General features: G+C 39.9%; 67 protein-coding genes and 1 pseudogene (2 of these 68 only partly in view). 17 read left to right on the forward strand and 51 right to left on the reverse strand.

Going from position 1 to position 57,167, the window contains the following annotated elements:
• Positions 1-233: the 5' end (the start) of a tetratricopeptide repeat protein gene (locus NSU11_RS11950; RefSeq protein WP_024427938.1), read on the reverse strand. Its footprint begins 889 nt before the window's first position; the window shows 233 of its 1,122 coding nt (coding positions 1-233); the start codon lies at positions 231-233; its stop codon lies off the left edge, out of view.
• A gap of 218 nt (positions 234-451) precedes the next feature.
• Here NSU11_RS11950 and sigK point away from each other — a divergent pair, with 218 nt between their 5' ends.
• Both sigK and NSU11_RS11960 read left to right on the forward strand, forming a co-directional pair.
• Positions 452-1,180, forward strand: coding sequence for an RNA polymerase sporulation sigma factor SigK (gene sigK, locus NSU11_RS11955; protein ID WP_034738387.1), 729 nt, complete (start codon positions 452-454; stop codon positions 1,178-1,180).
• Between the two features lie 134 nt (positions 1,181-1,314).
• The gene (locus tag NSU11_RS11960) at positions 1,315-2,016 is read left to right on the forward strand and encodes a FadR/GntR family transcriptional regulator (RefSeq protein WP_024423055.1); all 702 of its coding nucleotides are present in this window, start codon (positions 1,315-1,317) and stop codon (positions 2,014-2,016) included.
• Between the two features lie 100 nt (positions 2,017-2,116).
• Here NSU11_RS11960 and NSU11_RS11965 read toward each other — a convergent pair whose 3' ends face one another.
• The 12 genes from NSU11_RS11965 to NSU11_RS12020 form a co-directional block, all read right to left on the reverse strand.
• The gene (locus NSU11_RS11965; protein WP_117590472.1) at positions 2,117-2,257 is read right to left on the reverse strand and encodes a GapA-binding peptide SR1P; all 141 of its coding nucleotides are present in this window, start codon (positions 2,255-2,257) and stop codon (positions 2,117-2,119) included.
• 38 nt (positions 2,258-2,295) lie between these two features.
• Entirely contained in the window at positions 2,296-3,663 is a 1,368-nt protein-coding gene (locus tag NSU11_RS11970) for an MFS transporter (protein ID WP_025092867.1), read from the reverse strand.
• 126 nt (positions 3,664-3,789) lie between these two features.
• Positions 3,790-4,548, reverse strand: a complete 759-nt coding sequence (locus tag NSU11_RS11975; protein ID WP_044332162.1) for a 3-oxoacyl-ACP reductase family protein — start codon at positions 4,546-4,548, stop codon at positions 3,790-3,792.
• Between the two features lie 9 nt (positions 4,549-4,557).
• A complete protein-coding gene (locus tag NSU11_RS11980; RefSeq protein ID WP_133744221.1) occupies positions 4,558-5,523 on the reverse strand; it encodes a transketolase C-terminal domain-containing protein in 966 nt (321 codons plus the stop codon).
• A complete protein-coding gene (locus NSU11_RS11985; protein WP_025092864.1) occupies positions 5,520-6,356 on the reverse strand; it encodes a transketolase in 837 nt (278 codons plus the stop codon). The genes NSU11_RS11980 and NSU11_RS11985 overlap by 4 nt, the downstream gene beginning before the upstream one ends.
• A 216-nt stretch (positions 6,357-6,572) precedes the next feature.
• Positions 6,573-6,866 carry a DUF3986 family protein gene (locus tag NSU11_RS11990; RefSeq protein WP_025092863.1) on the reverse strand — a complete coding sequence of 98 codons (294 nt, stop codon included), beginning with the start codon at positions 6,864-6,866 and terminating at the stop codon, positions 6,573-6,575.
• 29 nt (positions 6,867-6,895) lie between these two features.
• Complete coding sequence (locus tag NSU11_RS11995; RefSeq protein WP_341082274.1) at positions 6,896-7,297, reverse strand: hypothetical protein; 402 nt, start codon at positions 7,295-7,297, stop codon at positions 6,896-6,898.
• 35 nt (positions 7,298-7,332) lie between these two features.
• Positions 7,333-7,656, reverse strand: a complete 324-nt coding sequence (locus tag NSU11_RS12000; protein ID WP_341082275.1) for an NUDIX hydrolase — start codon at positions 7,654-7,656, stop codon at positions 7,333-7,335.
• A gap of 340 nt (positions 7,657-7,996) precedes the next feature.
• Positions 7,997-8,182, reverse strand: a complete 186-nt coding sequence (locus NSU11_RS12005) for a hypothetical protein (RefSeq protein ID WP_198456870.1) — start codon at positions 8,180-8,182, stop codon at positions 7,997-7,999.
• A gap of 107 nt (positions 8,183-8,289) precedes the next feature.
• Entirely contained in the window at positions 8,290-9,693 is a 1,404-nt protein-coding gene (locus tag NSU11_RS12010; protein ID WP_341082276.1) for a polysaccharide deacetylase family protein, read from the reverse strand.
• A 159-nt stretch (positions 9,694-9,852) separates the two neighbouring features.
• The gene (locus tag NSU11_RS12015) at positions 9,853-10,407 is read right to left on the reverse strand and encodes a delta-aminolevulinic acid dehydratase (RefSeq protein WP_342493591.1); all 555 of its coding nucleotides are present in this window, start codon (positions 10,405-10,407) and stop codon (positions 9,853-9,855) included.
• A complete protein-coding gene (locus NSU11_RS12020) occupies positions 10,361-10,915 on the reverse strand; it encodes a GNAT family N-acetyltransferase (protein ID WP_342493907.1) in 555 nt (184 codons plus the stop codon). The genes NSU11_RS12015 and NSU11_RS12020 overlap by 47 nt, the downstream gene beginning before the upstream one ends.
• Positions 10,916-11,251: 336 nt before the next feature.
• On the opposite strand from NSU11_RS12020, the gene NSU11_RS12025 reads away from it, so the two are divergent.
• From NSU11_RS12025 to NSU11_RS12045, 5 genes are all read left to right on the forward strand, one after another.
• Positions 11,252-11,578: an uberolysin/carnocyclin family circular bacteriocin gene (locus NSU11_RS12025; RefSeq protein ID WP_024423066.1), complete on the forward strand. Its 327-nt coding sequence runs from the start codon at positions 11,252-11,254 to the stop codon at positions 11,576-11,578.
• Positions 11,579-12,511: 933 nt separating this feature from the next.
• The gene (locus tag NSU11_RS12030; RefSeq protein WP_249365980.1) at positions 12,512-13,417 is read left to right on the forward strand and encodes a hypothetical protein; all 906 of its coding nucleotides are present in this window, start codon (positions 12,512-12,514) and stop codon (positions 13,415-13,417) included.
• Positions 13,380-13,919 carry a stage II sporulation protein M gene (locus NSU11_RS12035; RefSeq protein ID WP_249365979.1) on the forward strand — a complete coding sequence of 180 codons (540 nt, stop codon included), beginning with the start codon at positions 13,380-13,382 and terminating at the stop codon, positions 13,917-13,919. Before NSU11_RS12030 ends, NSU11_RS12035 begins: the two co-directional genes overlap by 38 nt.
• Before the next feature lie 21 nt (positions 13,920-13,940).
• Positions 13,941-14,486 (forward strand): hypothetical protein, encoded by a 546-nt coding sequence (locus NSU11_RS12040; RefSeq protein ID WP_044332175.1) that lies wholly within the window; start codon positions 13,941-13,943, stop codon positions 14,484-14,486.
• Positions 14,479-15,147, forward strand: a complete 669-nt coding sequence (locus NSU11_RS12045) for an ABC transporter ATP-binding protein (RefSeq protein ID WP_024427923.1) — start codon at positions 14,479-14,481, stop codon at positions 15,145-15,147. Before NSU11_RS12040 ends, NSU11_RS12045 begins: the two co-directional genes overlap by 8 nt.
• 38 nt (positions 15,148-15,185) lie before the next feature.
• Here NSU11_RS12045 and NSU11_RS12050 read toward each other — a convergent pair whose 3' ends face one another.
• Positions 15,186-15,479 carry a CotD family spore coat protein gene (locus tag NSU11_RS12050; RefSeq protein WP_341082278.1) on the reverse strand — a complete coding sequence of 98 codons (294 nt, stop codon included), beginning with the start codon at positions 15,477-15,479 and terminating at the stop codon, positions 15,186-15,188.
• 250 nt (positions 15,480-15,729) lie between these two features.
• On the opposite strand from NSU11_RS12050, the gene NSU11_RS12055 reads away from it, so the two are divergent.
• Positions 15,730-15,942: a hypothetical protein gene (locus tag NSU11_RS12055; RefSeq protein WP_024427922.1), complete on the forward strand. Its 213-nt coding sequence runs from the start codon at positions 15,730-15,732 to the stop codon at positions 15,940-15,942.
• Positions 15,943-15,981: 39 nt separating this feature from the next.
• Here the strand turns inward: NSU11_RS12055 and NSU11_RS12060 are convergent, their stop codons facing one another.
• The 4 genes from NSU11_RS12060 to NSU11_RS12075 form a co-directional block, all read right to left on the reverse strand.
• Positions 15,982-17,322, reverse strand: a complete 1,341-nt coding sequence (locus tag NSU11_RS12060) for a sugar porter family MFS transporter (protein ID WP_047201943.1) — start codon at positions 17,320-17,322, stop codon at positions 15,982-15,984.
• An 81-nt stretch (positions 17,323-17,403) separates the two neighbouring features.
• Positions 17,404-18,825, reverse strand: coding sequence for an L-arabinose isomerase (gene araA, locus NSU11_RS12065; protein WP_342493592.1), 1,422 nt, complete (start codon positions 18,823-18,825; stop codon positions 17,404-17,406).
• Positions 18,826-18,842: 17 nt separating this feature from the next.
• On the reverse strand, positions 18,843-19,547 hold the full coding sequence (locus NSU11_RS12070; protein ID WP_025092857.1) for an L-ribulose-5-phosphate 4-epimerase: 705 nt from the start codon (positions 19,545-19,547) through the stop codon (positions 18,843-18,845).
• Positions 19,541-21,166: an FGGY-family carbohydrate kinase gene (locus tag NSU11_RS12075; RefSeq protein WP_342493593.1), complete on the reverse strand. Its 1,626-nt coding sequence runs from the start codon at positions 21,164-21,166 to the stop codon at positions 19,541-19,543. The genes NSU11_RS12070 and NSU11_RS12075 overlap by 7 nt, the downstream gene beginning before the upstream one ends.
• Before the next feature lie 273 nt (positions 21,167-21,439).
• Here NSU11_RS12075 and NSU11_RS12080 point away from each other — a divergent pair, with 273 nt between their 5' ends.
• Positions 21,440-22,528, forward strand: coding sequence for a GntR family transcriptional regulator (locus tag NSU11_RS12080; protein WP_133744228.1), 1,089 nt, complete (start codon positions 21,440-21,442; stop codon positions 22,526-22,528).
• Between the two features lie 146 nt (positions 22,529-22,674).
• On the opposite strand, the gene NSU11_RS12085 is transcribed toward NSU11_RS12080, so the two are convergent.
• The 9 genes from NSU11_RS12085 to NSU11_RS12125 all read right to left on the reverse strand — a co-directional run bounded on the left by NSU11_RS12085 (position 22,675) and on the right by NSU11_RS12125 (position 28,713).
• Entirely contained in the window at positions 22,675-23,400 is a 726-nt protein-coding gene (locus NSU11_RS12085; RefSeq protein ID WP_133744229.1) for a DsbA family oxidoreductase, read from the reverse strand.
• Between the two features lie 137 nt (positions 23,401-23,537).
• On the reverse strand, positions 23,538-24,095 hold the full coding sequence (gene hxlB, locus NSU11_RS12090) for a 6-phospho-3-hexuloisomerase (RefSeq protein WP_234107243.1): 558 nt from the start codon (positions 24,093-24,095) through the stop codon (positions 23,538-23,540).
• Complete coding sequence (hxlA, locus tag NSU11_RS12095; RefSeq protein ID WP_234107244.1) at positions 24,092-24,724, reverse strand: 3-hexulose-6-phosphate synthase; 633 nt, start codon at positions 24,722-24,724, stop codon at positions 24,092-24,094. Before hxlA ends, hxlB begins: the two co-directional genes overlap by 4 nt.
• Positions 24,725-24,966: 242 nt before the next feature.
• Positions 24,967-25,323, reverse strand: a complete 357-nt coding sequence (locus NSU11_RS12100; RefSeq protein ID WP_029708013.1) for a winged helix-turn-helix transcriptional regulator — start codon at positions 25,321-25,323, stop codon at positions 24,967-24,969.
• Between the two features lie 72 nt (positions 25,324-25,395).
• The gene (locus NSU11_RS12105) at positions 25,396-26,265 is read right to left on the reverse strand and encodes an alpha/beta hydrolase (RefSeq protein ID WP_197172654.1); all 870 of its coding nucleotides are present in this window, start codon (positions 26,263-26,265) and stop codon (positions 25,396-25,398) included.
• A 247-nt stretch (positions 26,266-26,512) separates the two neighbouring features.
• Positions 26,513-26,860 carry a YxiJ family protein gene (locus NSU11_RS12110; protein ID WP_149126454.1) on the reverse strand — a complete coding sequence of 116 codons (348 nt, stop codon included), beginning with the start codon at positions 26,858-26,860 and terminating at the stop codon, positions 26,513-26,515.
• Positions 26,861-27,391: 531 nt separating this feature from the next.
• A complete protein-coding gene (locus NSU11_RS12115; protein ID WP_232624188.1) occupies positions 27,392-27,754 on the reverse strand; it encodes a hypothetical protein in 363 nt (120 codons plus the stop codon).
• Between the two features lie 46 nt (positions 27,755-27,800).
• Positions 27,801-28,046 carry a hypothetical protein gene (locus tag NSU11_RS12120; protein ID WP_232624187.1) on the reverse strand — a complete coding sequence of 82 codons (246 nt, stop codon included), beginning with the start codon at positions 28,044-28,046 and terminating at the stop codon, positions 27,801-27,803.
• Positions 28,047-28,110: 64 nt separating this feature from the next.
• Entirely contained in the window at positions 28,111-28,713 is a 603-nt protein-coding gene (locus tag NSU11_RS12125) for a TetR/AcrR family transcriptional regulator (RefSeq protein ID WP_149126453.1), read from the reverse strand.
• A gap of 129 nt (positions 28,714-28,842) precedes the next feature.
• On the opposite strand from NSU11_RS12125, the gene cyoE reads away from it, so the two are divergent.
• Positions 28,843-29,748 (forward strand): heme o synthase, encoded by a 906-nt coding sequence (gene cyoE / locus NSU11_RS12130; RefSeq protein WP_149126452.1) that lies wholly within the window; start codon positions 28,843-28,845, stop codon positions 29,746-29,748.
• Positions 29,749-29,803: 55 nt separating this feature from the next.
• Here cyoE and blaBPU read toward each other — a convergent pair whose 3' ends face one another.
• The gene (blaBPU, locus tag NSU11_RS12135) at positions 29,804-30,592 is read right to left on the reverse strand and encodes a BPU family class D beta-lactamase (protein ID WP_263905431.1); all 789 of its coding nucleotides are present in this window, start codon (positions 30,590-30,592) and stop codon (positions 29,804-29,806) included.
• Between the two features lie 125 nt (positions 30,593-30,717).
• Positions 30,718-31,881 carry an acyl-CoA dehydrogenase family protein gene (locus tag NSU11_RS12140; protein WP_171464533.1) on the reverse strand — a complete coding sequence of 388 codons (1,164 nt, stop codon included), beginning with the start codon at positions 31,879-31,881 and terminating at the stop codon, positions 30,718-30,720.
• Between the two features lie 144 nt (positions 31,882-32,025).
• Here NSU11_RS12140 and NSU11_RS12145 point away from each other — a divergent pair, with 144 nt between their 5' ends.
• The 4 genes from NSU11_RS12145 to NSU11_RS12160 are packed head-to-tail and all read left to right on the forward strand — an operon-like array spanning position 32,026 to position 35,068.
• A complete protein-coding gene (locus NSU11_RS12145; RefSeq protein ID WP_171464534.1) occupies positions 32,026-32,790 on the forward strand; it encodes an amino acid ABC transporter ATP-binding protein in 765 nt (254 codons plus the stop codon).
• The gene (locus NSU11_RS12150; protein WP_171464535.1) at positions 32,787-33,647 is read left to right on the forward strand and encodes an amino acid ABC transporter substrate-binding protein; all 861 of its coding nucleotides are present in this window, start codon (positions 32,787-32,789) and stop codon (positions 33,645-33,647) included. Before NSU11_RS12145 ends, NSU11_RS12150 begins: the two co-directional genes overlap by 4 nt.
• The gene (locus NSU11_RS12155; protein ID WP_342493594.1) at positions 33,644-34,342 is read left to right on the forward strand and encodes an amino acid ABC transporter permease; all 699 of its coding nucleotides are present in this window, start codon (positions 33,644-33,646) and stop codon (positions 34,340-34,342) included. Before NSU11_RS12150 ends, NSU11_RS12155 begins: the two co-directional genes overlap by 4 nt.
• 12 nt (positions 34,343-34,354) lie before the next feature.
• On the forward strand, positions 34,355-35,068 hold the full coding sequence (locus NSU11_RS12160) for an amino acid ABC transporter permease (RefSeq protein WP_212051587.1): 714 nt from the start codon (positions 34,355-34,357) through the stop codon (positions 35,066-35,068).
• Positions 35,069-35,103: 35 nt separating this feature from the next.
• On the opposite strand, the gene NSU11_RS12165 is transcribed toward NSU11_RS12160, so the two are convergent.
• The 10 genes from NSU11_RS12165 to NSU11_RS12210 all read right to left on the reverse strand — a co-directional run bounded on the left by NSU11_RS12165 (position 35,104) and on the right by NSU11_RS12210 (position 46,320).
• Positions 35,104-35,934 carry a manganese catalase family protein gene (locus NSU11_RS12165; protein WP_342493595.1) on the reverse strand — a complete coding sequence of 277 codons (831 nt, stop codon included), beginning with the start codon at positions 35,932-35,934 and terminating at the stop codon, positions 35,104-35,106.
• A gap of 125 nt (positions 35,935-36,059) precedes the next feature.
• Entirely contained in the window at positions 36,060-37,100 is a 1,041-nt protein-coding gene (locus NSU11_RS12170) for a 2,3-butanediol dehydrogenase (RefSeq protein WP_025092841.1), read from the reverse strand.
• 70 nt (positions 37,101-37,170) lie between these two features.
• Positions 37,171-38,391 (reverse strand): MFS transporter, encoded by a 1,221-nt coding sequence (locus NSU11_RS12175; protein WP_306654227.1) that lies wholly within the window; start codon positions 38,389-38,391, stop codon positions 37,171-37,173.
• Between the two features lie 372 nt (positions 38,392-38,763).
• Complete coding sequence (locus NSU11_RS12180; protein WP_208946648.1) at positions 38,764-39,513, reverse strand: SDR family oxidoreductase; 750 nt, start codon at positions 39,511-39,513, stop codon at positions 38,764-38,766.
• 141 nt (positions 39,514-39,654) lie between these two features.
• Complete coding sequence (locus NSU11_RS12185; protein WP_034622662.1) at positions 39,655-40,776, reverse strand: ABC transporter permease; 1,122 nt, start codon at positions 40,774-40,776, stop codon at positions 39,655-39,657.
• Complete coding sequence (locus NSU11_RS12190) at positions 40,769-41,935, reverse strand: ABC transporter permease (RefSeq protein ID WP_341319767.1); 1,167 nt, start codon at positions 41,933-41,935, stop codon at positions 40,769-40,771. The genes NSU11_RS12185 and NSU11_RS12190 overlap by 8 nt, the downstream gene beginning before the upstream one ends.
• Positions 41,936-41,954: 19 nt before the next feature.
• Positions 41,955-42,899, reverse strand: coding sequence for an ABC transporter ATP-binding protein (locus NSU11_RS12195; RefSeq protein ID WP_056767933.1), 945 nt, complete (start codon positions 42,897-42,899; stop codon positions 41,955-41,957).
• 330 nt (positions 42,900-43,229) lie between these two features.
• Positions 43,230-44,003, reverse strand: a complete 774-nt coding sequence (locus NSU11_RS12200) for a class I SAM-dependent methyltransferase (protein ID WP_056767935.1) — start codon at positions 44,001-44,003, stop codon at positions 43,230-43,232.
• A gap of 98 nt (positions 44,004-44,101) precedes the next feature.
• The gene (gene fdhA, locus NSU11_RS12205) at positions 44,102-45,316 is read right to left on the reverse strand and encodes a formaldehyde dehydrogenase, glutathione-independent (RefSeq protein WP_024423097.1); all 1,215 of its coding nucleotides are present in this window, start codon (positions 45,314-45,316) and stop codon (positions 44,102-44,104) included.
• A gap of 401 nt (positions 45,317-45,717) precedes the next feature.
• Positions 45,718-46,320, reverse strand: a complete 603-nt coding sequence (locus NSU11_RS12210; RefSeq protein WP_024427897.1) for a methyltransferase domain-containing protein — start codon at positions 46,318-46,320, stop codon at positions 45,718-45,720.
• Between the two features lie 319 nt (positions 46,321-46,639).
• Here NSU11_RS12210 and NSU11_RS12215 point away from each other — a divergent pair.
• Positions 46,640-46,714 (forward strand): annotated as a pseudogene (locus tag NSU11_RS12215) (YjcZ family sporulation protein); the annotation flags it as partial.
• A 43-nt stretch (positions 46,715-46,757) separates the two neighbouring features.
• Here the strand turns inward: NSU11_RS12215 and NSU11_RS12220 are convergent.
• The 7 genes from NSU11_RS12220 to NSU11_RS12250 form a co-directional block, all read right to left on the reverse strand.
• Positions 46,758-46,913: a hypothetical protein gene (locus tag NSU11_RS12220; protein ID WP_223251019.1), complete on the reverse strand. Its 156-nt coding sequence runs from the start codon at positions 46,911-46,913 to the stop codon at positions 46,758-46,760.
• A gap of 165 nt (positions 46,914-47,078) precedes the next feature.
• Positions 47,079-47,213: a YrzI family small protein gene (locus NSU11_RS12225; RefSeq protein WP_065214597.1), complete on the reverse strand. Its 135-nt coding sequence runs from the start codon at positions 47,211-47,213 to the stop codon at positions 47,079-47,081.
• Between the two features lie 449 nt (positions 47,214-47,662).
• Positions 47,663-47,893, reverse strand: coding sequence for a YrhC family protein (locus tag NSU11_RS12230; RefSeq protein WP_034624035.1), 231 nt, complete (start codon positions 47,891-47,893; stop codon positions 47,663-47,665).
• A gap of 72 nt (positions 47,894-47,965) precedes the next feature.
• Positions 47,966-49,114, reverse strand: a complete 1,149-nt coding sequence (locus NSU11_RS12235) for a bifunctional cystathionine gamma-lyase/homocysteine desulfhydrase (protein WP_024423100.1) — start codon at positions 49,112-49,114, stop codon at positions 47,966-47,968.
• Between the two features lies 1 nt (position 49,115).
• Positions 49,116-50,039: a cysteine synthase family protein gene (locus NSU11_RS12240; RefSeq protein WP_024427895.1), complete on the reverse strand. Its 924-nt coding sequence runs from the start codon at positions 50,037-50,039 to the stop codon at positions 49,116-49,118.
• A gap of 46 nt (positions 50,040-50,085) precedes the next feature.
• Positions 50,086-50,781, reverse strand: a complete 696-nt coding sequence (gene mtnN, locus NSU11_RS12245; RefSeq protein WP_024423101.1) for a 5'-methylthioadenosine/S-adenosylhomocysteine nucleosidase — start codon at positions 50,779-50,781, stop codon at positions 50,086-50,088.
• A 15-nt stretch (positions 50,782-50,796) separates the two neighbouring features.
• Complete coding sequence (locus tag NSU11_RS12250; RefSeq protein WP_056767938.1) at positions 50,797-51,438, reverse strand: class I SAM-dependent methyltransferase; 642 nt, start codon at positions 51,436-51,438, stop codon at positions 50,797-50,799.
• A gap of 186 nt (positions 51,439-51,624) precedes the next feature.
• Between NSU11_RS12250 and NSU11_RS12255 the strand changes: the two genes are divergently transcribed.
• Positions 51,625-51,828, forward strand: a complete 204-nt coding sequence (locus NSU11_RS12255) for a DUF2536 family protein (protein ID WP_039183233.1) — start codon at positions 51,625-51,627, stop codon at positions 51,826-51,828.
• A gap of 218 nt (positions 51,829-52,046) precedes the next feature.
• Here NSU11_RS12255 and NSU11_RS12260 read toward each other — a convergent pair whose 3' ends face one another.
• The 3 genes from NSU11_RS12260 to greA all read right to left on the reverse strand — a co-directional run bounded on the left by NSU11_RS12260 (position 52,047) and on the right by greA (position 55,046).
• Entirely contained in the window at positions 52,047-52,712 is a 666-nt protein-coding gene (locus NSU11_RS12260; protein WP_025092411.1) for a YrrS family protein, read from the reverse strand.
• 67 nt (positions 52,713-52,779) lie between these two features.
• Positions 52,780-54,522 (reverse strand): penicillin-binding protein 2, encoded by a 1,743-nt coding sequence (locus tag NSU11_RS12265; protein WP_171464539.1) that lies wholly within the window; start codon positions 54,520-54,522, stop codon positions 52,780-52,782.
• 50 nt (positions 54,523-54,572) lie between these two features.
• Positions 54,573-55,046: a transcription elongation factor GreA gene (gene greA, locus NSU11_RS12270; protein ID WP_342493596.1), complete on the reverse strand. Its 474-nt coding sequence runs from the start codon at positions 55,044-55,046 to the stop codon at positions 54,573-54,575.
• A 622-nt stretch (positions 55,047-55,668) separates the two neighbouring features.
• Here greA and NSU11_RS12275 point away from each other — a divergent pair.
• Positions 55,669-56,025 carry an Ig-like domain-containing protein gene (locus NSU11_RS12275; RefSeq protein WP_056767947.1) on the forward strand — a complete coding sequence of 119 codons (357 nt, stop codon included), beginning with the start codon at positions 55,669-55,671 and terminating at the stop codon, positions 56,023-56,025.
• Positions 56,026-56,077: 52 nt separating this feature from the next.
• Here NSU11_RS12275 and udk read toward each other — a convergent pair whose 3' ends face one another.
• Both udk and NSU11_RS12285 read right to left on the reverse strand, forming a co-directional pair.
• Entirely contained in the window at positions 56,078-56,710 is a 633-nt protein-coding gene (gene udk, locus NSU11_RS12280) for a uridine kinase (RefSeq protein WP_024423106.1), read from the reverse strand.
• Positions 56,711-56,717: 7 nt separating this feature from the next.
• Positions 56,718-57,167, reverse strand: partial view of a U32 family peptidase gene (locus tag NSU11_RS12285; protein WP_056767949.1) — the 3' end only. 819 nt of this gene lie beyond the right edge of the window; 450 of the gene's 1,269 nt are visible here — the last part of the coding sequence; its start codon lies beyond the right edge, outside the window; it ends in the stop codon at positions 56,718-56,720.

Genomic DNA, 57,167 nt, shown 5'->3' on the forward strand with positions numbered 1-57,167 from the left:
TTAGATACTGAGAAAGGTTGATATTTTGAAGGGTGTATATAGTCAAGCATGATTTGGTGCCGAAAACACATGAGCTGATAATAAATCAGTAAATGCTGGTCCTCTTCCATCTGTTCAATTTCCGCTTCAACTTCCGCTTTCAAGATTTCCGCATCTGGAACACTGAACTGCCGTATCATTCGATACCATTCATTAATTTTCATACCTACATGTGAAGATAGAACCTTCCCCATGTTCCGAAATTACCCCTTCCTTTTCGGTCTAATATTACATATTTTAGCACGCTTCTTGACCGCCAAGCACCGCAAAGAAACCGCAAACATAAAAAAGAGACGAACTGAAGCACGATTTTTTTGAAAAAGATGATTTTTTCATCGTACAGACACAGACAATCCCTCCTTCACATACATTTGAGGATATAGGCAGCGGCCTAAACATGGTGGAGGTGAAAATCGTGGCAGGAGTATTTACAGCGATGGGATTGATGGTCAAAGAATTGGTGTTTTTAGTGTCCTATGTCAAAAACAATGCCTTTCCACAGCCCCTTTCTGGAGATGATGAAAAAAAATACTTAGCCCTCATGGCACAGGGCGATGAACACGCAAGAAACATGCTGATTGAACATAACCTTCGGCTCGTCGCCCATATTGTAAAGAAATTTGAAAATACCGGGGAAGACGCTGAAGACCTCATCTCCATCGGGACGATCGGACTCATTAAAGCCATCGAAAGCTATTCCTCTGGAAAAGGAACAAAGCTGGCAACGTATGCGGCGCGGTGTATTGAAAATGAAATTCTCATGCACTTACGCGCGCTCAAAAAAACAAAAAAGGACGTCTCCTTGCATGACCCCATCGGTCAGGATAAAGAAGGCAACGAAATTTCATTAATTGATGTCTTAAAATCCGAAAATGAAGATGTGATCGATACCATTCAGCTCAACATGGAGCTTGAAAAAGTAAAGGAGTATATCGACATTCTCGACGGCCGAGAAAAAGAAGTGATCGTCGGCCGGTTCGGCCTTGATTTAAAGAAAGAAAAAACGCAGCGGGAAATAGCCAAAGAGCTTGGGATATCGCGGAGCTATGTGTCACGTATTGAGAAGCGCGCGCTGATGAAGATGTTTCATGAGTTTTACCGGGCGGAGAAGGAAAAACGGAAACGGGAGAAAGGGAAGTGAGCGGAAAACTTCATAGAGGACTACTTTTCAATAAAAACAGGCCCTCATAAGGTCTGTTTTTATTTTGCCCTTCAAATCTGAAAAGTATATAATTAATATACTTGTATGACAAATAACAATACCTATTGAAAGGAGTGATTTTTATGAAATTCAATCCTGTTTCTAATAAAAAATTATATATACAGATTTATAATCAAATCCTTTCAGAAATACAGTTAGGCTCTTTTAAAGTAGGAGATAAACTTCCTTCTGAAAGAGAACTATGTGAACAATTTGGCGTCAGCCGTGCACCGGTCAGGCAAGCTCTCAGTGCATTAGAAATGAATGGTGTCATTTACTCCCGTCAAGGAGAAGGTGTGTTCGTTAAAAATACGACCATCACCACTGAAGGGACTCTTTCTATGAAATCAGCATCTCCTGAAGATATTGTGGAAGCCCGAATGCACATTGAACCTTTAATTATCCATTTTGCCGCTTTGAGAGCGACCGATCAAGAGATTGAGGAGCTTAAACAGACGATAAAAAAAATGGAAGAAGAAACACGGTCGGGTGTATATGTTCCTGAAACCGACGAACAACTACATATGGGCATTGCAAGAGCGTCACATAACGATTTATTTGTTACCTTTATGTCTTCTATTACGAATGCTATGAAACAACAGGAAATGTGGAGATTTATTCGTGATCGGACTGTTACTCGTTCAGATTATCGAGAGATCAACTTTCAAGAGCACAAAATGATTATAAAAGCACTAGAAGAGCGGAACGCATCAGAAGCCGTAACACGGATGACTGACCATATGCAAAATTTATATGATCGCTACTGGAAAAGCTAATCTCTCCGCTTATACACATTTTAAAAAAAGTTCTTTTAAAACAAATAAAGGCGTCTAACCGCAAGTCGAACTTGTGAGTTATGCGCCTTTGTTTTTCATTTCAACGTTTTTTTGATTCTAAGCATTTTTCGCATATTCCGTATAAAACCTTAACACCTTCACATCCATGAGCTGTATCAATCATTTCCTCACATTCTTTGCACACAATCGTGTTTTGCGGCACATTTGATTTCTTTTCCATCCTCATATCAGCTCCTTCGTTTTGATATTGTTTTTCGCTTAAACACTTTTACCATTGTTCTTTGTGAATGAAATGGACTCTTCGATGCTGGATTTGTTGTTTGCTTTGACGACCAGTGCTTTTCCTGACTGTTTCACTAAGAGTACAATAATAAGAGAAGCAAATATCATGCTGATACCTAAGAAAATCATACTTATGTGAAAAGAACCTGTTACATCTTTAATATATCCGACTATATAAGGTCCAAAAAATCCACCAAGATTTCCAATACTATTAATCAATGCGATGGCCCCACCCGCTGCTGCGCCTGTTAAAAAAGATGGGGGGATTGCCCAAAATGGAGAATAAGCGCCAAAAGCTCCACACAATGCGATTGTTAAAAATACAAATGACAAGATCACACTTGTGCTAGCAATAAAACTACTTATGATCATAGCAATCGCACTAACAGTTAAACAGGCAGATACATGCCAGCGTCTTTCATTTTTCTTGTCAGAATGATTCCCAACTAGCACCATGACCAAAATGGCAAAGGTGTACATAAGACCCAAAAGCCACCCCATCCCTTGAGTACTCAAAGAAATTGTGTCAGATAACCCCTTTGAGATCGTCGGTAAGAACATGTTAATACCGTAGAACCCAACCATCCAGCAGAAATAGCCTGCCGATAAAATGAGTACATCTCGATCTTTTAAAGCTTGAACGAAGGTATACCGCTTGACTTGTTCTTTTTCAAGTCTTTCTTTTGTTGTGACATGAATAAGCCACTCTTTCTCATCATTATTCAACCACTTTACTTCTTCAATTTTGTCATCTAGATAAAAAAAGGCAATGACACCAAGAATAAGAGCTGGGATGGCTTCTAAAATAAATAACCACTGCCAGCCGGACATATCCAGCCAATTCACCCCTAAGAGGAAGGTTGAGAGCGGAGCGCCAACTGCATTTGCCCCTGGGATTGCCAGCATAAATCCAGCGATGGCTTTGGCGTGGTGTTTTGTTTGATAGAAACCGCTCAAATAAAACACCATACATGGATAAAAACTGGCCTCTGCTGCGCCTAATAAGAAACGCGCCGTGTAGAACTGCCATGGTTCTTGTACAAAAGCCATTAAAATCGCAATAATTGCCCAAGTCACCATAATTCTGCTGATCCATTTTCTAGCACCTATCTTCGACATAATCGCACTGCCCGGAACCTCTAGTAAAAAATAACCTAAAAAGAAAATTCCCGCCCCGAGTCCAAATACAGCATTTGAAAATCCTAAATCTTCATTCATTTGCAGAGCAGCAAATCCGATGTTCACACGATCTAAAATGGCGATAACAAAACATAATGACAAAAACGGGATTAGTCGAAGTGTAACCTTACGAGTCGTAGATCTCTCCAATGCTTGTTGATTCAAGCTGATTCCCCCTTAACATAGCTTTGTCTGACTATACTTGTGAGCTCTCACGTTATAAAGCGCTTACAAATATGCAACTGATAGAAAAGAGTGAGGCATAGTCTATGCCCAACTCCATTCATATCACTAGTCCATATGCGAACCACCATTAATATCTATCTCTTCCCCTGTGATATAGGAGGCTTCTTTCGCCGCTAGGAACGCAATAGCAGCCGCAATTTCTTTCGTTTCACCTGGGCGGCCAATCGGTATACTGTCAATCACCTTTTTTGCTTCGCCATTAGAAAGCGACTTCCAGATATCAGTATTCACTAGACCTGGAGCTACACAATTGACAGTGATTCCATCCTTTCCTACTTCACGGGCAAGGTTTTTGGAAAAGCCTAGGACGGCGGCTTTGGAAGCAGAGTAATGCGCACCGCCAAATACACCGCCTCCTCTTTTGGCTGATACAGAAGACAGGTTGATAATACGGCCATATCTTTGTTTTTTCATCGTTTCTAGAACTGCTTGTGTACACAAGAACAAACCGAACATATTCACACTGAATATTCTTGTCATATCCTCTAGTGTCATGTCCTGAACTGTTACTTTTTGAGAAATACCTGCGTTATTCACTAATATGTCAATTCTGCCGAATGACACAAGTGTTTCTTTCACCATCTGGTCAATCGATTCTTTATTTGTGACATTTACTTCTATACCGATTGCTTTACCACCGGCATTTTTAATCGCTTCTACAGTACACTGAATTCCCTCTTGATTGATATCTGCTACAACGACTGAAGCGCCCTGCTCGGCTAGAGTGAATGCGATGGTTCTCCCAATTCCCTTTTCAGAACCGCTGCCTGTTACGATCGCAACTTGATTTTTTAGGGTAAACATGGCTAATTCCTACTTTCCTATGAAATTATTCAGCATTTCTTTAGCTGTTTTGATTATATTTTCGATGGTAATGCCATTGATCTCCAAAAGCTTTTCATAAGGTGCGGATTCTCCAAAACGATCTTGCACACCGATTCGTTTGACTCTCCCCCGGCCTTCCTCTGCCACTATCTCACATACAGCACTGCCTAATCCGTTTAGAATATTGTGATCCTCTATAGTAATAATAGGTCCAATATTCAGACACTCCATGACAGCTTCTCGATCTAAAGGCTTGATCGTATGCATATCTAAGAGGGTTGCATAAATACCTTGTTTTTCTAATTCCTTGACTGCTTCTAAGGCAAGATGTACTGTATCTCCATTCGCTATAATCGCGATATCTTTACCAGACTTTACTTTCTTTGCTTTGCCGATGATAAATTCTTCATTTTCATCATATATCATCGGCACAGCATCTCGGGTGAAACGCAAATACATTGGACCATATGTTTCTGCTGCCTGTTTGATCAATTTTCTTGTTGAGTAGTAGTCAGCTCCCATGATCACTGTCATATTGGGAAATGATCTTAAAACGCCCATATCTTCTATCGCTTGATGACTCCCTCCATCATTTCCTGGTGTTAATCCACCGTGGGAGCAGGCGATCTTTACATTCAAATTGGGATAACATACTTCTTGCCGAATTTGTTCTGCCATACGCAGCGACCCGAAAACTGCATAGGTGCTGACAAATGGGATTTTGCCAGTTGTTGCAAGACCAGCTGCCAGGCCGGCACCATTTTGTTCAGCAATTCCGACGTTCACATGCTGATTAGGAAGCTGCTTTATAAATTCTCCTGTTTTGCATGACTTGCCGATATCAATATCTATGACATAAATTTGTTGATTCTCTTTTCCTAATGTAACTATTTCATCACCGAAAGCTTCACGTGTCGCTTTTTTCTTAGTTACTGCTTTTTCAGTTTGACTCATGATTTTAAACCTCCTGCTAGTTCCTCTAATGCCTGCTCATATTCTTCTTCATTTGGCGCAACACCGTGCCATGAGCAGATATCTTCCATATAGGAAACGCCTTTGCCCTTAATGGTATCGGCAACAATACATTTTGGCTTTCCATTTTTCGTTTTTGTTACTTCATTCAGTGTTTCTACAATGTCTTCCATTGAGTGTCCGTCAATTCGTTTTGTTTCAAATCCGAATACTTCAAACTTCTTTTCGATGTCTTGAAGCGGCATAATTTCTTCGCAGAAGCCATCAATTTGCAGGCGGTTATTGTCTACAAACACAATTAAGTTATCCAAGTGATATTTTACTGCGGTTTGGACGGCTTCCCATATTTGCCCTTCCTGACATTCTCCATCTCCCACCATGACAAATACCCGGTAATCTTTTTCATCCCTTTTGCCTGCAAGTGCCATACCAACGCCGCAAGAAAGTCCTTGACCTAATGAGCCTGTGGAGATATCAATTCCCGGACATTTCTTCATATCAGGATGACCTTGAAAAGGTGAACCGTACCGCCGTAATTTGTATACGTTTTCAAAAGAGACATAACCTTTTATAGCTAGAGCTGCATATTGAATAGGTGCCACATGTCCTTTCGATAAAACAAAGCGATCTCGATCTTCCCAATTTGGTTTTTGGGGATTGATATTCATTTCTTTAAAATAAAGGGCGGTAATGATATCAGCAGCTGATAAGGAACCTCCTGGATGACCCGATTGCGCTTCGTAAATCATCGTTATCGCCGTTTTTCTGAGCTCGATGGCTTTTGCTTTGAGTTCTGCCACACTTCTGTCTTTCATTCCGATCACCTCGATTATTTTTTAAGTTATAACTTGAATTCTTAGTTACTTGTTCACTTGTATGACAAGCGGTTTATGAGATCACTATACAATTCTTGAAAGCGTTTGTCTATCTATTTTTTGAATTTTTAAATAAAATATTGCTTTTCTCGATACTTAGATTCAGCACTCTATTTTAAATGAAATAAAAACACCACCCTATCATCTGGTGATGTTTTACATTTCAACTATGCTATTCTCTTTTAGAAAACGCTCAAAAAGCTTATGGCCTTCCTCTTCAATCAGTTCATCTTCAATCAAATATTCTCCAATCAATAACCCAAGATCCTTCCACTTCTCATATTCTTTTAAAAGCGTTATCCCGTAACTTTTTTGATCAAAAAACAATAACCATCTTCCTGTTTCTAAACTCTTAAAAAACACGCCTTCATAATCAAAACCTTGCTCATAATATCCTACATGTAAATGCATACTCTCATCTAAACTATGTATTCTTTCATATGTACACACTTTATCTTGCTCCCTTAGCTTCTCATATCTTACTGATAATCAATATTCCTCAACTCGACCCATTCAACAGAGTCCGGTACCTTTTTTGTCGTCACAAAATGTTGAACGATTTCATACGCCTGATTACGATCAACATAGCTACATGATGGCACATACAATGGTGATCCTGCGATCAAATGCTCGATCGTTTCGATCTTTTCTACCTTTTGAAAAGGGACTAAAAAATCTGGATATCTGATGATAAAGAATCCATACGGTTCAGTATAAAAGAAAACTAGACTTTCGCATTCCCCATCTTCCTCTATCTCAATGGAAGATTCTCCGTTACCTTGTTTCCAATACTCTTCACCCTCCTGGAAGAAGATCTTTTTCATGAATTCTTCTCCCGGATTTTCTACTGGAGCTCCTGTGGGGCCGTAGTATAAAAACATCCATATCGCTCCTTTATGCCTATATCAATTTGGATTTAACCAATTGTTCTATTTCCCTCAAAATCATAAAAGGCTTGTGTTTGTTGGTTTAATTTTAGCATGTGAAATAGCTTTGGGTTTAGCTTTTGAAAGGTTTGAGTGCTGACCCATTTTACTTCTTCAATATCCTGATCCGGATCTAGAATGTTCATCTCTCCCCCGATCATTTCCGCAAAGAACGTAATGATCAGCGCATGATGCTTTTTATCTTGAAAGAATGCTTCACGAACCGAATGAAGTTCATTTACTTTGACAACATACCCTGTCTCTTCTTTCACTTCACGGATGACAGCTTGCTGCAGGTGTTCACCTTTTTCCACAGCACCGCCCGGAAGTTCCCAATATCCCTTTACATTCTTGACCGTTAATAAATTTTCTCGTCATAAATAATAGCTGAAACCACGTCTACTCGTTTCAAATGAATCCCCCTCAACATTCTCCATTCACATCAATTGCCGGATATATGACACGAACTGTTCATTTTATACATTCTTATTATACTGGTTGTGCTCGTGGGATTTACAGGAAATATCGTTTCTCTTTTGAGACAAATCAAAGCGTCCAACGAGAAAATCATCCGACTGTTAGAACAGTAAAAACCGAAAAAATAAAACCTCTCGCATCTAGCAGGAGGTTTTTGCTATAGGAGAAATCTTCCCCTTACTCATCAAATAACATATTTCTGATTCGCCGAATATAATGAAATGCAATATGACCGAGACATAAAATGAGCCCAATCATCGCAAGAATATAGATGGGCAGCATCAAACCAGGTACATAGTTTATAACAAATCCCAAACTAAACGCTGTCAGCATATATATGCTGATCAACCTCATCAACACCATTCGAAGCCCTCCCCTTCTACAATCACTTTAACATATTTTCCCTTCATTCTCATAATTGGCTTTAAAAAAGATGCGAATCCATTAAGACTCGCATCTTTTTTACGTATTCAATTCACCTTTTTCGCCCGTGCTTCCTTCCACTGCTCAAGCTCCGAGACTGTTAGTAATTGATATCCTTGTTTGGTCAATTCCTTGATGATCGTGACAGCCGCGTTTGCAGAAGTGTCATAGATGTCGTGCATTAAGACGGTTTCTCCGCTAGACGCATGTGTGAGAATGTAGTTGGCGATGTATTGGCTGTTGCGATATTTCCAGTCTTCAGGATCTACATCCCAAAGTGTGACTTTCATGTTGACAGCCGAGTTGATCTGCCCGTTTGTTCCACCATATGGCGGTCTAAAGTGAGTCGGTGTGAACCCGCCTGCTTTTTCAATGATTTGCTGCGTATCTTCTACTTGTTTGATGGCTTGTTTTAATGGCAGTCTTGTGAGTAAAGGGTGGTTATAGGAATGATTTCCGATTTCATTTCCACCTTTTCTTATTTCACCTAGCATATCGGGATAATATTGAACCCTGCTTCCTAATACAAAAAATGTCGCGCGTCCTTTGTTTTCTTTTAAAGCTGTTAAAATTTTTGAAGTCGTTGATGGATTTGGTCCATCATCAAATGTAAGGGCAATGGCTTTTTGATTTGGGTTGAACACTCCCTGTTTTGGCAGTTTTACAATCTTTCTTTTTGCGATCGGTTCTTTTTTCTCGTTTTTGTTCTTTTCTTTATTAATGTATTCTGGCTTTAACATTCCTTTAAGCAGTGTTTTCTTAATCGCAAGCACTTGAGGGCCTTTTTTGTCTGGTGCAATTTGCCCTGCTGGGAAGTAGAATTCAATAAAACGATCTTTGATGGCAAAATACTGATAATGCTCTGCCTTAGGAGACGTTCCTTGTTTGAGCAAATGCTCGTTTGCAGCAAGAGAGCGATCTTTTTTTAACTCCTCAAATGTCATTTGAGACAGTTTTTGCAGACTTTCTTTTTTTGATAAAAATAGATCATCTATTGATAAAAACTGCTGTTTTTTGAAATCGAAATTGAATATCTTCGTTTCATGTGCGCCTTTTACTCCGCCTTTCCATTCATATGTATTGAATTTGATCGCAGCAGTTTGTTTGGCATAATGAGTAATCTCGTAATCTATGTTTAATTCGTATCGATGATCTTCATCGACATCGCTTGCTTCACTAAATGATGTTTTGAATTTGTCCAGCGCTGTTTCTGCAAATCTTTTCATCTCTTGATCTAGCTTTTTTTGATGAAACACAGGATAGTTCACAGCATATCTCAAGTATCTCCCGTCATTCACGAGGGTCACAATTTCAACTTCTTTATAGCTCGCATCTGGTTCTACCTTCTTCTTCTCTGTCCCACTTGCCTGCTGATTATGATAAAACGCAGCGATTCCGATGATCATCGCAAGTCCGCATAGGACGAGACTGACTTTCCATTTAATTGACACAATGATTCTCCTCTCGTGATGCCGTCATGCCTGAATGACGTGTGTTTGTAGGATAGACTTTGCATGCCCCCATTTTAGTTTGCCAATCACACACTTGTCACATTTTCGACACATTTTTTGAGAGGAATAAAAAAAGGACTTGATTTCTCAGTCCTTTGATTACTTTTGCATATATAATTGAAATAATTTCGTTTCTTCATCAATGGAACGCGCTCGATCAAATGCCGCTCTGACTGTCTTTGTATTGTTCATGAGCTCGTACAGCATGGTCAGCACAAAGATAAATGCTGCATTCCCATCGATGTAATCGTCCGGTGCCGTATAAGATGCAGCCCCTGCCTCTAAGAAAGCATCTGCTAGATTTTTCTCTCCTAGTGTGCAGCCTGTAGAGATGACATGAATTCCTTCTAAAAAGGCATACTGCTTGATTTCATCCGCTCCAAAAGCAGTATCTCTAGGCTCCTCATCTTCGTATACATCTTCCCCTAATTCAGGCATGATAAATGCTCCTTCTTCACCGTGAAACGATAAAAGAAGGTAATCTATTTCTCTTCTATTTCTACCAGATAACACATGAATCAGGTCATTCGGTCTTCCAATCCAATGCATATCGACTTTCGCGCCGAAGTTTTCAAGTGCTGCACGCAGTGCAAAAGATTCCAGCTCACTATTGGGTCCTGCTGCTAATGTGATGCGCATGGCCTGTTGATCCACTTCTATCTCCTCCAGATTTTGATAAAAATAAAACCATTTTTTCCTCATCTACATATGTATCAGTCCATTTTAGCGCTTTTTCTTCGACGGCGTACGACTCAAATCCAACAGAGCGATAGAGGCGCTTGGCTGAGTGATTAGTTGTCACCACTGATAAATACATTTGCTCGATATCCCCCTGTTCTCGCGCAAAGGAAAGAGCTTTTGTCATCAAGGCTTGGCCAGCTCCTTCTCCGCGGGCACTAGGTGTTACATACATCGCTGTCAGATTCGCTCGGTGCTTTAACTTCTGCAAGGTTTCTTGGAGGAGCGTGACTGCCCCCACAAGCTGCCCTTGATGAAAAGCACCAAAAGTCCACATAGATTTCGCCGAAGCAAAACGCACTTTATATTTATCCTCTATATTGATTCGCTCTTCCTCATAGCTCATCGCAAAGCCCTCTGGATTTAATTGCAGTGCTTCTAGTCTGAGTGCTGCATATTCTTCAGCATCATCTGGTGTTAACAATCGAATATTCAGAAAATCGCCTCCAAAAGAATGATGGATACTTCTAATTTTATCTTGAAAGGAGATTTTGATCAAAGGATATTGGCCCCTCTGCACATATCTCTTTAACTATATGCAAATTAGACTCGCTTCCCCACCTGTAAAAACAAGGTATTTCCGATCATTTTCACGTGTTTTATTCTAGCAAAAACGATTCTTTTCTCACTTATCTTTTCACTTTATTTATATTAATCTATAACTAATTCATGAAAAATATGAAAAAAAAGGATTGCGATGAACTAAAAGATATCTTAAGATATAATAGTAATAAAAATACAAAAAAGGGATAAATTTGATATGACAGAAACAAAAAATGAAATCAAACTACATGTTCTTTTTGGTGCTTTAGCAGTAGGATTCCTTATGCTAGCTCTTTTTTCCTTCTCGCTACAAATGCTGCCCGTTGCTGATCTAGCAAAAGAATTTGGTATTCCAGGCAGTGTTGCTGCTGTTGTTCTGAACGTGGTTGAAGCGGGCGGGGCTGTTACAACAATTGTCTCCATTTTAACTGCTGTAGGATCAGGTGGTCTTTCTCTCATTGCAGCGGCTGGTAAAGAGACAATTCGCCAGTACCTTAAAAACGAAATTAAGAAAAAAGGCCGTAAAGCTGTTATTGCTTGGTAATTCAATTTTATGACCCAATAGAAGGAGACTTTGTTCTCCTTCTATTTAAATTTTTATGCAGGTGAGAAGATGTTATATCCATTATTATCACTACTTCTATCAATTAGAATGAAACAACAATATTCAAATCTAGCTCAGTTTATAATACGCAGAATTCCATTTTTCAAATCGTTTTCTTCTAAACAATACATATTATTTTCTTGCATCCTTGATATTTTATTCGGATGCCTGATTGTATTCGTTATTTCTTCATATCTTTACTCCCCGGTCTATCAAATAGAATGGGAAAGTGCTTTTGTGATATTTTTGTTCCTTTTCTCTATTGTCAAAGGAATTGAATCTTATAGAAGAACACATATTCTTCCTTTTGAAGAGTTGATACAGCTTGCACCTATTTCCGCGACACACCTTTTTCAAACGCTTTTGTTTTCTGAGTTGGTATGGCTTCTATTTACGAGCTTGAGTACTTATTTGATCTATTTTCTCTTTCAATATTTCATTGCTCAAACACATGACTGGATATTCTGGTTGAAGCATCTCAATGTTATATTGACAGGCTTCTTACTTTTTATGGTCAGCAATAAGATATTTGGTGCTTACATCTATAACATTGTCGTAAAAAAAATTGGGATCATTCGTGTTCTTTTTTTCGCAAGCATCTCTTTACTTTTTTTCTTATTTGGAAGAGTTCTAATATCGAACATTGTTTTCCCTTTTTATTACACTTTCCAACAACTTTTTCAATCAATTTCTTCGCTTGCAGAAGATGCGTTTTGGATTACACTTTCAAACAACTTGATGTCTTTATATCAGAATAATCTTCAACAAATCCATCATGCTTTATTTTCACAGGATTCGGTATTTCTACAATTTCTAGAGCTTTTTACTTCACCCGTCACATTTTTCGTGGTGATATTAGCGGCAACACTCGTCATGAAGACCCCTGTTCGCTGGATTCCGACTGGAAAAGAGCATGATCAAAACTCAAAACATTTTAAAGATTTATTTTATTGGTACTTTCAAGCACTTGATAAAATTCAGGGCTTGCTGTTTCAAAAGAATATGTTGATTCAAAAAGACCTTAAGGTGTTAAAAGAAAAAAGATGGCTGCTGTCTAAAGAGTTTTTTAATTATATGTTCATGTCATATGAAGCCTTCTTCTATGTCGGGGTTATGACCGGCTTGATCTCGCTTATTGATCATCAAGCCTTGCAAATTCAGCTATTATTCACATTAAATGTGATGATTTTAGCTAATCAAACATATGAAATGAGAATGCTGACCCCTTCTATATTTTCTTTGAGTGCTGAAAAAAAGAATATTTGGCTCTATGAGCTTTCTCAAACATCTCTTATGCAGTTTTTCTTATCAAAAATCCAGTTATTTTATTGTTTATTTTCCATACCGTCACTCTTTCTACTGTTCATTAATCTATCAATCATGAGTGTATATCACCTTTTTGATGTTCAGATGCTCATTCAATTGGTAGCATTGGGAATTGGCTTTTTCATTTTTCCATTGATTCAGCTGTATTTGTTTCCATTCACAACGAAATTCAATTTTATTCACGAGCATGAAATAGGGACAACCAATGAAGAAATAGAAGTTATCGATAAAGGACAGGCCTTTGCAAGGAATTTTCTCGTGTTGCCTTTCATGTACTATATGATCTTGACCTCTTTTCTACCTATTTTGCAGCATTCTACAAGTCTCATAAGCGTTCTGTTTGCTTTATATTTTGTAATCGTTTCAGTAATTTGCTGGGTGTTATGCCGAAAGACCATCTATAAAGGGATTGAATATGTTGAAAAAAATAAGATGTTTTATATCGGAGAATAGACTGATTCTACGCCTCGGTTACCTCTACGCTGCTATCTTTATTGCAGCTGTGCTAATCGGAAGCCTTCTTCCTTATGATCAGATTCCTTATCTTAAAAAGGATGAAGAGATGTTTTTTCTATCTATTTTCTTAAACAATTTACAAGTTGGAATGGCAATATTAGGCATCGGAGCTTTTACAGGCGGAATCATGTCTGCAGGCATTCTTTTTTACAACGGCTACATTATCGGCAAACTCGTTCAGTATTTGATTGTCAATCACGAAGCGCAGCAGCTATTCACAGGACTCCTGCCTCATGCTTTTGTAGAAGTTCTTGGATTAATTCTGTTCTCAATCGTCAGCTCTTATCCTTTTATTTATCTTTATCGATTTATAAAAGGAGAAACAATTGAATTAAAAAAACTGATCCTAACTGTTCTTCAACTGATTTTTGCAGCAGCCGTTCTTTTATTCATAGCATCTCTTTTAGAGCAATACGTTAGCCATGTACATCTACCATAGAAGAAAGGAGAATGTGGTTCCATGGAGCTACTTCTACGACCTAAGCAATTTTTCAATCAAAATCAATCGATTAAAACCATTGTAGGCCTCGTCTTACTATCATTATTTGTGTCGACTGTCTTTTTAACATTTTTTATTATTGATTTGTTAGTAGATAAACCTTTATCCACTGGGAAACAACTTGCCAGCATTATTTTTATCTTTTTGCTGACAATCCCGCTTTATTTCATTTTAAATTTTCTCAGTACTGTTCTAACTTCTATTTATATGTATTTTTTTCATAAAGCTTTTATTTTACGCAAAATGTATCTTGTTATTTTGGTTTATAATGCATTTCTTTTATTAGTGAATAGTGCAGCGATCTATTGTGTGATGGTGTTACAATTAGATAACTATTTTCTCTTGATTCAAATAGTTTCCTTCTTATTCAACTTATATCTTTTACGCATCCTTTATGATGGAATTATTTACTATGCTGAAGGATCAAAAAAAGCTGCCTTAGCAACTGTGATCTTGTATATGCTTGTGACGACTGCATTTGTTATTGGAGGATTCATTAATGGCTAAACTTCAAGTGTCTCAGCTATCTTTTCGCTATGAAACAACAGAAGAGACTTCTCCCCTTCTCGATCATGTGTCATTTGATCTGAAAGAAAGTGATCGAGCTTGTATTATTGGAAAGAACGGCAGCGGTAAATCGACACTTTTAAAGATCATCGCAGGTCTGCTTCCTTCAGCATCAGAAACGATTTTACTTAACGAGCAGCATCACCCTGGAATGGCTCAATATAAAAATCTAGTAGCGTACATTCCAGATAAACCTTTAGTTTATGATGCGCTCACTGGTTTCGAGCATATGGAGCTTATCCAGTCTTTATGGAAAATGAAAAAGTCGGAAAAGGTTTTATACAAAGAGACCTTTCTATCGCTTTGTGATGCATTTGATTTAACTCATGCCCTAAAGATGCCTGTCAAACAGTATTCTTTGGGCATGAGATATAAACTTTTTTTAAATTGTATGCTGGCAAGATCTCCAGAGCTGATTATTCTTGATGAGCCTTTTACCTCTCTTGATGAAGCCTCTCAAATACAATCGATTTCTTTATTAAAAAAAGAATTCTCACATCGATGTGTTTTATTTACAAGCCATCAGCGCTACCTTTATTCAGAATTAGGAAATCGTTTCTTTCAGCTGGATCAAGGACAATTAAATGAAATGGAGCATTAGACATACAAAAGGCATCCTTTAAAAGGATGCCCCCTTCATTACCACTTACAGCGCTTCACCGGATGGCAGCAAGGGTTTTTGATATCACTGCCGCAATCGTATTCTTCTACAATACAATCGTTGTGAGTCGATTCAGTGACCGGATAGTAGTTTTCGATTCTTTTGATGTTTTTATTGACGTTTGTGATATGCGTTGGGTGAATTTTTCTGATCGTTTGTTCATTCGTTCTTGTGTTGACAATTTGACGTGTGGGGAAAACAACCGTTTCGTCTCCTCCTTGGTTTCCTCTGCGAGGTCCAAAGAAGAAATCATCTAATCGATTTCGGCTCATCTTAACACCCCTTCAAGTTGTCTTTCACTTACACTCTATCGTATGTCAGAGGCACCTTTCGTGATTAGATGCATGTCTATTTTTTAAAAAATCCACTCTCTATCTAGTTTTGTCTTTCTTTACAAAAGGGCAATTTTAACATATTATACAAATGGTACATTAAGAAGAAAGAACATTCATGAAAACAAAACATCAGCTCTTTTTATTCACTGCATATTTTCCACTCATTATCAAATAAGAGGTGAACGATATGATCAACACGACACAGCCATTCGAACGAAACAAGCTAGACATTGCACTTGAACTAACTCAATTACATCTGAATCAATATCAAACAAACCATCCTGATCAGCTGAGTGAAATCTATGCGAAATATTACGCGCTGCTTGAAGTGCTGGATTTGTCTTCCTATGATCAATTGATTGATTTACTGCCAAATGAGCTCAAACAGACGCTTGAGTAAAAAACCATCTACCCACATGGGATAGATGGTTTTCTTTATTTATACACGTGCTGCCATATCGGTTTCGATTTGCTCTAAGCTTCTTCCCTTTGTCTCGACTAGCACAAATCGGGTGAATAACAGTCCGATTAAGCAGATGACTCCAAATGAGGAGAAAATAACCCCAAAGCTGAATTTGTCTGCCAGGATAGGGAAAACGAGTCCAACTGCTAACGATCCGGTCCAGTTAAAGGCAGAAGAGATACCTGCTCCGATGCCTCTGACAGAAAGCGGGAAGATTTCGCCGATGATGATCCAAGTGATCGGTGCCCACGAGAAGGCATAGCACAAAATAAAGCAGCAAAGTGAAATCAATGTCACCCAGTTTAAAATTCCTTCACTGACGCCAAGTGCACCTAATGCGGCTGGAGCAAAGAAAGAAAGAGCCATGCCCGATCCTCCTACGGTGAGAATCGTTCGGCGGTCGAAGCGGTCAACAAATTGTAAAAAGATCACGGTCGTGACGACAAAAATGACACCGACAATGACTGTAAAACCTGCGGCAACCTGAGGTGCAAGCCCTACATTCCGAGCGATACTCGTTGCATAATAGACAATGGAGTTCGCGCCTTGAATTTGCTGAAGGGTTGCCATTCCAACCCCAATGAAAAGAGCCATTCTGAATTTCTTTTGAAACAATTCACGAATCCCCGAGCGTTCTTCTTTGGCGACTTCTAAAATTTCCTGCATTTCTGATTCGATTTCTTCACGAGAAGAACGCAGTGATCCTAATACTTCCCGTGCTTTATGAGCCATGCCGTGTTTAATCAAATATCTCGGAGATTCAGGAAGCTTCAGCATCCCAATATAAAGCACGATCGCAAATAAAGCGGCACTTCCCAGCATCCAGCGCCAGCTGTCTGGGATGGGCTCAAACACAAACGCAACAATATAGCTGAGCAATAGACCAGTTACAATCATGAGCTGATTGAGCCCAGATAATTTCCCGCGGATTTTAGCAGGAGCGATTTCAGACATGTAAGCCGGAACCAAAGATGAAGCTGTTCCTACTGCTGTCCCTAAAAAGATTCGAGCGATGGTGAGTGAAATCTCTTCTGGTGCGACAGCTGATCCGATCGCCCCGACAAAAAAGATCACGGATGAGACCAAAATGAGTTTTCTGCGGCCAAATTTATCCCCTAAAAGACCGCTTAAGATGGAGCCAATGATGGCCCCGCCCATTAATGAAGAGACAACGATTCCAAGCCATAATGGGCTGAGCTGAAATTCTTCCTGAATATGTCCTTCCGCCCCTGCAATAATACCAATATCATATCCAAATAAGATGCCTGCAAAGGACCCGAAAAAGAAGATAAATTTGCTTGACACTTTTTTCTCCAAGTGGATGACCCCCTCACTTAATTAACCGCTTTCATTTCAGCCGGTGCTTCTACTGTAACCAGTAGAAGACCTTTCCCCATTCTATAAAACCACATATTCTGCATCGACAAGCTTTGCAAAATGAACAATTTGATCCACCGTTAAATTGAGAGACACGACTGTATGGTGGCCTCCGCCTTCTTTAATCCATGCTTTGACGCCATCCTGAAAATTCGGTTTGATTTTCCACAATACACGCGCAACTGGTAAATGAGGTGCTGCTTCCTCTGGCTCAAAGGCTTCGACTTCTTGTATGAGCCATTTGAAATGTGTTCCAAAATCCGCAATGGAGACAACGACACCATCGCCTGCTTTTCCATCAAACACAAGACGTGCTGGATCTTCCCGGTTTCCGATACCAAGTGGAGACACGACAATGACAGGTTTTGTATGAGCGAGCGCTGGATCAACTTCCAGCATATGAGATTGCAGCACTGCTTCCTCTCCAGACGTCATTTCATACGTGTAGTCCTCCATAAATCCAGTGGATTGATGATGGCTCATCACCTTTAATAAGCGGTCCAGTGCGGCCGTTTTCCAATCACCTTCCCCAGCAAAGCCGTATCCCTTTGCCATCAGCCGCTGTACCGCAAGTCCAGGCAGCTGCTTCATCCCATGTAAGTCTTCAAAGTTTGTTGTAAAGGCACGATAGCCGCCTTCATCTAAGAAACGTTTGATGGCGACCTCATATCGCGCCTGCACCTTGACACTTTTTTCCCACTCTTCAACTGAATACGTTCCATAATTCACATCATATTGCGTTAAATACTCAGCAAATAATGCATCTACCTCTTCGTCTTCTACTGCATTTACATATTCGACGAGATCGCCTATTCCAAAGTAGTCAACGGTCCATCCTAATTGAATCTGTGCTTCGATTTTATCGCCTTCTGTCACAGCCACATGCCGCATGTTGTCACCAAACCGGGCTACTTTGATGTGAAAGCTCTCATGATAGGCAGCCGCAACGTCCATCCAATCAGCAATTTGCTGCTGCACTTCCGGCTTTGACCAATGACCGGTCACAATTTGGTTTTGTTTATTTAAACGTGCATTGATATAACCATATTCTCTGTCTCCATGTGCGGATTGATGGAGATTCATATAGTCCATGTCGATCGTGTCCCACGGAATCTTTTCATAATATTGTGTGACAAGGTGCAAAAGAGGCTTTTGTAAAAGACTGGTGCCGCGTATCCACATTTTTGCTGGAGAAAATGTATGCATCCACGTCATCACGCCGACAACTTCATCGCGATAATTGACCTCTTTCATGAGCTTTGTGATTTGATCGGCGCTGACAGCCAGGTTTTGCAAGATCACGGGATAAGGAAGTAAACCGCTCTCATTTAAAGCATCCGTCATCTTTTGTGCATCTGCTTTTACTTTTTGCAGTGCTTCATCACCATATAAATGCTGTGACCCAACGATAAACCAAAACTCTTTTTTCTGACTTGTTAACATAGATATCCCTCTTTTCTTTATGTTGAAGGTTTTTGTCCGTAATACGCATGCTTTCCATGTTTTCTTAAGTAATGTTTATCTAAAATTCGCTGCGGCAATGGCTCCGCAAATTCGTTCAATTGCTTGGCAAAAAGATTCATTTTGGCGACTTCATCTAAAATCACACTGTTTGTGACCGCACTTTTTGCATCTTTCCCCCACGTAAATGGACCATGCCCTTGAAGCAATACACCCGGCACCGCCATCACATCTAGGTTTCTTTTCTCAAACGTTTCGATGATCAGCTTGCCCGTTTCTACCTCATAACCCCGATTGACTTCTTCTTCTGTTAGAAATCGAGCGCACGGAACGGCGCCGTAAAATGTATCGGCATGTGTTGTGCCCATTGCTGGTAAATCAAGTCCTGCCTGCGCCCAAACGGTAGCCCACATGGAATGGCTATGTGAAATACCACCAATTTCCTCAAAGTGTTTATAAAGAACTGCATGTGTAGCTGTATCTGACGAAGGACTGAATTCCCCTTCCACCACTTCACCATCAAAGTTCACCACGACCATATCTTTTGCTGATAGCTGGTCATACGCTATGCCGCTCGGCTTAATCACAAACAAACCACTGTCACGATCACATGCACTGACATTACCCCATGTAAATTTCACAAGTCCGTATTTTGGCAAATCTAAATTTGCTTGATACACTTCTTCTTTTAAGCGATCTAGCATACCGTCGTCACTCCTTTCGTTGGCATGAGATGTGCTACCGCCGCTTCTTCAATCGCAAGCCCATTTTGATAGCGCTTTAAAAATTCGTTAAAACCTTTGACATCGAGTGGATCGGGCTCCATGAGCTCTTCTGATGTATGGGCAAATACGCGATGGGTGAGAAATTCAGCCAATGTTTGCTGCTGATGATGGACCATATATGAAGCAAGGACAGCCATCCCAAACGCACCGCCTTCTCCCGCTGTTGAAACAACTGATACAGGTGTATTCAGCGCTGCGGCAACCATTTTTTGTCCAACGAGCGGTGTTTTAAATAATCCCCCATGCCCTAGTAATCGGTCAATCACTACATGTTCCTGTTCCTTTAATCGGTCCATGCCTATTTTCATAGCACCAAAAGCAGAGAACAAATGGGTGCGCATGAAATTAGCAAGGTTAAAGCGGCTTTCAGGAGACCTGACAAAAAGAGGTCTTCCTTCTGGCAGTCTCGTAATATTTTCACCAGAGTAATAGCCATAGCTTAAGAGTCCGCCGCCATCTCGATCTGCTTCTAAAGCTTGCTGCAATAAGGATTCGTATAACCTTTCTGACTCCACTTGCAGGCCAAGTGCTTCAAATGCCTCTCTGAATATATTCATCCAAGCGTTTAGGTCACTTGTACAGTTATTCGCATGAACCATGGCAACTGGCAGTCCATCCGGCGTCGTAACCATATCCACTTCTGGATACACACCTTTTAGATCCTGCTCCAGCACAATCATGGCAAAAACCGACGTCCCAACAGAAATATTTCCGGTCCGTCTTTCTACACTGTTTGTCGCCACCATGCCCGTTCCAGCGTCACCTTCCGGCGGGCAAAATGGAATGCCTGGCTGCAAATGTTTTCCTTGATCCAAAATGGCTGCCCCTGCTGCCGTTAACACGCCAGCCTCTTCGCCTGCTAAATAGACACGCGGCAGAAGGTGGCGAAGCTTCCACGGATAGCCTTTTTCTGCAATCAATGCTTCAAATTGCTGGAGCATTTCTTCATTGTAGTCCTTCGTTTGTTCATCAATCGGAAACATCCCTGACGCATCGCCAATACCAATGGCCTGCTTTCCGGTTAACAGCCAGTGAATATATCCTGACAAAGTGGTCATATATTCTAATCGGGATAGATGTTTTTCATCTTCTAATACCGCCTGATACAAATGGGCAATGCTCCATCTTTCTGGAATATGAAATTGAAATACGTCTGTCAGCTTTTGACTCGCCTCGATGGTCGCTCCGTTCCGCCATGTTCGGAACGGAACGAGAACCTCTCCTGTATGATCACATGCCACATAGCCATGCATCATCGCTGATACCCCGATTGAGCCAATGGTTTGAATGGTCACACCATACTTTTGCTCGGCCTGTTCTTTCATCTCTCGATACGCCACTTGCAGACCTGTAATGATATCAATTAAGTTGTACGTCCATATTCCATCCTGGAGAAAACTTTCCCATTCATATGCACCTTGTGCAATTGGCTGAAATTCCTCATCTATTAAAATTGCTTTAATTCGTGTTGAACCAAATTCAATGCCTAAAGATGTCCGTCCTTCTTTCAAGGCTTTGGCCGTCTCTTTGTGATCCACTCTGCGTTCACCCCCATTTTTGATAGCGGTTTCAATTTTCTTTTTCTAGATTCATTGATTCTCTGGTACAATCACAATATAATATTTGTACGTACATATGTCAATAATAAATATAGTTGTACATACATAATGCGACAAAAACTTTCATTTTTTCTGAAGGGGTCATAACAGAAAAGAGAAGCGCCTGTTTTTGATCCGACAACCATGTTAAAATATGTCCATACAATTTCTTCTCAATCCGAGTAGATGATCAACTGAGAAAGAAGTGAAACGATGAAAAAGAAGTACCAGATCATTATTGATGATATAAAAAGCAAAATACTCACAGGGGATTATCGGATCGGGGAGCGTATTCCAACCGAATCAAGCCTGCAAGACATGTATCAAGTAAGCAGACATACAGTTCGAAAAGCCATTTTGGAATTGTCCAGCGAAGGATTTTTGCGCAGCGAAAAAGGCTCAGGCACATTTGTGACCAATCAATATCAAACAAAACCTGCGGGACATGCACATATGAAAACGATTGGCGTCATTACAACATACATATCCGATTACATTTTTCCTTCTATCATTCGAGGCATTGAAAGCCGTTTAAACGAAGAGAACTATTCCTTGTTACTGGCAAGTACAAATAACGATGTTGAGCAGGAGAAAAAAGCGCTGGAAATGATGCTGTCCTTTGGGGTGGACGGACTTATTGTCGAGCCGACGAAAAGCAATTTATATAATCCAAACATTTCGTACTACTTATCCTTTAAAGAACAGGATGTACCGCTCATTATGATCAATGCCTATTATGAGCAGCTAGAAGTTCCTTTTCTCTGTTTGGATGATGTAAAATCCAGCTATTTAGCCACAAAAGAGCTGATCACCTCAGGCCATCAACAAATTGGACTTATTTCAAAAACAGATGATTTACAAGGAAAATATCGGATGAAGGGCTATATTCAAGCGCTAGGTGAAGCTAAGCTTAATTTCCTGCCTGAGCATGTGCTTTTTTTCGATACAGAATCGAAGCAGCATTTAGGGGAGCAAATTAACACATTTCTGATGGCGCACCAGCATGAGCTGACTGCCCTTGTTTGCTATAACGATGAGGTGGGTTTAGAAGTAGTCAATGTATGCAGCGAAATCGGGCTGTCCATTCCAGATGATCTCTCGATTATTGGACAGGATAATTCGTATATCGCTCAGAAAAATGCCCATGTGAAGCTGACAACACTGACCCATCCTCAGGAGCAAATGGGCCGTGATGCAGCAGACTGGATGATTAAAAAAGTACAAGGAAAAAAGAATCTCCCTGATCAAACGTTTTACGAGCCTGAATTGGTTCCAGGTGAAACGATCAAACGAATAAAATGAGCCCCTACTCCAAGTGGCTCATTTTATTTTAGAATTCCAGCATAAGGCGTGAATAGGTCGGATTCCTGAAGTGAAAGACATGTGTTTCCCCTCATCCTTAAACAATAAAAAATCCCCATCTTATAAAAAGATAGGGAACATATCTATTACGCCTCTTCTTTAGGGGAAGGTACCGCACATACACCATCTGCACATGCCGCTTCAAACGCATTGTCAGCAGCTTTCTCTGCCTGAGCTGCTTCCTCTTTCCAAGCTGTTTTAAGTGCACCCAGGAACGTATCGGCTGGCTGCGCACCTGCAACTGAATACTTGTCATTGATCAAGAAAAACGGAACAGCATTGATCCCAAGCTGTCTCGCTTCTTGTTCATCTTTTCGGACATGATCGGCAAATGCTTCGCTGCCCAAAACTTGCTGTACTTCCTTCTCATCAAGACCTGCTTTTTCTGCAATTTGTAAAAGGGTTTGACGATCACCAACATGCTTTCCATCTGTAAAATATGCTTGAAACAGCTCTCCCATAACGAAATCGCCTTTCCCCATTTGACCAGCATATTGCGCCAATCGATGGGCATCAAAGGTGTTGGTCAACACGAGCGGATCAAATTGAAAATCGATCCCTTTCTCTTTGCCGGCCTGCTTCACCTGCTCATTCATCGCCATGGCCTGGCTGCGGCTCATGCCATATTTTTTGACGAGCATATCATGAACGTCATGATCGACATCAACAGGTGCGTGGGGATCAAGCTCAAAGCTTTTAAACTCTATCTCTACCTGATCCTTCTCTGGGAATTGTTCTAGCGCTGTTTCCAGCTGTTTTTTTCCTATATAACAAAAAGGACAGGCGATATCTGACCAAATTTGTACTTTCATGTTCATCTTCCTTCCGTGCTGCACTTTTTCTTTAACGATGTAACAATTATAGTTACATCAAATAGATGATGTCAAGATTCTGTTCTTGATAAATGAAAAAACCTTTCCTTTTATGAAAGGAAAGGCTTTGAAAATATCTACTCTAAATTTGCATGGTGACCGTACATTGTATGTGTGTCGAGCTCTTTTATTTCCATTAACCTTAAAATGACCGCATCGTATGTCAGAAGAAGCGACTGCTCAAATAGTGAGCCCATTGGCTGAATGGTATGATGGTTTCCATCCTGTTGATCCTTCGGTGCACCTGACAATAAGATGACTTCATCCGATAGATCAGCTAAAGGTGACTCAGCAGAAAGCGTGAACGCTGCCACTTTTCCGCCAATTGCTTTTGCCTTTTTTGCAAGGACAAGCAAAGACTCTGTACGGCCAGATCCGCTCCCGACAATCAAAAGATCCTCTTCTGTAAAGGAAGGCGTATTCGTTTCACCAATCACATAAGCCTTGACGCCAATATGCGTAAGTCTCATCGCAAACGATTTTCCCATCAAGCCAGACCTGCCCGCACCTGCCACAAAGACTTTTTGTGATGATAAAATACTTGTAACCAGGTGCTCTGCTTGTTCATCTTGAATGGCTGACAAATGCTCAGAAAGTTCATTTAAAATGACTTTCACATAGTCGCTGGTCTTCATGATTGTGCGATCAGCTGCTTCATTTGTGCCGCTACTTCTGCTTTATTGTCCTGACTTGCGATACCGCCGCCGACAATGATTAAATCAGGGTTTAATTTCACGACTTCAGGTAACGTATCGAGCTTAATTCCTCCTGCAACCGCTGTTTTTGCCTGTTTGACAACTTGTTTAATCGTCATAAGATCAGCAAATGAGTTTTGACCAACCGCTTGCAGATCATAGCCTGTATGCACACAAATATAATCGACTCCAAGCGCATCGAGCTCTTTTGCACGAGCTTCAATATCTTTGATACCAATCATATCAACTAAAATTTGTTTTCCTCTTGCTTTCGCTTCTTTCACCGCTCCTTGAATGGACATATCTTCTGCCGCTGCAAGAATGGTGACGATGTCTGCTCCTGCTTCAGATGCTTGCTGCACTTCATAACCGGCAGCATCCATAATTTTCAGATCAGCGAGTACACGTAAATTCGGAAAAGCCTGCTTGACTTCTTTTACAGCACGAAGCCCTTCGTTAATCACAACAGGTGTCCCAATTTCGACCACATCAATGGATGCTTCTACTTCTTTGATCAGCTCAATCGCCTCTGGTATATTCACTAAATCTAATGCTAATTGTAATTTCATCAACTTTCACTCCCGTTTATCATCTCATCTTCAAGAGCTCCGCGGATGATGCGTCTTGAACGATGAAATGAGTATAACAACAGGAATGACGTAATCCAAGTACGCACTTTTTTTTTACATACTATACTTTTCCGCATATGGTTACAAAAAAGATACTGTCTTTTGGCCAGTATCTCAGTGTGAATGAAAAGAAGACAAAGGGCTAAAATAAGTAATTTTAGCCTCTACAATCGGTGATATGACTATTTATCGTCCTTTAAAAAATTGCTGTCGAGATACTGTTTTCCCCAATCATACATCGCCTCTAAAATCGGCATTAAGCTTTCTCCTAATTCTGTGAGAGAATACTCAACCTTTGGCGGGACGACAGGATAAACCTCCCGATGAACAATGTGATCTTCCTCTAATTCTCTTAGCTGATTGACAAGCATTCTTTGCGTAATCCCAGGCATTAACGACTTTAACTCACCAAAACGTTTTGTTCCTTCTCTGCCAAGGTGCCATAAAATCAGCATTTTCCACTTACCGCCGATAATATTCAGCGTCAGCTCTTTTTCGCAATTGAACACTTTATTTTCCATTCGTGATGACAACAACATACACTCCTTTAATTTCAAACCACTTTATCATTATACTGCGGCAAAAAGAATTGCCCGAGCATACGGTCTTTATTATTGATTTTGTTTTTTGACAAAAGCCATCACAGCCTCTGTCATTTTTTGTGCTTCTTTTGGCGCTCTGTCTGATCCAAACCATTTGTTCAGGTCACTGTGGCTTAGCGTATGAACACGAAAAACAAATCGAGAGCCTTTGTCATGATTCAGTTTTTCAGCAAATCGGTAAACCTCAGGATTTTCCCAGCCCGTCACCAAATAGACAGGCGGTAAATTCTTTTGATTCATATAAGTGACAGGTGATGCCTTTGTCCAGTTCTCCTTTTGTTTGCCAAAGACTTTTTTGTACGATGGGATAGCTTGTATAAATTGATTGAGGTTTAACGGCCCATCTAAAATCACGATGGAATTGATCGCTTTTGGCGACAGCCCCACACGTTTTAAGTAGGTCGAATCTGTGGCAACCAGCGCCGTCAAATGACCGCCCGCTGAGTGACCCATGACATTGATTTTTGATGAATCAATTTGATATTCATCCGCATGATCCTTCACCCATTTAATGGCGTTTGCTGTATCATCTGCCATCTGCTCGTAATTAGCATCAGGATGAAGCCTGTAATTCATCGAAACAAACACATACCCTTGACCTGTAAAATAATCAGCCTTTGAAGCGACTCTATTCTTATCGCCGCCTGTCCAGCCTCCGCCATGGAGATAGATCATCACAGGATGCTTCTTCTTTTTGTTTTCATCTTTGCCCTTCGGCATAGACATATCGAGTGTTTGCTGTTTATTTTGTGTGTCTGCATAATGGATATTGGTTGTCGGCTTAGGCTGGTTGAAACGGAACACAAAGAATGCGCATACCAATAAACCAGCGATGACCGCCGCAAATAAGAGCCATTTCATGATTCGATTCAATGTCATTGCACCTTTCTGTGTTGGGATGGGGAAGCATGTTTAGCAGATATGTAGAGAAACTAGCACGATTCATTTGATACTAGATTCGTATGTGATGTGCAAGAGCAAAACAAGTGGTCAAGTCGTAATATTTATTATACTCCTTAAAGTGGTGAAATTCATTGATTTGCTCTAGAGGGTTGACATCGAAAACAGGAATTAGATTCTGGATTTTTCATCTAAAAACCAATGTCATAGCTTATCCTCCAAGAGGTTATTGTATAAGTGCAATGATTCGTTTTCTTGTTTCTTCATGGTACTGGATATAGGAATGTAATAAAGGATACGATTCAAGGACGTGTTGAAATGATTTGATTTGAGGGTATTGCTCTTCAAATGACTGACGCAGCACGTTTAACTGTTTTTTTGGTATTCGTTTATGATCGATCACATAACTTAAGCTGCCTGTCACAAGAGTGAAAAATTCATAAAAATCAGCGGACCACATACCAGTTTCCTCCTCAAAAGATAGGATCTCTTCAGGGGAATCTGAATAAAAACAATATTGATAGCGCTGCTTCAAATCATTGATTAACTCTTGTTTATCTTGGCTGATGTTCATGGATCTTTACACCTTTCTCTCAATGCTTTTAAGATAATCAGTCTTTCAATTTTTTTTATAAAGTATGAATATCGTTTGTTTACATTCAAATGTATTGTTGATTCCAGTTCTTTTTTAATTTATATTAATTAATTACCTTCTCTCTAAAACAGAATGACGAAAAATCAACTTTTTCTTATATTTTCTCCAATATTTGAGCGAATTATAGAATTTATATTTGATAATTTCCTCCATTAACATACCTTTAAAATATAAAGAAAAAATGCTTTCAATAGTGTATTTGCTACATCTACCATCAGGTTAAAAAATTTAGTCATTTTTGGATCAGTAACCTCTAAGACCATAAAGAGACATGCTCAGTAACCTCCTAGAATTACATTCATCATTGGTTATCATTTATTTCTTTAATTGCTTAACTAAAAATGTGCCTTATATTGAATATCATAATATAAGGCACATTTCCAATAATACTTATTTGTATTTTTCACAATTACACCCTGAATTTTCCCCTCGACTTCTACACGGTTTTTCCTATAATCGTATACTTGTATAAACTGTTTTATGTGCACGTTTGAAAAGTGCCACTTCATTATCCGTTAGCCACTTAAGCTCTCGCATATGATACGAAATTTCTTCTAAGTAGGTATCGGTTTCAGCAATTAATTTTTTATCTAAGATATTTCTTTTATTGTCTTCAACTACAAGATAAAGAGTAAACTGCTTTAAATCTAATTCAATAAGTGGGTAAGCTTTCTTTTTTTTATCGGGACTCAGTTTTGTTTTTCCTTTAATTTCCGCTTTATATTCCTTCTCTTTCATTTTCTTAAATGTAGCTTTGACTAGCTGACTATCCCATTTTTTTAATTCACACAGATATAGCAACGATTTTTCCAAAGTATCAGCTAAGATTTTTTTCTTATTGGTTGCATTTTCAAATTCACTATAACTGAAGGGTACTTCCAGCTTCGTACGTATTTTTTAAAAATAAGATGTCAGGTTCATCTTTTGAAGTACTAATTAATTTGTAGTCTTTAAAAGATCCACAAATCAAAACAATAGCCTCACAATCTTTCGTTTGAAATTTCTTTTCTAATTCGTAAAAAAACATTTCAGTCATACAAAGGGATTGGCTAGCTAAAATTCCACGATCATCATCTGACATTAATTGTATATTTTCCAAATACACTTCTTAAAATCCACCTTTCTAGAATCACTATCTCCACCACATTCAAACTAAGGAACCTTCATTTCTATTTAGAGGAAATTATTCCTTTTAAAGATTTTTCTAATAAATCATGTGGTATATGGTCTTGACTAATAAAGTGAAATATTGCTATTCCATTTTCCAATGAAAGAATTGTCCATGCCATTTCCTCAGATGAAAGAGTAGATGTAAGGTTCTCTTTATTTATTAACTTCTCAATGGATTGAGAGATTTGTTTTACCGATTGTAAGATCATATTTGACCACTGACGCCTTGCTTCCTCATTTCTCATTGAATACAAAAGAAATTCCATATTTAGCAGGCTCCACGTCCGATTTTCTTCACGTCTTTGAATAGACTGTTGATTCATTTTTTCAGGAAAGTGCAAAAGAGAAGGCTGTTCTGTTAATAAAGCATTGATTTTTTCTACATGTAATTGCATTTGTTGTTCCAATAGAGCCAAAAAGATCTCTTCCTTTGAATGAAAATGCGCATAAAAGGCCCCTTTGCTAAATCCCGCATATTCTGCCAATTTATCAATGGAGACCCCATGAAAACCATACTTGGCGAAATTCTCAACTGCAGAATTTATGAGTAATTTCCGTGTTTCATCTTTCCTTTCACTTTGCGTTTTCCTTTGTCTAATCATTCCTTAACCTCCTTATATTGACAATCACACCATATAGAATTAATATACCAATTAGTATATAAGTTCAACAAGGTATATATCTTGCTGTACAGCATAAATAATTAATCGCTATTAAAAAGGAGCAAAACAATGCGAAAGATGGGGAAAAAAATTCACAAAACCAAAATGGACATAATAGCTCAAACAGTTAAATCAGGAATTATTAAATCAAATTTAATCCCAATGTGTGCTGGCTTAACCTTGGCATTATACACTTATCAAATTGACATCCTTAATAAATCTATTGAGATACTATTAGCATTTGCAGGTTCAATTTTATTAATTGGTGCTGCTGGAGCTTTAAACAATTTGTATGATAGGGACATAGATTCCGTGATGAATAGAACAAAAAACAGACCTACTGTAACAGGAGAAGTCAATCCTAAAAAAGTTCTATGGCTGAGTATCTTAATGTCTATTTTAGGATTGGCTTTTTTAGCATTTACAACCTATCTAGCAGCTATTATAGGATTGATTGGTTTACTTTTTTATATTTTCCCTTATACAATGTGGAGTAAAAGAAAAACCGTTTACAACACGGAAATTGGTAGTATTTCTGGGGCAATGCCGCCTCTCATTGGTTGGGCGGCTATTTCATCAGACATCTCACACCCGGCTATTTTGGGGTTGTTTTTCATTACGATTATTTGGCAAATGCCACATTTTTATTCAATAGCTATTAGAAAGCAAAATGAATACAAGGCAGCAAACATTCCCATGTTACCTGTTGTAAAAGGAATGAAAAGAACATACTTGCAAACGAATCTTTATATCTTAGCAATTACCTTAAGCAGTTTTCTTTTCCGTTCTTTAAGCATAGGGCTTGTGATTGTGTCTTTTTTCTTAGGCCTTATATGGATTTGTTTAAGTATTATTGGTTACAAGCGAATGAATTCCGAGAAGTGGGCATCATTTATGTTTGTCTATTCACTAATTTATATGACAACTCTTTATTCAACTATCATTATCTATACTCTTACTCGTCAATTTTTTTGATTTATGAATACCTTAGTTGTGTAGGTAACCATAAAAATTCATATAAAAAAGCATCCTAAACGGATGCTTCAATCAAATGATATTTTTTCAAAATACGATAAGTGATTTCTTTTGCTTCTAGCCCGGTACCTTCGATATTTGTGGCGAAGATGTAGGTTTTGTTTTCATGTTTGATGAAGCCTGCGTACCAGCCGATGCCTGAGCCGGAGCCTGTTTTTCCGTATAGGGTGGCATGTTTCTCTTCTTCTTGTATCATCATTCGTTTGACCGTTCTCATGACAGACAGGTCAAATGGAAGACTTTCTTCATATAGCTGTTTAAGAAAATGGACTTGTTCTACTGGAGAAATGCGCAACGAACTGCTTAACCAAAATTGATCGATTCCGCCTGATATGTCTTCGTTCCCATAATGAATGGCTTTCACCCAATAGCTCATGCGTTCTTCTCCGATGTCACGCGCCATGGCTTGATAGTACCAGACGACTGAATCTCTCATGCCAGAGCCCAGTGTATGATCCTTATTCCAGTTATCAATTTCTCTTTTTACTCCGTCCCAATATTTGATGTCATATTCATCTCTCACTGCGCCTGTTTGGAGACCGATGAGGGCATTTGCCACTTTAAATGTTGATTGTGGTGCAAAGCGCTTGTTCGCTCTTTTTTTGTTATACACCCATGGCGATTTTTCTTTTACTTCTTGTATCACAAATGTGCCTTCCCGGTCTTTCATGAATTCATCTACTGACCACGCTGGTGATGTTCCCTCACTTGATGAAGGCTGGCCGATACAAAGTGCCATCAGCATGAAACCTGAAAACAGCCATTTCATATGCTTTTTCTTCAAAAAAATCGCTCCTTTTCCTATGATATCTATCGATTGTAGCATGCCTGAGTGATGAGACATAAGGTACGCTTGTCCTCTTTTCTGCCAAATAAAAAAAGCCGGTTTCATCCGGCTTTCTGATCATATTAGCTTTCTTTTTTCTCTTCTATGGCCTGCCTCGCGATTTTTGAAATGGTCATATCATCCATTGGCGGGTTATGGAGCCCAGCACGAATATCTCGATAGTAACGCTGCAGCGGACAGTCTAGGCTCAAGCTTTTTGCACCGACTAAACGCATGGCTTTATCAACCACTTGCAGACTATGATTTACGACTGTATGCTTCACAGCACCGAATTCATTGATTAACAGCTCTCTTTTCTCAGGCTTTTCATACAATGTTGTCGTTGAATAGATGACGTGGCGTGCTTGCTTTAATAGTAAATCAATTTCGCCAATCAGTGTTTGGACATTTGGCAGTTCGCTAATCGTTCCGCTGATACTGTTCGGTGAATGTGTGATGGCATACTGAACTGCATAATCTCTTGCCGCTTGCGCAATCCCCAAATAACAGGAAGGGATATGTGCGATCCAAGGGTTTAACGTACCGCCTCGAGGTCCTTTTTGCACTTCAACAAGCATATCCTCTGAAACCACAACCTGATCTAAGATTAAATCATGGCTTTCTGTTCCTCTCATGCCGACAACATCCCATGTTTCTTCTATAGAAACACCTTTTGTATCACGGTGAATTAAGAAAAATCCCATGGCTTCTTTTTCTTCGATCCATACGCCGACTAAAAAGTATGTGAGAGCTGGTGACATCGTAGTGAAAATTTTACGTCCGTTGATCACCCAGCGATCACCTGATTTCATCGCTGTTGTCCCAGGCTTGCCGCCTCTTGTTGGACTGCCTGTCTGCGCCTCACTTACAGCGCGGTTGACAAGGGCGCCCTTCTTCACTTCTTCCGCAAAGAATTGCAGCTGCTTCTCATTCCATAGTTTCTTTTCATAAATTTCACCAACAACTCCTTGGTGCCAGCCAATCGATAAGGCAGTCGCTCCGTCCATGCTGCCTAGGGTTTCTTGAAATAGAACCATATCCGTTACAGATTGACCACCGCCTCCATATTCAGCGGGAAGAGACAGGGCTGTATATCCCATGTTTACTAATGATTCGATATTCTGTTTAGGAAAATAAGCGCCTTCATCATGTTTTTTTGCGTTTTGTTCGATCGTTTCACGAAGAGATTCCAGCTGATTGAGCCATGTTTTTTGAAAATCGGTATCGACAAATAATGCTTTAGACAAAACGTATCCAACTCCTCTGTTTCTTACAATCTATGATATCTCATTTTTCCAATTGGAATGAATAAAACACACTTTACTTATAGGATTTAATGTGTTAAATTTTATCAATATTAAGTACATCTGTCAAAGGAACGTGATGCTTTTATGATCTCAGCTACTAATCTACATAAATCTTATGGGCAGACCCATGTGTTAAAAGGCATTGATTTCACCGTACAAGAAGGTGAAGTGGTCGCAATTATTGGACCGAGCGGATCAGGAAAAACAACACTTCTCCGCAGTTTAAACAGCCTCGATATTCCAGACAAAGGAGAGCTGACTGTTGGAGAAGCCACGATTCAATTTGAACGATATCATAAAAAAGATCTTTTAAAACTAAGGCAGCAATCTTCCATGGTTTTTCAGCATTATCACTTGTTTCAAAATAAACGCGCACTTGAAAATATTACAGAGGGATTGATTGTGTCCCAAAACATGTCTAAAAAAGAAGCAGAAAAGGTTGGAGAGCAATTTTTAGAGCGGATTGGACTGCTTCATAAAAAGGATGCATTTCCAAGTGAATTATCTGGCGGTCAGCAGCAGCGGATTGGAATTGCCCGCGCTCTTGCGATGAATCCTGCGGTGCTTTTGTTTGATGAACCAACGTCCGCATTGGACCCAGAGATGGTCGGAGAAATCCTTGAAATGATCAAAGATATTGCGAGCCAAGGGATGACGATGGTCATTGTGACGCATGAAATTTCGTTTGCAAAGGACGTAGCGGATACGGTGATCTTTATGGCAGATGGGGAAATCGTTGAAAAAGGCTCACCAGAAGACGTCCTCATGAAGCCTCAGCATGAACGAACAAAACAATTTGTATCCAGGATTCATCGCGGAATGTGGCAAGGATCGGAGGAAGACATATGAAGCAAAAGGCAGCATTCATGACAGCTGGTGTCCTTCTGATTTTCCTCTCTCTGATTGGCTGCAGCAGCGTGAAAACAACAACAGATGATGGAAAACAAATTGTGAAAGTCGCTCTGAGTGCAGAGGTCAATCCACCCTTTTTAGCCACAAATGACCGAAACGAACCGATTGGCTATAACATTGATTATTTAAATGAAGTGAAAAAAAGACTTCCACACATACATTTTGATTACATATTTGGCGAGGAAGAATCCAATTTAATTGGTGTTGGCGCGGGGAAGTTTGAAATGGCAGCTAATTGGTTTTTCAGTAACCCTGAACGTGAAAAACGGTTTCTTTACCCTAAAGTTCCGTACGGCTATTCGATGACAGGATTAATTGTGAATGAATCAAACCGGGATATTCAATCGCTTGACGATATGACATCAAAAAAGCTCGCTCCTGTCAGTCCCAGCGGCGGATTGCGTTCCATATTAAATCAATATAATGAAGAACATGATCCAGATATTCCGCTGACAACCATTGAAAGCCCTTCAAATGAACTCAACTTAAAGCGTGTTGAAAGCGGACGGTCCGATGCGGCCTTTATGAATATTTCGACCTTCGATACCATTCAAAAGCATCTGAATCTGAAGGTCAAAGTGGGCGGGATCGTGTCAAAGGAGCCGATCTATCTTGTCTTACAGCCAAGTGAGAAGCAGCTTGCAGCAGACTTGGACCAGGTCACACAAGAGATGATTGATGATGGAACACTGCCTAAGCTTGCGAAAAAGTGGTTTGGGGTTGATTTCTTTCAAGATATTGACTACATCTCAGAGCAAGGCTATCAATATGAAGAAAGGAAGGAAGCGTCATGACGTTTACAGCTGGAGATTGGCTGCGGATCTTTTTACAGGTGCTTGAACGCCTGCCACTCACTTTTCTCATTATTATAGTGTCATTGTTTTTCGCCATCTTGATAGGGCTTTTATTTGCATGCATTCGTATTAAGCAAATCCCAGTACTGAAGCAATTGGCTGTTGTCTATTTATCTTTTACACGAAGTACGCCATTAATTGTTCAGTTATTCTTAATTTATTTTGGACTTCCTCAGCTTTTACTTGTGGCAGGAATTCAAATCAATCATTGGGATCGTGTGTTATTTGTGATGATGACGTTCTCTTTACATACGGGGGCTTATTTATCTGAAGTTTTTCGCAGTGCGTATTCGTCTGTTGGGAAGGATCAGCTGGAAGCCGCCTACATTGTTGGGATGACAGATACACAGGCCTTGATCAGGATCATTATCCCGCAGGCCTTTCTCATTGCCCTGCCAAACCTCGGAAATTACACCATTGATCTTGTGAAAGACACGGCGATTGCCTTTACGATCGGACTCATCGATATTATGGGGCAGGTGAAGATCATCTTAGGAAATAACTATGGAATCGGCATGTTTGAAGTGTATGTGATCATTGCGATTGTGTACTGGCTCATTTGTATGAGCATTGAACTAGTCACCATGCTGCTTGAAAAGAAATTTGTAAAAGGCCGTACCAGTCTGTCACGTTAAGGAGGCGATTTGATGCAAACCATTGACATTCCGTTTGCGATTGACCAAGTACCACATATTCTAAAAGGTGTTCCTTTCACCTTATTAATTGCTCTTGTTTCCATGGCTGCGAGTCTTGTGATCGGATCTGTTTTTGCTTTCATTCGCCTCTTTCGCATCCCTGTACTCAGACAGCTCGTTACGCTCTACGTCTCCTTTTTTAGAGGAACGCCGCTTATTGTTCAACTGTTCGCTTTCTTTTATGGGCTCCCTTTTCTTCTAAGCAGTATGAGCGGCACATTCGGACTGACCTTTCATCCGGATATGGTCTCCCCTTTAGCTGTGGCTCTTATTACCTTCAGCCTGCATTCAGCCGCTCATTTAACAGAGGTGGTCCGAAGTGCACTTCTGGCAGTAGACAAAGGGCAGCTTGAAGCGGCAAAAATTGTAGGTATGACAACAAGGCAGGCGATGATACGCATTATTTTGCCGCAGGCATTTGTTGTGGCCTTACCAAACCTAGGCAATCAGCTCGTTCAGTTATTAAAAGCGACATCTCTTGCGTTTACAATTGGGGTACTCGAAATCATGGGTATTTCCCGGATCATTGCAAATGACGGCTATCAGTTTTTAGAAACTTATCTCGTCTCTGCTTTGATCTATTGGCTGCTGAGCATTGTCTTTGAATTAGCCTTTGCATTATTAGAGAAACGTGTCAGCGTATACGGAAGAACTCTCGGACGTTAAAAAGTCGATCAGGCACAAAAACCTGATCGACTTTTTTATTCACCCTTTTTTGGTGTGTTAAACAGTTCTTTTGGTGCGGGTTTGAGCTTTGGTGCAGAGCCGAACACGACAGGTGCAGAAATATATCTGAACTCTCCTTTTCCATCCATGCTGCGGCCATGTGCCCATCTGCCTTGCTTACTTTCTTCCCCTCTTGAGAAGTTAAACAAGTCATAGGATACTTGCTGTTTTTCTAGTGAACGAGGGAAGGTGGTTGGTACGACGACATCCCCTTCTCGCTCTTCTAATTCTTTAATTGCAGCAAGCCACATATTTTGATGGTATGTATCACGAGCAATGAGGAAGGAGAGCATATCTTTGACGCCGCGGTCATCTGTCATTTCGTAAAGTCTTGTGACCTGAAGACGGCCCTGGGCCTCTGCATTTAAATTGGCTCTGAAATCCGCCATTAAATTTCCGCTTGAAATGATGTATTTGGCATTCCACGGGTATCCTTGACTATCCGCTGCCATTGCCCCTAAACCGGCAACAATTGCATGCTGCGGGTTCATTCCGCCCATAACAGCCGCAAGTGCTGGATCACTTTGATACGCCTGTTCCTGTTCTTTTACCGGTGCTTTATCAAGTAGACGTGCGATCATTGTCGCCAGCATTTCGACATGACCAATTTCCTCTGTCCCAATATCAAATAATAAATCCCTATATTTTTGGTCTGCCCGGCAATTAAACCCTTGAAATAAATATTGCATCATCACACTGATTTCACCATATTGACCGCCTAATACTTCTTGCAGCTTTTTCGCGTAAAGCGGATCAGGTTTTGAGGGCTTTGCTTCATATTGCAATTCTTTGATGTGATAAAACATGATGTCATCTCCCTTATCAAAAACATCTTTTCACTTATCACTATTCAACCGCAGCTCTCATTATGAAAATGACCTGATCACATAAAAAAAGAGAACGGCTTATGCCATCCTCTTTGTTATCTTACTTATTCAGCACTGACTAAAATTTTCACTTGATCTTTTTCATTGATTAATGCATGGAAGCCATCCTCGATCACATCGTCCAGCTTGATTTTTTTCGTGACGAGTGTGTCTGCAGAGAAATAGCCTTTTCTCATTAAGTTTAATACAGATGGGAATACGTCTCTGTAGCCGATAATTCCTTTTACTGTACGTTCTTTAATGACAATGTCATTCGGCATAATTTCTGCGCCTTTTTCCCAAATGCTTACAATGACTGTTTCGCCTGAAATTCTAGTTGATTGGATTGCTTGCTTCAATACAACAGGTACACCTGTCACTTCAAAAGAAACATCGACGCCACCGTTTGTGCGGCTAGCAATTTCTTGAACAACATCTTCATACTGAGAAGGATCTACAATGATCGCTCCAAGCTCTTTTGCTTTCTCTTGGCGTTCTTTTGATAATTCAACTGCATAAATATCAGTAGCACCAGCTGCTTTTAATGCTTCAATGACAAGTAAACCAATTGGTCCGCAACCAAACACAGCCGCTGTATCCCCAGCTTGTACTTTACTAGAACGAACCGCATATAAAGCAACCGCAGAAGGCTCGACAAGCGCGCCTTGCTCATATGAGATTTCGTCTGGTAATAAATGAAGTAATTCTTCATCGACTGATACATATTCAGAGAATCCACCGCCGCCTCCGGCAAGCCCTAAAAAGCCCATGTTTTCATCTAAGTTATAAGCACCTTGATGTCCGTGAGTTGCAAAAATAGGTTCAACAACCACTCGGTCGCCTACTTTGTAATTGCTCACGCCTTCTCCTACTTCAACAACTTCACCAGAGAACTCGTGTCCCAGTGTAATTGGTGCTTTTTCTTTTGTAAGTGGATGAGGTTCATTCACAGGAATGAAGATCGGTCCGCCTAAATATTCATGTAAATCACTACCGCAAATGCCGCACCATTTTACTTTCAGTTTCACTTTTCCTGGAGCAACTGTTGGTTCATCAATTTCCTCTAGTCGAATGTCTTTTTGATCGTGCCAGCGTAGTGCTTTCATTTGTAAGACTCCTTTTCTCATCAATTTAATTAACTTACTTAAATAATGATAACATAATTTTTTTAATTTTCTAAGTAGGATGCACTATTTTTTTGACAGTCAATGGACGAAAGATGACAAAACATAGCAATAGACAGATTAGAAGCATACATATACACCCAATGATGACGGAGATTCTGATCGATAAAATATGAGCGAGTCCGCCAAATATTCCTGTCATGGTCATCGTCAGAATGGCTTCAACCAAAGCATAAAAGCTGGCTACCCTCCCCATCACCTCTACTGGAATATTCGTTTGATAGAACGTCATAAAGCCTGTGTTCGCAAATGCTAAAAAGAAGGCTAATATAAAAAATCCACCGGCGGCTGCAACTAGGCTGTTGGAAAATGCATAAATAAGATAGCCAAACGCCACAAACAAACTGCCGATTCCAAGCATCAGCGAAACTGACAGCCTTTCGACAATGACCGAATTAAGACTTGCTCCTGCGATAATACCCGCTCCAGCTATGCTGACAAGAAAGCCATATTGTGTATCAGTCAGCATCAATACTTCTTTTGCAAAGGCTGTTTCAAGTGAGTCTATGGCCGTAGGAAGGACCGTTATCGCCGCACTAAATAATAAATATACCGTCATGATCTGGCGTGACGTCAGACTGAAACGCAGAACAAGCTTTGCATCCTCTTTTAACATTGAAAGTGAAAACCGCTTTTGGGCAGCATCTGTTTTGAGCAAATTCGGTAAACACATCGTTAACAGAGCAGATATCAACAAGCAGATGGCATTTACATAAATTGAAAGAACAGGAGTCCCAATGAGAAAGAGGAGACCTGCTGCTGCGGGCCCAAGTAAAAATCCACCGGATTGTAATAAAGAGCGAATGGCATTAAACCGTTTTCGGTTATCCGCCGGGATTAGTCCTGTCATATACACCATCGACGCTGGATGAAACATCGCTTGTGCCATCTGTATGAAAAACACCATGACATACAGAATGAGCAGATGTCCTGAAAATAAGGCAAAAGGGATGCATGCAATGAGCAGAGCACGGGTAATATCTAAACTGATCATCACATTCCGCTGATTCAGCCTGTCAATCAAACTGCCGGACCAGCTATTGGTCAAAAGAGCAGCCGCAGGTCTTAGCAAATAAACTGCTGTTACAGCAAGTACAGAGCCCGTTTCTTGAAAAATAAGCAGATGGAGGGCAATCATATAAATCCATTCTCCTATGTTCGCAATCCCGATGGCTCCAAGTAAAATACTCATATCCCGCCAATGTTTTTTCATCATTGTCCCCCCTATTTGTCATAAAAAAAATCCCGCCCCCAAGACATGTCTGTCTTGAGGACGGGATTTACTCCGCGTTGCCACCTCAGTTCATTCATCTGTTGCCAGATGAACCTTAGCGGGTGATCATTCACCCTTCTCTGTAACGGGAGAAGTTCGCTGCACCACCATCCGAGGGAATCCGGTGCAGAGCTAAGAGGCTTGGTTCCATCATGCTTCCCAGCTCCTTCTCAGCTTCACGGAGTTCTCTGTGTGGGGCAGCTATGATGTACTCTTCTCTATTTGCGCTGTATCTTTTTTTCATCACGATCTTCAGCTGAATTGTTACATATTGTACTGCGCCCCGATCAAAGCGTCAATGTTTTTTTCATGTTAATCCGCATAAATCATTTTCCTAGTCATGCCGCCATCAACAACCAAATCTGTGCCGTTCACAAATTGATTGTCTTCATCTGTTAAATAAAAACAGGCTTTCACAATATCCTTTGGCGTGCCGACTCGATTGGAAGGATGCTGCTGATGGTCAATTTCTCGAAGACTTTTCTCATCTTTCGTTTCAATCCATCCAGGGGAAATGCTATTTACCGTAATGTGATCCTGACTAAAAGAAACTGCCAAGGCATGAGTAAGCGCGGAAATGCCGCCTTTTGATGCAGCATATGCTTCTGTATGAGGCTCGGACATAGTCGCACGGGTAGATGAAATGTTCACAATGGAACCGCCGTTTGGATTCTCTTTGATATAACGTGCTGCTTCTCTAGCGCATAAAAAAGTCCCTCTTACATTTGTATGCAGCACATGATCCCACTCATCGACCGTTAACTCATAAGGCGATGCTGTGCACATGACGCCGGCATTATTAATGAGAATATCAATTGTTTTGCAGTGCTCCACCGCAAACGACATTAAGCGTTGAATATCCTTCTCCTGTTTCACATCTGTTTTAATGAAATAAACTTCAAAGGACTCTTTTCTCAGCTGCTCCTCCAAACGCTTCCCCTTCTCTTCATCTATATCCGCAAGCACCACACGCGCCCCTTCTTTTGCATAACCGCAGGCGACCGCTTCACCAATACCATTGGCTGCGCCTGTGATGATGACGGTTTTATGTTGAAAATTCATCATTCATCCAATCCTTTCTCCATGAGATGTTGTCGTCTATCATATCATTTTGAGGAGTACGCATGAATAAAAAACCCCTTTATCGCAATTGAGAGTAATAGAGGGATTTTTTAAAAACTCAAATGGAACGAAGAAAAATGATTAATAGGATCTAATATTTTTCAAACCAATCACCATAAAAACAATCGTAAAAGCCGCTAAAACTGTTATGTCTAATAATAAGATTGATTGGTTGACCGTACCACTCATGATCTCACCAAAACCAGACATCATCCACGTTTGCGGTATAGCCAAAGAGATCTTCTTCATCATGTCTGGAACGATATCTAAAGGCCAATAAATACCACCCAGCATACACGACCCTACAATAACAATTGCACTAAATACTTCAGCTTGCTTTTTTGTATGAGATAAGGTGGCAATCATAAAACCTAAACTCACGACTAGCCCTATAACAAATGATCCAAACACTAGAATATGAATTACGTTGCCTAAGTACACATGAAAGAACACAGATAAGACAGTCAAAAGAACACCCAGTTGTATCCATCCAAGGAGGAAATAAGCCACTAAATAGCCCAGAAGCACATATATTTTATGAATTGGACTCGAAAGCAATCTTTGCCATGTATAATCTTTATATTCCAAATGAATAGATGACACAGAGCTTGAAATCGCAAACATCATAAACATAATGGTAAAGCCAAGCGGTATTAAATTTGGCTGCTGGCTTGCTTGATCATCTTGATTTTTTTCAATCAATGAAATGGTGCCAGATTCATTTAACTTGTTCAATGCATTAGTGAGAGAAACACTTTTCTGCTCTTTCACACCCTGATTGATTTGATAAATGATGGTAGCTGTCTCTTTTAAATAAGGAGATAAGACTGCATATTCTTCAGTTTTCTTATAAACTGTCACATCAAAAATTTCTTTATTTTCTTTTAGATGGGACTTTAATTGGTTTGCGACTTTTACAGACGCCACTACCTTTTCTTCAGATACTAAATCTTTTGCGTCTCTTTCAGTCGCCTTTACCCAGAGAAATTTGGTGTTTTTTTCGAGAATTTGAAAAATTTCTTGATCCAGTTTCCCTTGACTAGGCTCTAGAATAAAAGCAACTGTAGGTTTCTTTGAATCAGATGCGGTACTGCCAAAGATAAAACTAAATACGATTGGCATAACAAATAAAAAAATGAGGGTCAATGGGGACTTTAATGTTTCTTTTAACTTTAACGTTATAATGGCTAATATTTTATGCATAACGATGCTTCCTTTCAAAAGACATTCTTAATAAAGCAATGATGAAGAAAGCTAGTCCCATCCCACAGCTAAGTAATAATCCGCTTTGAATTTCACTAAAATCAGCACCTGCCATACTTTTCAAAAACATTTGAAGTGCAAGAGAATTAGGTAAAAAATAGCTGATATCAATCACCCATTGCGGGAATAAGTATAAGGGCACCATACTCCCACCTAAAGCAGCTAACACTTGAGTTCCTAAAATCCCTACACTGTTAAACGTTTTTTCTCTATTGATAAAAGAACCAATCAGCACCCCGAAACCCGCAGCATTTAATATAAAACTACATCCGATCATAACAACAGTAAAAGGCTCTCCCCAGTTCACCTTAAAGACAAAACTAGTAAATAAAATAATGACCGCAAGTTGAATCATACTCATCAAAACAATACCTAATAACTTCCCAACGATGTAACTAGTATTGCTTAATTTTGATACAATCAGCCTTTTATAAACATCTTCCTCTTTTTCCTCTATCATACTTCCAACTAGAAAAACAACAGTCATTAATAAAAAAAGCACACCCATCCCGCCTGCGTAGTATTGGAAGGATGTAATCGGCTGGCTGTTGATATGAATATTTCTCTCGTTCACCAGGTCTTTTTTCAGTTGATCAGACACGATCTCCACTTCTTTACCTTGATTCAACGGCACCAGAATACGATTCATATGATAATTTTGAAAGAATTGCAAAACCACATTTTCCAGAACCATTTCCTGTAAGTTTGAATTAGGCCCTTTCAAAATATTCAATTGCACATGATCATGATTCAATAGACTTTTTTCAAAATTCGGCTTGATGATTATCCCCATTGTAATGTCTCTACTATTTAAATCTTTCTCTAGCTGATTTTTCGAGGTGACCTTCACATCAAATATGTCACTTAGTTCACCCTTAGACAATGTTGAAAGAAACATTTTACTTGTAGCGGACTTATCTTGATCTGTTATTCCTACTCGAAATGAATTGATCCTGATTTCACTATCTTTCTTCATGTTATCTCCAAATGCTGCACCTAAAATAGCAATTAATATGATAGGCATAAAAAAAAGTGTAAAAAAGCTTTTCTTATCCCTAAAAAACAATAATAGATCTTTCAGTACAACCCAAATGCTCATATGCTCACCTCCAGACAGCCTAATCCCTCAATTTTTTACTAGTTAAATATAAAAAAACATTTTCTAAGTTTGGTTCTACGATTTCTGCTGAAATAATTTGAACATTTAATGCAGTCACACCTTGAATGAGACGACTTAATAGCTGCTGAGGATGTTGATCAAATATTTTAATTTGATTTCCATGAATCACGATTTCCTTTAACGGATCTTCATCATTTATGTATTGGCAAACACGATCTATTTCGCTCTGTCCATGTTCACGTTTAATAGTAAAAATAATTTCCCTTTGATTGCCGACAAGCTCACTTAATTCATGTTGATCCCCCATTGCAATGATGGATCCGTGGTCCAAAATAGCCATTCTTTCACATAAATATTCGACTTCTTCCATGTAATGACTAGTATATATAATTGTCATCCCTTCATTATTTAACATTTTTACTGTTTCTAGTATGTGATTTCTTGATTGTGGATCTATACCTACAGTCGGTTCATCCATGATTAATAGTTTCGGTTGATGCAAAATCGAGCATCCGATATTCACTCTTCTTTTCATTCCTCCAGAGAATACTTTCACTTTGTCATTTGCTCTATCTTCAAGACCAATTAACTGAAGTGTTTCTTGTACTCTGCTTTTTAACTCCTTTCCTTTGAGTCCGTACATTCTCCCCCAAAATATTAAATTTTCTTTTGCTGTCAAATGTAAATATAACGCGATCTCTTGCGGGACAATACCAATCATTTGCTGTGCTCTATTTGTTTCTTTGTTTAAATCTAAACCTTCAATCGTTACAGAGCCGCTAGTTGCTCGGATAAGCCCTGTCAAGATGCCAATTAATGTGGATTTCCCAGCACCATTCGGTCCCAATAGACCAAATGATTCTCCTTTTTTTAAGTGAAAGGTTACCCCTTTTAATACCTGCTGATTCTCATAATTTTTCTTAATGTCATGTACTTTTAGCAACCTATCTCTCTCCTCTATTCGGCATATCGTTCTCTTACATAAAAAACCTAAAAATATTTACCATCCAATCAAATTATAATATATGGTATAAAATTCTACTAAATATTAATATTTCCAATCCGTTCATTTTAACATGTTACGGAATGCAGGAGAATAGTACAGGCTTTTATAAATGTTGAAAACACAAAAAAACTTACAAGAGGTTCTTGTAAGTTTTTTAATCAATATATGCGGATCAAATACTAATTTCAGTCATATTACATCACAGAAGGGGGATCACCACTCACAAATGTTTGACCCTGCTTTTTCCACAAAGTTTAATCGACATTTTTATTCTTTCCTGAAAAGAGCAATCCAGTCATCCACCTCTATTGATTCTATTTGATCCTCTGTCATGTTCAATCTATAATATTGCTTTATTTTCTCGTTAGCATCTAGCATGTATTTTGTAACGATCTCTTCTTCCTTTAAAGTTTTCGTTGTTCGCTTGACCCATTCTTGAAAAGGGTAACGTTTTTTTCGTTCCATTGATCTTACTTCTTTTATTCCCTCTTTATAAAACAATTCCCGCCATTGTTCTGTAGATAGACAGGACACATGACTTGGGTCTCTCAATCTTTCCAGCTCATTGATAAATAGTGCAAGCTCTTCATCATTTGGCGAAACATTATCAATAAAGAAAAACAGACCATTTGACTTTAATACGCGAGATGCCTCTTTGGCAAACTGTTCAGGGTGCGGGAAATGGTGTGCTGCAATTCGGCATGTGACCATATCAAATGTGCCATCTAAAAAAGGAAGGCTTTCTGCATCCGCTACTACATAAAAAATTTGTGGATACGCTTTTAAATGAAGTGATGTATGAGAAAGCATCTCTTTCGTTAAATCCGTCGCAAATACTTGATTCACATATGGAGCCAATGCTTTTGCGGTATGCCCGCCACCAGTTGCTATATCGAGGACGATCCAGCTTTCTTTTGGAGCTGTCCATTCAACGATTAGATCCAGGTCTGCTCCCTTTGCATGAGTTTGACTCGTCACATACTTTTCTGCATTTCTCCCAAATTGTTCTACAACCCTTCTTTTGGCTTGATCTGAATTCATCTAATTCCTCCCCCTTGAAATGGATTTGTATATTCTATGTGATTTTCCACAATAAAGAGCCGTCCCATTTTATTGAGCGGCTCCTTTCATGTTAAAAATTATCGAGAAAGCATCCCGTGCGGGTCAATGACAAATTTCTTCGCCACACCCGAATCAAAGTCACTATATCCTTTAGGGGCTTGATCAAGGTCAATGACGGTCGCATTGACGGCTTTAGCGATCTGTGCTCTGCCGCTTAAAATGGATTTCATTAGACTGCGATGATATTGCATAACAGGGGTTTGACCTGTCACAAAGGTATGAGCTTTCGCCCAGCCAAGTCCAATTCGCACTTTCAGAGAACCGACTTTTGCATCGGCATCCACTGCTCCTGGATCTTCTGTGACATAAAGCCCTGGAATTCCAAGCTTGCCGCCAACTTTAGTAATATCCATAATCGTATTTAAAACAGTTGCTGGTGCTTCTCCCTGGTCTCCATGACCCGAAGCTTCAAAGCCGACACAATCGACGGCACAATCAACTTCTGGCTCCCCTAAAATATTCGTAATTTGTTCGCCGATTCGATCATGTTTTCGTAGATTGATCGTCTCACAGCCGAAGCTTCTTGCCTGTTCCAGTCTTTGCTCATTCAGATCTCCAACAATCACAGCAGATGCGCCAAGAAGCTGAGCCGAATGTGCTGCTGCAAGACCTACTGGCCCAGCACCTGCAATATATACGGTCGAACCAGGCTTTACTCCAGCCGTATAAGCACCATGAAAACCTGTCGGGAAAATATCGGAAAGCATCGTGAGATCAAGTATTTTTTCCATCGCTTGATCTTTGTCTGGAAATTTGAGCAGTTGAAAATCTGCATATGGAACCATGACATACTCGGATTGGCCGCCAACCCATCCGCCCATATCTACATATCCATAGGCAGAGCCAGGGCGGTCCGGGTTTACATTTAAGCACACATGGGTTTTTTGTTCCTTACACATGACGCAGCGTCCGCATGCAATATTAAACGGAACGGACACGAGATCTCCTTTTTGAATAAACTCTACATCTCGCCCAACTTCCACGACTTCACCTGTAATTTCATGACCAAGGACAAGTCCTTCAGGTGCAGTCGTACGCCCTCTCACCATGTGCTGATCACTTCCGCAAATATTCGTCGTCACTACTTTTAAAATGACGCCATGCTCACATTTGCGCCCCACATTGGCTTTAGGTACACCCGGGCCGTCTTTTAAGACCAAATCAGGGTATCCAATATCCTCAACTGCTACTTTTCCTGCTCCTTTATAAACGACACCTTTGTTTCCCGACATGATTTCATTCCTCCCTTTTGTTTAAAAATGAAGTCTCTACAATTTTCTCTATTTCTTAAGCAATTTCCTTCTTCAAACAGCACATTATGTGAAAAAGAGGGAGTCACATGTCTATGTGAGAAAGAAAAATGTGTCTTTCAGCGAAATAAAAAAGAAAATATTGAAAAAAAAGCTAAACTTTTGCAGAACGGTGTCGATATAAGAAATAAGCCAGACAGGTATCCTTAATCGACAAACAAATTCCTTATATATACTATCATTCCTTACACACCTGGCTGGCGCCTATATCACATACAAAAGGCTCTTCTGATGAAGAGCCTTTTTTTATTGCAGGCAAAGAGGCTCCTCTGACGAAGAGCCTCTTTTTTGAGTGCTTGTTCATTACCTGGGAAATATTTTCATCATTTTAAGGCTTTGATACAGATGTATGTATCATAGTGATAAACCGAGACTTCTCTAAAGTGATATGCTGAAAACAGACGGCTGATCTCTTCTTCACTGTACGATGAAAAAGATGTTGACCGTTTTTGTTCGTTGATCAGCTCCTGCTTTTGGAAAGATAAAAATACTTCTCCATCCACTTGAAGGACGCGGTACACTTCCTTCATGACTTGCTCAATATCCTTCAAGTAATAGATCGTCTGCACCGTAAATAATTTATTGAATGATCTGTCTTCAAAAGGTAATTGCTCAGCCTTACCAAGCGTAATGACGGCTTTGTCCTGTTCCGCAAGCTTCTTATGTTTTCTTTTTGCATATTTAATCATATGGCGAGAGGCATCCACTCCATATACTTTTCCGCGGTCAAGTTTTTCAGCTACCTTTGATAAGGTGATGCCTCTTCCAGTCCCAATTTCTAAAATTCGGTCATTTTCTTGTATATTTAAGAGTTGAATCGTCCATTCATTGATATTATGATGATTTTTTTCCATATAGCGGGCAACCCATTTTGAGAACAAGCCTTTTGGTTCCCTCATTTGTTTTCCAATCCAGCTTTGAATCAATGTTAACACCTGCTTTTCACCAGTAAATAAAACTATTTACAAATTTCCTTACTTTTCATATCGGCTCTCACCTTACAAAAATTAAGACCTAGTCCTAATTTATTTGTCTCTTATAAGACGCTCCTTTTCAGAAAATGTTTCGCAGAAAGTGAAAATTTTTTTAACCTGAATAGGCGTTTTCATTATTTGTGCTCAGATTGATTTCGTTTTCTGCATGAGCTGCATAATTTATAAATGTATCTTGATTAGATAAAGGTGGTGCTAGATTATGGGCTTTGGCGGTTATTCTGGAGGCTACTGCGGTGGCTACGGTGGCGGTTTTGCAGGCGGATTCGCATTGCTTGTTGTACTGTTCATTTTGTTGATCATCATTGGTGCAAGCTGGATTTGCTAACGTAAAAGGAGCAGGAAACGTCATGGTTTCCTGCTCCTTTTCTTTAATACCAATAAGTCCGGTACTGATACATATAACGTCTGAGCATTTCCTCTTGCTCTCTTTGCATGCGGTATGGATTGCCGTATCCGTGCTTTAAGGAATGCGGAATAGATGCATACCCGTGCCCCACAGACGGAAATCTCATATATGGTGACATCGACATTCATTGATCACCTCACAATCACCTTTTACGGTATCATATGTGCAGGTGATCAATGTGGAGCGTGTCTAAACCTGATCCTTCTCCATCGTATAACAATCAAGCATGGCAAGCATCATAAACATGTCAATCTCCTCCTTTTCACATTTTTCATTTCCTGTTTTAGTTCATATACTTTAGTTGTTTCTGTTTCATTTCTTCATAAATTGTTTCGACTTCTTGTTCGTAAAGAACGGTCTCAATGTCCTTGTATTTCCGCTTAATCGTCAAAGTAATAAAAAATAAATGGATTGTCATATACGCTCACCTCCCTTCAGTTCGCAGCACGCGAAATAGCCCGCAGATCTTCTTTATCAGTTGACCTGCGGGCACACAAAAATGCAGATCAAAAGACAGTGTCTTCCAACCTGCAATGGATGATACGTGTGAAATCCTCGTTTACTTAAACAGTTTTGAAGCGTGCACCGTATAAGGCAAAGGAAGGACACGAACTCTTCCACAGGCTGATGACATGATGAAATTGTTGGTTGAATTGATCACAAGTAGATACGAATAACATATTCTTCAGCCTCCTTTACGTTTTTTTTAATTACTTTGTAAGTATATCCAGCAAGCACCATTTTGTAAACCTGTTTTTAGTAATATAGATGAATTTTGTGTTTTTGACTAAATTTCTACAGTTATTCTTGTCCGATTATCCAATACAATAAAAAAAGCCTCCTCAGGCAAATGAGGAGGCTTTCGAATTAATCTTCATCTAATTCTTGCAGTTTCTTTTGAAAGAAAATCGCGCGTTTAACACAAATAAAAGCTGCTAATAAGAAAACACAATCTATTCCCATCATCAGCATTTTTGGAGATGCTTCGATGTGCTGGTTCGGTAAGATCGTACCAATATATAAAAAGGTGCTGACAGCAAGCAAAATAAAAGCGTACTGCTTGTAATCTGTCACTAAATCACTCCACTTTTTCTTCACTTGTTTCACCTTCCAGTTATCAATGTCTATTCATAGCTTAACATAGTGAGAGAAAGCGAGGAGCATGTAAATCTATCCATTCGCCAGTGCGCTTAGTCCTTGCTTGATATCATGTAGTAAATCATCCACATCTTCAATTCCGACGGAAATACGAATTAAACCATCTGTGATGCCAAGCTCCTCCCGGCGGTCTTTTGGAATGGACGCATGGGTCATCCGGGCAGGGACAGAAATTAAGCTTTCAACCGCTCCAAGGCTTTCTGCGATTGTAAACAGCTTAAGCTGGCTTAAAAATACATCGACATGTTCTTCTTTTCCAATATCAAAAGAGATCATGCCGCCGAAGCCGGATGCTTGTGTTTTCGCAAGTTCATGTCCAGGGTGAGTATCGAGACCTGGATAATAAACACGTGTGACGGCTGCATGTTGCTTTAAAAACTCAGCGATTTTCTGTGCATTTTGTTGATGTGCTTCCATTCGTAGTCCAAGCGTTTTCATCCCTCTCATGAGAAGCCATGAATCCTGCGGTCCAAGAATTCCGCCTGTCGAGTTTTGAACAAAGTGCAGTTCTTCTCCAAGCTCTTTCGTCGCTGTGACGACAAGCCCGCCTACAACATCACTATGGCCGCCTAAATACTTAGTCGCACTGTGCAAGACAATGTCTGCGCCATATTCAATCGGCTTTTGGAAATACGGTGTGAAAAATGTATTGTCGACAATCATCAAGATGTTGGCTTCCTTTGTCAATTCGCCGATGGCTTTTAGATCCGTCATTTTGAGTAAAGGATTGGTTGGCGATTCAATGTAAACGGCTTTTGTTTCAGGTAAAATGGCTTTTTTCACTGCTTCAGGATCACTTGTGTCAACAAAGGTTGCAGTAATGCCAATACGGTTTAGCACCTTTGTGATGACGCGGTAGGTTCCGCCGTACACGTCATCTGTCAGCACAATATGATCTCCGCTGTTAAACAGCATCATCACAGCCGTAATGGCTGCCATCCCTGAACCAAATGCGTAGCCGCTTGCTCCTCCTTCAAGATCACGAATGACTGTTTCCAGGGCAGTTCTTGTTGGATTTGCTGTTCTGGAGTATTCATACCCCGTATGTTCGCCTGCTTTCGGCTGCTTATAAGTACTCACTTGGTAAATCGGTACAGACACGGCGCCTGTTCTTTCATCACCCGTTGTTCCGCTGTGAATCATCATTGTTTTTGGTTTCATTCTATTTTCCTCCCTCATAAATTCCTTTACTTAAATATCGCTCACTGCTGTCAGGAAAAATGGTGACAATGACTGTCCCAGGTGCTGCTTTCTTTGCTTCCTCTAAAGCGGCAAATAAAGCGGAACCAGAAGAGCTGCCGATGAGAACACCTTCTTTTTCAGCTGCTTCTTTCACCATTCGAAACGCATCATCATCACTGACAGTGTAAATCTCATCAAATAAAGCCTGCTCCATATAATCTGGGATAAATTCAAGGCCAATTCCTTCCGTTCTATGCGGACCCGGATCCCCTCCATTTAAAATTGATCCTTCAGGCTCCACAACCACTGTTTTTAACGCCTGATTCTGCTCTTTTAAATAGGCGGCACAACCTTGAAAAGTTCCGCCAGATCCTGCTCCCGCCACGAATACATCGATATTCCCTTTTAAGTCGGACCATAATTCGGGACCGAGCGTTCTGTAGTAAGTCAATGGATTTACTTGGTTTTTAAATTGTAAAACACAATAGGCATTGTCAAGGCTTGCCTCTAATTCAAGGGCTCGATCAATCGCACCCTTCATGCCTTCTTTTCTGGGTGTATGAATAATCTCTGCACCGAGCGCCTTCATCAGTTGTTGTTTTTCTTGACTAAAATGTTCTGGTACACAAAAAATGGTTTGCAATTGATGCTTTCTTGCACTTAGGGCAAGCCCAATTCCTGTGTTTCCAGCAGTTGCTTCAATAATAGTTCCGCCTGGACGCAGTTTGCCAGATGCTAATGCTTCTCTGATGAGCATGTCACCTAAACGATCCTTAATACTTCCACCTGGATTCATCATCTCAAGCTTTGCATACACCTCAACGCCTTCTGGGACGCCAATCCCTGACAGCTTTAAAAGCGGTGTGCGGCCAATTAATTCAGTAATATCCTTTATGACAGCCATATGATTCCCTTCCTTTGCATGGAAAAGAAGGGGGAAACCCCTTCTTTTATTGTGTTTGCTTTATCATACGCAAGACAAGGTCGGTTGAGTGAATCGCTGCTTGCTCAAGGAATTGATCAAAGGAGATATTGGATTCTTTCCCTGCAATATCTGATAGCGCTCGAACGACAACAAATGGCGTACCAAAGAGCTGGCAGACCTGTGCAACGGCTGCGGCTTCCATTTCCACCGCATATAACTCTGGAAACTTCTCTCTCACAAACGCTACACGATCCGGATCATTCATAAACGAATCTCCTGTTGCAATCGTTCCTTTTGCCACTTGAATATGATCAATTTCTAAAGCAGATTCTTCTGCCAGCTTCACAAGCTTTTCATCTGCAATGAAAGCAGCTGGAAGTCCCGGCACTTGTCCATATTCGTAATCAAAGATGGTCACATCTACATCATGATGTCTCACATCAGTAGAGATGACAATATCACCTACATTTAATGAGTGATGGAAACCGCCAGCAGATCCTGTATTGATCACATAATCTGGCTGAAAGCGGTCAAGCAGTAATGTTGTGCTGACCGCTGCATTTACTTTTCCAATTCCTGATTTTAATAAAATCACTTCTTTATCTTCATAAACACCTGTTGTAAATTCACACCCAGCGATGTTTTCTTGTGTAGCATTTTTTAGTTGATCTCTTAAAATCGTCACTTCTTCTTCCATTGCACCTATAACTGCGATTTTCAAATCAAAAACATCCTTTCATTCCCTTTTCTTCGCTTCTACGATCCAAACAAAATCATTCATTTGATGAAAGGACGTGCTAAAACCTTCTTCTTCAAAGATTTGCTTTAGCACATCAATGGATGGATAATATTCCGTTTCTAAATCCTCTGCAAGCTGATCGAACCCTGCGGCTCTCGCTTTGTCGATCTGAGCTTGATGTGCTGCTTGATTTTGAAACATTGTATCAGCAAAAACTATTTTACCATCTGAGTGAAGGATGTTGCTATAGGTGTGAATGGCTTGTTTTTTTTCTTCATCCGTTAAATGGTGGAATGCATATGAGCTGACGATCGTATCTGGCTCAAATGGCGGCGCTGGAAATGATAAAAAATCCCCATCATGAAATAGATCTGGCAGTCCTTTTTGAAGAGCCGCTTTCTTCATGGCATCTGATGGTTCAACACCATACACGTTTTTATCAGCTGCAAGGAGCAGCGCTGTTAGATTCCCCGTACCGCTTCCAAACTCAAGAACGTCTTGGCCTGAAAGGCGGACAATCTCTTTTAAAATAGCCGGATACCGGCGAAACACTTCTTTATACTGCTCGTCATGACCACTTACCGTGTCGTCATAAGAGTCAGCCCAATGATCAAATAAAGAAAGAAATTCACGTCCCATTTTCTTTCCCTCCACTTTATCTATTTATTCCTATGCGTATAGTATGTTTTATTCCGTCGAACAGTTCCTATCCTACCACAACTTCTGTTTCTTTCCTACTAAAAAATACTGGGAGAGACCGAAAAACATTTGCCCTTCTGAGGGAGAGAGATTAAGATGAATGAAGAGTATAGAGAGGTGAATCAAATGGATTTTCAGCTGGATTTTTTAAAGGATAAAATAGAATTTTTTGAAGCAACATCTTTAAAAGAACTTGAACAAAAGATCCAAAAACAAATTGAACATAATCAGGCGATTCTGCTGACTGTTCATTCTGTCAGTCATCAAACGACTGTGATCGATGAGCAGATTTTGTATACAGCAGTTGTTCATTTTAAAGCGAATGTTTAAACAAAAAAGATAGCAGATCTGCTATCTCAGCGTGTAGACAAACCCTCGCATTCGTTGTCAGTTCTGCGTGCCGGTGCTCACGAATGTCAAATTCGCTCCGCTCCGGTACTCGTCCTTCCTAGACTGCAAAGGTTTTCTATCACGCTGAAAAGAAGACAAAGGGCTAAAATAAACATCATTTTAGCCCTTTGTCAACAATCTGCTATCTTTTTTCGTGTTTATCTTAATTTTTCAACCTTCACAGGTTTCCAGCCTTTTTCATCTACCCACGTAATTTCCACGCGGTAGCGTTCACCTGTTGATTTATCACGGATGGTTCCTTTTGCATCTTGAGGACCTCCGTTATTTCCTAACCAAAGAACGGTCATTTGATCTTCTGAAATTCCTGTCGCATAGGACATGGCTTTGATCATTTCTTTCCAGTCTTTTGAGCTGGAATCATAGGTTGCTGTATGTGAACCGGATTGCTCTGTTCCTACAGGCTCCCAGTCATCATTTTCGTATGTTTTGTCTACATCACTCGTTTTGCCGCCATCTGTTTCTTTGGCGTCTTTTAACGCATCTTTATTAGGTTTTTCTTCATCATCTGTCTTCTTCGTTTCGTCGTCTTGATCAGATGAATCATCTTTTTTTGCATCTGAATCATCGGATGTGTCTTTCTTTGGATCTTTCACATCTTCTTGTGAGTTTTGTTTATTTTCACTTGTTGCAGGTGCCGTTTTTGATGGCGCATCCGCTACATCAGGATCTTTCGGCTTATTAAAAATTAACAAACTCGATGCGACAACCAAAATAAGCACCACAACGATACCAATTAATATGTTAAGCACCATATTTGCCTTTCTGCGCTTATCACGATGTTCAAATCGAGAATTTCTACTCAAAATCTCTGCACTCCTTTGCCTCTGTTCCCTAAGTCGTTACTATTCTAACATGTCATGAAGGGATGTTCTATGTCTGTTTCTTTTCAATTTCATTGACCTTTTTTACAATATCATAAAACGCATCATTTGTCTTAGCCCGGCCACTTGTCTCATCAAGGTGAACAACAACAAGGGCGTATTTTGGTTTTTCTACCGGAAAGTATCCAGCAAACCACTTATGATAAAGCGGATTCCCCTTTTTGTCTTGACTGCCGGTTTGGGCAGTACCTGATTTTCCCGCTACATCGTATGGCAAATCTTGAAACCTTCTTCCGGTTCCCTTGTCAGAGGTCACCACCTGCCTTAAGAATTTTTGCAGCTTTTGAGCTGTATAGCGGTCTATGCTGCCCCCTTCAGGCCGTTTGTTTTGAAAGGACAGCATCGTTGTTCCGTTTTGATACAGCACTTTTTCTGCAATTTTCACTTCTTTTCGTTCTCCTCCTCTTGCGATCGCAGCCATCATATTCGCGATTTGCAGAGGCGTCGTTTTGACATTTTTTTGTCCTATTGCGGTTTGTGCAATGGCTTTTTTGACATGCTTGTCTCTTTTATCTCCCCACACACTGCCTGTTTCTTCACGATCAAACTGTTTGAAGTGCTGCTTATGATAGACATCCCCTTCCCAGCCAGCTCGATCTATGAGTCCAAGCTTAGAAGCCGTCTTTTCGATGATTTGATCATCTGTTTGAATGAGCCTTTCAGCAAGTGTCGCAAAGGTATAATTGCAGCTCTGCGAGAAACTATCAGTCAGATTCAGCACTTCTTGTTTTCCTTCAGGCTCTCCATATAAATTCTTTCGACAGTCATACATGGTTTGTGGCTGGTCAAGATTTTTTTCGATTGCTGCGGCAAGTACAGCCGTTTTAAAGACAGAGCCTGGTGCAATCGCTGTCAGCATGTAATTTCTTGCCTCATGCCGGTTTTTACTTGTGACATTTGGGGTACTCGCCATCGCGAGTACACTGCTGCTTTCAATGTCGAGCAGAACGGCACCGCCTTTTTCAACGCCTTGTTCTTTGAGCACCTTCTCCATTTCAGCCTGCATGTCTTCATCTATTGTTGTCTGTACCTGAAGTGGATAAAAGGAATGAGCTTCTGCTGTATATTTGACGTCCATACCGAACAAAGGGTTTCCCCTTCCATCCACATGATATAACAATTTTGTGTCTTGCTCGGGTAATAGAAATTCGTCAAAGGTGCTTTCCAGCCCAAATGTGCCGATTTCAGTACGTATGGAAAGCTCTTTTTTGTCAGGATAACGCTTTCTCAATAGTTCTGGATTTTCGCTTGTGAAGCCTAGTGTGTGGAGGGCAAGTCTTTTTTTGTCCTTCTCTTTCATATATACGCCGTACACACCTGAATATTTCATATCATTGATGTCTTTCAGCTTTTTTTTCGTGATGTCATCTTTTAAAATGAGAGGTTTTTTCGTTTCTGTTAACTGTTTTTTGAGTTCATCCTCTTCCATCTCAAGAATAGAGGCGGTTTGCTGTAAGCGTGGAAGATCATATTGCAGGAAAGGAAATAAGATAACCGCAGGCTGTTCTTTTGTAAGAAGTGCTTGGCCGTTTCGATCTAAAAACTCACCGCGCCCGTCTGAAATAACGACTTCTTCTGTCCGCTGTTTGACACTTTCTTGTATTAAATTGATATCAAGCTTTGAAAACGATTCTGTAAAGAACAGCTGAATTTCTGCCAGTCTCATCAGAAGACCGAGCAATAGTATAAAAATAATCGCACCTGTCCATTGAATTCTTCTTTTTTTGCGCATAAAAACACCTCGTCCCTATTGTGGACGAGGTGTTTACGTGATAAACGTGATTATGAAATTTTTACAATTTTGACGAACATTTCTCCGCCAGGTGTTTGAACGGTTACTTTGTCGTCTACTTGTTTACCTAAAAGGCTTTTTGCAATAGGTGAATCGTTTGAAATCTTGCCTTCGAACGGGTCAGCTTCTGCACTTCCAACAATTGTGTAAGACTCTTCTTCCCCGTCTGGTAATTCAACGAATGTCACCGTTTTACCAAGTGAAACCACATTTGAGTTTCCTTCATCTTCGATAATTTTAGCATTACGAATCATATTATCAAGCGTTGTAATACGGCCTTCTACAAACGCCTGCTCTTCTTTAGCAGAATCATACTCCGAGTTTTCAGAGAGGTCTCCAAAACTTCTAGCGATTTTAATACGCTCTACAACCTCTTTACGTTTAACCGTTTTCAAATATTCAAGCTCTTCTTCTAATTTACGTTTTCCTTCTTCTGTCATTGGAAATACTTTCTCTTGTGCCATGAATCATTCACTCCTTCTATTAATCCTCACCATACAAACTTTCTGCACGTGAGTGACGACTGAAATATACAAGAATGAGGACATGTTCAGGCCCTCATTCCTTCTGTACCATATTCGTAAAAGTCCATCTTACATGGCGTCCCTTTTAGATGCAACTATTATGCCTTTTATTAGACAGGACCACTCGCAGCGGTCTAAAATCGCACAAACTGTGGAAAGGCACAGGAAGCTCCTGTACCTCGTTCGGCCATTTCGATCATATGTAGAAGAATAGCTTATCCATTCTCCATCTTCCAATACTAATATGGTCAGTGTACGATATGTCTATGCTATATTATTACAAAATTGCATTTTGATCAAGAATTGTTTGAAAATTTGTGATGATTTGTTTGTCGTTTTTTTAATATACTTTTTCAACTTCATTCTTTCGCTATGTGGTAGTGATTTCTCCATCTCTTCTTTTCTTCATTGTTTTCTTATCATATCAAACCCTTAAGATTTTTTCCGAGAATGCTGCTTTTATAAATGTTCACATATTATTAACAAATATTGACAAGGTAATATTTGGTTTTTGTTGAATTCTATCAATGCAAGACCAAATACATGCTAGGGAGTGTTTTAAATGAACATGAAGAAAACAATTGTTTCTGTTCTATCCATCTCTACCTTATCTTTTTCACTAATGGGCATGGCTTCGGCCAAAGAAACAGCGGATTTCACAGTCAATAACAATAATATATGCACTTCTGGATTGAAAACATTAGATGTGATTTCAATTCAAAATTACGATTTACCTATGAAAGTTGGTCAGGAGTGCTCAGTCTATAATGCTGCAGCAACACGTTATTGGACAGACAACCAGAGAGTTGCATCTGTTAACTCTTTTGGAATAGTGACCGCTCATTCACGTGGCGATGCCACTATCACTCTTTATAAAGGGACGTCTGTCTTAGGACAAGTTTTTGTGAGAGTTTGGTAAGATGATGCTGAAAAGACCTTTACACTGTAAAGGTCTTTTTCTTCTCCACCATTTACTCTGCTCGGTTTTGAAGAATCGTTTGAATTTTTGTCACCATTAAGTCTATCGCCACATGGTTTTGGCCGCCTTCTGGGATGATGATATCGGCGTATCGTTTCGTCGGTTCAATGAATTGATTATGCATCGGTCTGACAACAGATACATATTGTTCAATCACAGAATCGATCGACCGGCCTCTTTCCTTCGTATCGCGTAAAATGCGGCGGATGATGCGAAGGTCTGCATCTGTATCAACATACAGTTTAATATCCATTAAGTCTCTCAAACGTTCGTCTTCGAGCGCAAAGATACCTTCAACGATAATGACATCCTTCGGCTCAACATGAACCGTCTCTTCTGAACGTGTGTTCAGCTTAAAATCGTATATTGGTTTTTCAATGGATTCGTATCTTAGGAGCTGTTCCAAATGCTCAAACATCAGGTCATTGTCGAATGCAAGCGGATGATCATAGTTCGTGAGCAGGCGCTCTTCAAATGGCATATGACTTTGATTTTTGTAATATAGATCTTGCTGAAGCATGAGGATGGAATGTCCTTTAAATTTTTCATAGATTGAATTGGTGACGCTCGTTTTACCCGAACCCGAGCCGCCAGCAATACCAATGACAACTGGTTTACTCCTCATGTGGCTGTTATTTCCCCTTTCTCATCATGTTGCTAGGGTATACTTTTTGATCAAGCTTGAATTTGACGATTTGCAGCGGATGACGAGCGGCATCTAGTTCATTTCCTTTTTCATCCCAAATCGTCTCAATTTTGCATGTGAAATTCTCAATTTCTGGTCCGAAGAATTCGACTTCGTCGCCTTGCTTAAAGAAGTTACGCTGCTGCAATGTCACGATTTTTTCTTTTTCATCATAATGAAGAACAAGACCTGCGAAATCAAATGTCGTTTTCTTCCCATGGATGCCAAACATTTGTTCATCCGTTCCTGGTATGCCTTCGAAAAAGGCTGGTGCTGTGTCACGGTTTGCGCATTTATCTAATTCATCTAACCATTCCTGCTGAATGACAAAATTGTCTGGGTCAGCACAATACGCATCAATGACTTTGCGATATACACTTACAACAGTGGCAACATA

The organism is Bacillus sp. FSL R5-0712, assembly GCF_038593285.1.
GTDB lineage: Bacteria > Bacillota > Bacilli > Bacillales > Bacillaceae > Bacillus > Bacillus safensis.

What these genes read in the sequence shown, in the direction of transcription:
- NSU11_RS12255 (WP_039183233.1), top strand. Translation starts at nt 51,625, where the DNA reads ATGGATTTTCAGCTGGATTTTTTAAAGGATAAAATAGAATTTTTTGAA.
- NSU11_RS12225 (WP_065214597.1), bottom strand. Translation starts at nt 47,213, where the DNA reads ATGACAATCCATTTATTTTTTATTACTTTGACGATTAAGCGGAAATAC.
- NSU11_RS12085 (WP_133744229.1), bottom strand. Translation starts at nt 23,400, where the DNA reads ATGAAAGTACAAATTTGGTCAGATATCGCCTGTCCTTTTTGTTATATA.
- NSU11_RS11965 (WP_117590472.1), bottom strand. Translation starts at nt 2,257, where the DNA reads ATGGAAAAGAAATCAAATGTGCCGCAAAACACGATTGTGTGCAAAGAA.
- NSU11_RS12275 (WP_056767947.1), top strand. Translation starts at nt 55,669, where the DNA reads ATGAACATGAAGAAAACAATTGTTTCTGTTCTATCCATCTCTACCTTA.
- greA (WP_342493596.1), bottom strand. Translation starts at nt 55,046, where the DNA reads ATGGCACAAGAGAAAGTATTTCCAATGACAGAAGAAGGAAAACGTAAA.
- NSU11_RS12220 (WP_223251019.1), bottom strand. Translation starts at nt 46,913, where the DNA reads ATGTCACCATATATGAGATTTCCGTCTGTGGGGCACGGGTATGCATCT.
- NSU11_RS12200 (WP_056767935.1), bottom strand. Translation starts at nt 44,003, where the DNA reads ATGAATTCAGATCAAGCCAAAAGAAGGGTTGTAGAACAATTTGGGAGA.
- NSU11_RS12190 (WP_341319767.1), bottom strand. Translation starts at nt 41,935, where the DNA reads ATGAGCATTTGGGTTGTACTGAAAGATCTATTATTGTTTTTTAGGGAT.
- NSU11_RS12170 (WP_025092841.1), bottom strand. Translation starts at nt 37,100, where the DNA reads ATGAAAGCACTACGCTGGCACGATCAAAAAGACATTCGACTAGAGGAA.
- NSU11_RS12240 (WP_024427895.1), bottom strand. Translation starts at nt 50,039, where the DNA reads ATGGCTGTCATAAAGGATATTACTGAATTAATTGGCCGCACACCGCTT.
- NSU11_RS12100 (WP_029708013.1), bottom strand. Translation starts at nt 25,323, where the DNA reads ATGTTGTTGTCATCACGAATGGAAAATAAAGTGTTCAATTGCGAAAAA.
- NSU11_RS12080 (WP_133744228.1), top strand. Translation starts at nt 21,440, where the DNA reads ATGAAAAAGAAGTACCAGATCATTATTGATGATATAAAAAGCAAAATA.
- NSU11_RS12055 (WP_024427922.1), top strand. Translation starts at nt 15,730, where the DNA reads ATGATCAACACGACACAGCCATTCGAACGAAACAAGCTAGACATTGCA.
- NSU11_RS12030 (WP_249365980.1), top strand. Translation starts at nt 12,512, where the DNA reads ATGAAGACCCCTGTTCGCTGGATTCCGACTGGAAAAGAGCATGATCAA.
- NSU11_RS12005 (WP_198456870.1), bottom strand. Translation starts at nt 8,182, where the DNA reads ATGGTGTTGATGAGGTTGATCAGCATATATATGCTGACAGCGTTTAGT.
- NSU11_RS12185 (WP_034622662.1), bottom strand. Translation starts at nt 40,776, where the DNA reads ATGCATAAAATATTAGCCATTATAACGTTAAAGTTAAAAGAAACATTA.
- hxlB (WP_234107243.1), bottom strand. Translation starts at nt 24,095, where the DNA reads ATGAAGACCAGCGACTATGTGAAAGTCATTTTAAATGAACTTTCTGAG.
- fdhA (WP_024423097.1), bottom strand. Translation starts at nt 45,316, where the DNA reads ATGTCGGGAAACAAAGGTGTCGTTTATAAAGGAGCAGGAAAAGTAGCA.
- NSU11_RS11975 (WP_044332162.1), bottom strand. Translation starts at nt 4,548, where the DNA reads ATGTTTACCCTAAAAAATCAAGTTGCGATCGTAACAGGCAGCGGTTCT.
- NSU11_RS12180 (WP_208946648.1), bottom strand. Translation starts at nt 39,513, where the DNA reads ATGAATTTTCAACATAAAACCGTCATCATCACAGGCGCAGCCAATGGT.
- NSU11_RS12235 (WP_024423100.1), bottom strand. Translation starts at nt 49,114, where the DNA reads ATGAAACCAAAAACAATGATGATTCACAGCGGAACAACGGGTGATGAA.
- NSU11_RS11985 (WP_025092864.1), bottom strand. Translation starts at nt 6,356, where the DNA reads ATGAAAGACAGAAGTGTGGCAGAACTCAAAGCAAAAGCCATCGAGCTC.
- NSU11_RS12070 (WP_025092857.1), bottom strand. Translation starts at nt 19,547, where the DNA reads ATGCTAGATCGCTTAAAAGAAGAAGTGTATCAAGCAAATTTAGATTTG.
- NSU11_RS12035 (WP_249365979.1), top strand. Translation starts at nt 13,380, where the DNA reads ATGTTGAAAAAAATAAGATGTTTTATATCGGAGAATAGACTGATTCTA.
- NSU11_RS12155 (WP_342493594.1), top strand. Translation starts at nt 33,644, where the DNA reads ATGACGTTTACAGCTGGAGATTGGCTGCGGATCTTTTTACAGGTGCTT.
- NSU11_RS12150 (WP_171464535.1), top strand. Translation starts at nt 32,787, where the DNA reads ATGAAGCAAAAGGCAGCATTCATGACAGCTGGTGTCCTTCTGATTTTC.
- NSU11_RS12250 (WP_056767938.1), bottom strand. Translation starts at nt 51,438, where the DNA reads ATGGGACGTGAATTTCTTTCTTTATTTGATCATTGGGCTGACTCTTAT.
- NSU11_RS12105 (WP_197172654.1), bottom strand. Translation starts at nt 26,265, where the DNA reads ATGACATTGAATCGAATCATGAAATGGCTCTTATTTGCGGCGGTCATC.
- cyoE (WP_149126452.1), top strand. Translation starts at nt 28,843, where the DNA reads ATGCGAAAGATGGGGAAAAAAATTCACAAAACCAAAATGGACATAATA.
- NSU11_RS11980 (WP_133744221.1), bottom strand. Translation starts at nt 5,523, where the DNA reads ATGAGTCAAACTGAAAAAGCAGTAACTAAGAAAAAAGCGACACGTGAA.
- NSU11_RS12040 (WP_044332175.1), top strand. Translation starts at nt 13,941, where the DNA reads ATGGAGCTACTTCTACGACCTAAGCAATTTTTCAATCAAAATCAATCG.
- NSU11_RS11995 (WP_341082274.1), bottom strand. Translation starts at nt 7,297, where the DNA reads ATGTTTTTATACTACGGCCCCACAGGAGCTCCAGTAGAAAATCCGGGA.
- NSU11_RS12025 (WP_024423066.1), top strand. Translation starts at nt 11,252, where the DNA reads ATGACAGAAACAAAAAATGAAATCAAACTACATGTTCTTTTTGGTGCT.
- NSU11_RS12145 (WP_171464534.1), top strand. Translation starts at nt 32,026, where the DNA reads ATGATCTCAGCTACTAATCTACATAAATCTTATGGGCAGACCCATGTG.
- NSU11_RS12160 (WP_212051587.1), top strand. Translation starts at nt 34,355, where the DNA reads ATGCAAACCATTGACATTCCGTTTGCGATTGACCAAGTACCACATATT.
- NSU11_RS12110 (WP_149126454.1), bottom strand. Translation starts at nt 26,860, where the DNA reads ATGAACATCAGCCAAGATAAACAAGAGTTAATCAATGATTTGAAGCAG.
- NSU11_RS12045 (WP_024427923.1), top strand. Translation starts at nt 14,479, where the DNA reads ATGGCTAAACTTCAAGTGTCTCAGCTATCTTTTCGCTATGAAACAACA.
- araA (WP_342493592.1), bottom strand. Translation starts at nt 18,825, where the DNA reads ATGTTAACAAGTCAGAAAAAAGAGTTTTGGTTTATCGTTGGGTCACAG.
- NSU11_RS12265 (WP_171464539.1), bottom strand. Translation starts at nt 54,522, where the DNA reads ATGCGCAAAAAAAGAAGAATTCAATGGACAGGTGCGATTATTTTTATA.
- NSU11_RS12175 (WP_306654227.1), bottom strand. Translation starts at nt 38,391, where the DNA reads ATGAAAAAACATTGGCGGGATATGAGTATTTTACTTGGAGCCATCGGG.
- NSU11_RS12050 (WP_341082278.1), bottom strand. Translation starts at nt 15,479, where the DNA reads ATGAGCCGAAATCGATTAGATGATTTCTTCTTTGGACCTCGCAGAGGA.
- udk (WP_024423106.1), bottom strand. Translation starts at nt 56,710, where the DNA reads ATGAGGAGTAAACCAGTTGTCATTGGTATTGCTGGCGGCTCGGGTTCG.
- NSU11_RS12125 (WP_149126453.1), bottom strand. Translation starts at nt 28,713, where the DNA reads ATGATTAGACAAAGGAAAACGCAAAGTGAAAGGAAAGATGAAACACGG.
- hxlA (WP_234107244.1), bottom strand. Translation starts at nt 24,724, where the DNA reads ATGAAATTACAATTAGCATTAGATTTAGTGAATATACCAGAGGCGATT.
- NSU11_RS12165 (WP_342493595.1), bottom strand. Translation starts at nt 35,934, where the DNA reads ATGTTTTATCACATCAAAGAATTGCAATATGAAGCAAAGCCCTCAAAA.